This is a genomic window from Brevundimonas sp. UBA7838, assembly GCF_002500885.1.
GTDB lineage: Bacteria > Pseudomonadota > Alphaproteobacteria > Caulobacterales > Caulobacteraceae > Brevundimonas > Brevundimonas vesicularis_C.
Window position 1 is genome coordinate 1 of record NZ_DLTK01000130.1, and the last position, 57,018, is coordinate 57,018.

Genomic DNA, 57,018 nt, shown 5'->3' on the forward strand with positions numbered 1-57,018 from the left:
CCCACAGACGCCTGCGATGCGCGAAGAGCCCTCCGTCTCTCCGCTGCGCTTCGAGCCACCTCCCCATGACATGGGGAGGAGACGATGCTCAGCCATCGCAATGCCGCTGGTCCATTTCCAGCGATTTCAACCGCTTGCCGATTTATGTCCCCTGTCTTCCATCCACGGGGTCAAACGGCCCCATAATGCACCCGTCTCGTCGCATGGAGGGCTCGTAAGGCCTGCGACCTTGCGGCGGCGAGAGCGGAGGGAACGGGAGCGATGGTGAGATCCCATCGCGGCGCCGGGGCTGATCGGCCGGGCAATCGCCCCGGCGTCCGCAGTCGCGTCGCAGGGTCGAGGGGGATACTCGGCCGAACCGGGGATCGGGGATCGCTGCTCCGACCCGCCCGTCGCAGGCTTATGGGGTTAGGCGATAAGACCGCCACCGCTCGGCGCCCCGAGCTTGCAGGCCAACCACCCGCGCGGAGCGTCATACCCTTCGTCGAAACGGTACTCAAAACTCACACTCCGGGCGAAGGCCCGGCGCTCCGTCCAGCCCTCCAGACTTCGCAGGCCGAACGCCGCGAAGACAAAGCTGTTTTCAGTCCCGCGCGACACTGCGTCATCTTGTCAAACCGCCCCTCGCGCCCCAACTGCAAAGCCTACCCAAATCACACCTTCGCTCGCGACAGGAGCCCTGATGCCGCATGCCGACAGCCTGATTCTCACCCTGGTCGGGGGCTTCGTCCTCGCCTTCGTGTTCGGCATGCTGGCGCATCGGCTGAAACTGTCGCCCCTGGTGGGCTATCTCGTCGCGGGCGTGATCGTCGGCCCCTATACGGGCGGCTTCGTCGCCGACACCGAACTGGCGCCGCAACTGGCCGAGATCGGCGTCATTCTGCTGATGTTCGGCGTCGGCCTGCATTTCTCGCCCAAGGATCTGATGCAGGTCCGCAAGGTCGCCATTCCCGGCGCCCTGGTTCAGATCGGCGTCGCCACCGTGTTGGGATGGGGGCTCGGCCGTTTCGTGCTGGGCCTGGGCGATGTCGAGGCTCTGCTGATGGGCTTTGCATTGTCCGTCGCCTCGACCGTCGTCCTGCTGCGCGCGCTTGAGGAGCGTAAACAGGTCAAGGGCGAGATCGGCCGCATCGCCGTGGGCTGGCTGATCGTCGAGGATCTGGTCATCGTCATCGCCCTGGTCATGCTGCCCATGGTGCTTGTCCCGGCCGGAACACAGACGGACTTTGCGGCCCTGGGTGCAGACGTCGGCCTGACCCTGCTCAAGGTCGTGCTGTTCGTCGTCGGCATGCTGGTCGTCGGCGGCAAGGTCATTCCCTGGCTGCTGATCCGCATCGCCCACACCAAGTCGCGCGAGCTCTTCACACTGGGCGTCCTCGCCATCGCCCTGGGCATCGCCTGGCTGGCCTATTTCCTGTTCCATTCCTTCGCGCTGGGCGCCTTCCTGGCCGGCCTGGTGATGAACGCCTCGCCCCTGGGTCACAATGCGGCCGAGCGGTCCTTGCCCCTGCGCGACGCCTTCGCCGTGCTGTTCTTCGTTTCGGTCGGCATGCTGTTTGATCCGATGATCGTGGTGCGCCAGCCGTGGGCGGTCCTGGGCGTTCTGGGCATCGTCATCGTCGGCAAGTCGGTCGCGGCCCTGGTCATCGCCAAGACCTTCAAGCTGGATCGCCCGACCGGCTTCACCGTCGCGGCGTCCCTGGCCCAGATCGGCGAGTTCTCCTTCATCCTGGCCGCGCTGGGCGTGTCGCTGGGCGCCATGAGCCGCGAGACCCATGACCTGATCCTGGCCGCCGCCCTGTTGTCGATCTCGCTGAACCCCTTCGTCTTCCTGTTCACCGACCGGATGGGTGGAAAGCCGAAGCCTCCCGCAGCCGGCGCGCTCCGACCCGCAGCCGCGGACGGCCCGATCACGGATGCGGTGGCGGCGCCCTGAGCCCCTTTCCGCGCCGCGCGCCGCCCGCTATCGTCTGCTCATGGACAAAATCGCCGCAGATCAGGCCGTGCTTCACTATGGCGACGGCGAGTTCGCCGTCTTGAAGCCCGGCCGCTTCGTGCGCTGCGCCGTGACGGACAAACCGATCCCGCTGGAAGTCCTCCGCTATTGGAGCCCCAGCCGTCAGCAGCCCTATTTCGGCCCGGCCGAATTCATCGCGGCCCAGCAAGGCGATCGATGATCCCGTCGCGCCGCGCCCTGCTGACCGGCGCGGGCGCCAGCCTGATCGCCGCGCCATTGATGGCTGAAGACCGGAACACCCTGCCGCTGGCCTTGAACGGCGCCTGGCGTCAGGGCGGCTACGCCTTCGGCCGCACCGCGCCGCGCGCTCTGATCTTCGTCGACGGCGAGGCCCTGACGACCGCCTCGGCCGCCGGCCTCTTCGTGATCGGCTTCGACCGCGACGCCGGTCCAACCAGCCAGATCGAAGCCCGGTCCGGCGACCGGTCGGCCCGGCGCACCCTCGACATCGCCCCCTACGCCTTCCCCTCGACCAGCGTGAACGGCCTGCCGCCCTCGACCGTCGAGCCCAGCGATCCCGCCCTCCTGGCCCGCATCCAGCAGGAGATCGCGCTGAAGACGGAGGGCTTCGCCAGCCGCATCGACTCCGACGACTTCAAGGATGGCTTCGCCTGGCCGCTCGAGAGCTACCGCGTCTCCAGCGCCTGGGGCGCCCAGCGCGTCCTGAACGGCACGCCCGCCCGGCCGCACTACGGCATCGACCTGGCCGCCCCCCAGGGCAGCGTGATCCGCGCACCCGCCGACGGCCGCATCGCCTTCGTCCGCCCCGACATGCATTTCGAGGGCGGTCTGACCCTGATCGACCACGGTCAGGGCCTGATCAGCTGCTATTTGCATCAGTCGCGGCTGGACGTGGCGCTGGGCCAACGCGTCCGGCGCGGCGATGCGCTGGGCCGCGTCGGCATGACCGGCCGCGCCACCGGCCCCCACCTGTGCTGGCGCATGAAATGGCGCGATCGCAACCTGGATCCGTCACTCACGATCGGGGCGCGTGTTCCAGAAAGTCTAGCCTGATCAAAGGCTCCTCTTGCGAGACTACGCATATCCCCTTAGCCTCGATCCGAGATCTGGCGGGGCCCGATGTTTTCTCTGAAATCGCTGAACGTCCTGCTCGTGGACGACAATCAGAATATGCGCGCCATCGCGTCGGCCGTGCTCCATTCGGCCGACATCCGCAACGTCTATGAGGCGTCAGAGGGCGCCACGGCTTTCGATCTGCTGCGTCGCCACGCGATCGATCTGGCCATTGTCGATTTCAACATGTTCCCGCTGGACGGGGTCGAGTTCACACGGCTGGTCCGCACCAGCCCCGACAGCCCCAATCCGTTTCTGCCGATCATCATGATGACCGGCCATTCCGAACGCAGCCGCGTCTACGAGGCCCGCGACGCCGGGGTGACCGAGTTCATCGTCAAGCCGATCACCGCTAAGGCCGTGCTGGATCGGCTGAACGCCGTCATCATGAAGCCCCGCCCCTTCATCAAGGCCGATGGCTATATCGGCCCCTGCCGTCGGCGCCGCGAGACGCCCGACTACGCCGGGCCCTACCGTCGAGGATCGGACGCCTCGCGGTCCAACGCCGCATAGACCTTGTCCGGCCAACGCTTGTGGACCCAGAACCAGTCCACGGGATGCTCTCTCACCCGGTCCTCGACGAAGCGATTGGCGGCCTGGATGCCGGCCAGCGTATCCGCCGCCTTGTCCTCGCTTTGATTGACCACGATCGGCTCGTGCGCCGTCACCCGGAACCGCACGCCCGGCAGGCGCACCACCGACAGCGGCAGCATGACCGTGTCGAACTTCAACGCCAGCCTGGCCGCTCCAGGCGAGGCGTTCACCGGCTGGCCGAAGAACTCCACCTCCGGCCCCTGATTGTATTTCTGATCGACCAGCAGGGCGATGGAATCGCCGCGTTTCATCCCCGCCATCAGTTCGCGCGTCCCGTCGCCCTTGGGCGCGAACAGGCGGATGCCGTATCGCTCCCGGCTCTGGCGGATCAGGGCGTCGACATACGGATTATTGGCGGCGCGATAGGTCACCTGACACGGCACGCCCGACGCCATGATCACCGCCGCCATCACCTCGAAGTTGGCCAGATGGCCCGAAATCAGCACCGCCGGCTTGCCGCTGTCGCGCAGGGCGTGCAGCCGCTCCATCCCGACCACCTCGACCCGCCCGCCTTCGGGCGTCAGATGATCCATGACCGCCAGTTCGGCGAAGGTCCGGCCCGTCTGGTCCCACTGCGCCAGGGCCAGCGCCTCGCGCTCGTCTGCCGGCATGTCGGGGAAGGCGATCCGCATATTGCGCATCACCGTCCTTTGCGTGCCGGTCAGCGGCCCCAGAGTGCGCAGCAGCCAGCCGCCCAACCCCGACGCCCGCTCGACGCCCAACAGGCGCAGAAAGCCGAACAGCGCCTGAAAGCCGAAGGCCTCCAGGCGCCAAACTAGATCCTGCTTCCAGTCGTTACGCTCACCAGGCAATCGTCAATCCACCGTCCACCACAAGGGTCTGGCCGGTCACATAGGCCGACGCAGGGCTGCACAGATAGACCGCCGTGCCCGCGATTTCATCCGGCTGCCCGATCCTTTTCAGCGGCGCGGGCTCGGTGACCGTCTTCAGCAGCTCCGGGTTCTCCCACAGATATTTGGCGAAATCGGTCTGAACGAGCCCGGGCGCGATGCAGTTGACCCGCACGTTCGACGGCCCCCACTCCACCGCCAGGTTGCGCACCAGCTGCATGTCCGCCGCCTTGGAGATATTGTAGGCGCCGATCAGCGCGTTGCCGCGAAGCCCTCCGATGGACGAGATCACCAGGATCGCCCCGTCCTTGCGCTCCACCATCTGCGGCGCGACCATCTGGATCAGCCAATGGTTCGAGATGACGTTATTCTGCAGGATTTTTTCGAACTGGTCGTCGGCGATGCCTGCCATCGGCCCCGCGTAGGGATTGGTCGCGGCGTTGCAGACCAGGATGTCGATCTGGCCAAAGGCGGCGTTGGTCTCGTCGACCAACCTCTGCAGGTCTTCCTTCGAGGCGATGTTGGCCGGCACCGCAACGGCGCGCGGTTCATCGGCCTTGGCGCCGTACTTGTCGTTGATTTCGGCGGCGACCTCGTCGCACGGCCCGGCCTTGCGCGACGAGATGACGACCTTGGCCCCGTGTTCGGCCAGCCGTTCGGCGATGGCCTTGCCGATTCCCCGCGATGAGCCGGTGATGATTGCGACCTTGCCGGTCAGATCGAACAGTTCCATTGCGTTTCCCGTAGGTTTGGCGGGGATATTTGCAGCCCCGCTCTAGCCGAATGACATTGATAGCCTGATACTCAGGCGATTCCATCCGGGAGTGGCCGACCGCCAGCCGATGCGCAACGTAACAACGGGCTTTCTCTACTTCGCCTATCTGTTCCTCGGCATGACCGTGGGCGCCTTCCTGTGGCGCGCGGGCCTTGGGATCGGCGCAGGCGTGGCCGGAACGCTCGGCGCACTGGGGCTGTTGGGCGCCTTCCACGGCATCGTCACCGGCATCGCCGAGCGCCGCGTCCTGAAGAAGGAAATCGGCCAAGTCCGCGAGGCCCACCGCCTGCTCGCCGATGCGATGGAATCGACCCAGGGCGCCCTGACCGAACTGGCGCACGCCATCGAGACCGGCGTCCTGTCCGACACCGATGCGCTGACCGGCGAGGTCCGGATGCTTGAATCCCTGGTCCAGCAGATGAGCGAAAGCATCGACGAACGTCTGGCCGCCGCGCCCCATATCGGCGTGGAGACCTTCGAGGGCCGTCGCATGGCCCAGTCCAACGTTCTGCTGCGCACCATTCACGAGGCGCTCAGCGAAGGGCGCGTCGATCTGTATCTGCAGCCGGTCGTCTCCCTGCCCCAACGCCGGACCATCTTCTACGAGAGCTTCACCCGGCTGCGCGACGCCACCGACCGCGTCATGATGCCGGCGGAATATCTGTCCCTGGCGGAGGGCGAGGGTCTGGTGCCGGCGATCGACAATCTGCTGCTGTTCCGCTGCGCCCAGATCGTGCGGCGCCTGGCGCGTCAGGACCGCAAGGTCGGCGTTTTCTGCAACGTGGCCCTGACCTCGCTGGGCGACGAGACCTTCTTCCCGCAGTTCCTGGATTTCCTCAGCGAGAACCGTGACCTGAACCAGGCGCTGATATTCGAACTGGGCCAGGCGACGTTCGACGCTCGCGGCGCCATCGAGGCGCGCAACATGGCCAAGCTGGCCGACCTGGGTTTCCGCTTCTCGCTGGACAAGGTGCAGACGCTGGACCTCGACTTCGCCGACCTGCAACGCTCGGACGTCAAGTTCATCAAGGTCGCGGCAGACCTGATGATCGAGCAGCTGCTGGACCTGGACGGCGGCGCACCCCTGCGCTCCATGCCCGACATCCAGGCCGCCGACTTCGCCGCGCTGACCCGCCGCTACGGCGTCGAGGTCATCGCCGAAAAGGTCGAAAACGAACGCCAGGTCGTCGACATTCTCGAACTGGACGTCGGCATGGGCCAGGGCCACCTGTTCGGCGAACCCCGCGCCATCAAGGAACAGGTTTTGGCCGAGACCGACCCCCCGGCCGAGTTCCTGCGCTCCACCCTGCGCAGCGCCGAGCAGCGTCGCCGGTTCTAGCCGGTCTCCTCTCCACTCCGTGGGGAGGTGGCACGGCGCGTCTTTGCGCCGTTTTGCGCCGTGACGGAGGGGCTTCTCCCCATCACAGGCGCCGATCCCGTTTCAAGAACCCCTCCACCGCTTCGCGGTCCCCCTCCCCATTTCATGGGGAGGAGACTTTCGCCTCCGCGTCCTAGCGGCTACCAACGCCCCATGACCCTCCCCCACGCCCTGCCCCACCTCGGCGCCGTCGCCGGCGATTATGACATCCTGCTCTGCGACGTGTGGGGCGTGATCCATAATGGGCGCGAAAGCTGGGCTGGCCCGTGCGAGGCGCTGACGCGGTTCAACCGCGAGGGTGGCCACGTCGTGCTGATCTCCAACTCGCCCCGCCCGGCCTCGGACGTGATCGCTCAGTTGGATGGGCTGAGCGTGCCGCGCGAGGCGTGGAAGGCCTTCGTCACCTCCGGCGACGCGACCCGCGCCGAACTGGCCAGGCGCGCGCCCGGTCCGGCCTGGATCGTCGGCCCCGAGCGTGACGCGCCGCTGTACGCGGGTCTTGGCCTCGAGCGCGCCGCGTCGCCTGAGGACGCCGCCTTCATCTCCGTCACTGGCCCCGTGGACGACACGGTCGAGACACCCGAAGACTATCGTGAGCGGTTCGCCGTCGGCGCCGCACGCGACATCGAACTGATCTGCGCCAATCCCGACCGCGTCGTGCAGCGCGGCGACCAGCTGATCTATTGCGGCGGATCGCTGGCCGACCTCTATGAATCGCAGGGCGGCCGGGTCGTGATGGCGGGCAAGCCCTTCGCCCCGATCTATGATCTGGCGATCAAGGAGGCGGAAGGCCTGCTGGGCCGCCCCGTCGATCGCTCGCGCGTCCTGTGCATCGGCGACGGCGTCGTCACCGACGTGATGGGCGCAAACGCGCAAGGGCTGGACTGCCTGTTCATCGCCCAGGGCATCCACGGCGACCAGGCCAAGGGCGAAGACGGCGCGCTCGACCCGGCCCGCGCCGCCGCTCTGCTGAAGGCGGAAACGACCTATGCGCGATACGCCGCGCTCGAACTGAACTGGTAAGGCTCGCCATTTTGTCGCACCGCCGCTAAAGCCTCATCCATGGTCGAATTGGTTCAGCAGCATCCGTCCGGTGGTTACATCCTGGACGAACTTCACGTCGGCATGGCGGCCGAGAAAATCGTCGTCGCGACGGAGGACCGCATTCGGCTGTTCGCCGAGGCTTCCGACGACTTCAACCCGGTGCATCTGGATGAGGCCTTCGCCTCCAAGACCGCCTATCGCGGCCGGATCGCCCACGGCCTGCTCAGCGCCTCGTTCGGATCGGCCGTGGTCGGCACCATCCTGCCGGGCGCGGGGTCGATCTACATCTCCCAGACCCTGGCCTTCCATCAGCCGGTGCGGATCGACGACGTCGTCCGCATCCTGATCACCGTGATCGAGGTCGAACCCGAGAGCGCGCGGGTCAAGCTCAGCTGCGAAGGCTTCGTCGGCGAGACCATGATCATGGACGGCGTCGCCGTCGTCCGCGTCCCCCGCCGGCGCAAACCGTCCCAGCGTTGATGCAGATTGCGCGTATTTGGCGCGACTGGCGCGAGGTGCCGGACGCGCTGAAGGGCGCGGCGGTCGCCGTCGGCGCCTTCGACGGCGTGCATCGCGGGCATCAGGCCGTCATCGCCGGCGCACGTGACGCGGCGCAACGGATGGGCGCGCCGCTGGGCGTCGTCAGCTTCGATCCTCATCCCCGCCGCTGGTTCCAGAAGGACGCCGCGCCCTTTCGACTGATGACGGCCGACCAGATGGCCGAGGCCCTGGCGCCGCTGGGTGTGGACATCCTTTATCTGCTGCCCTTCGACGCCGAAATGGCCGGCATGACCGACGCCGCCTTCGCCGAACGAGTGCTGGCGGAGGGTCTGGGCATCCGCCACGCCGCCGTCGGCTTCGACTTTACCTTCGGCAAGGGCCGATCCGGCTCGCCCGAGGCCTTACGCGCTTACGGCGAGCGGCTGGGCTTCACCGTTTCTGTCGCCGACCGGCTAGATGACGCGGACGGGCTGAAACTGTCGTCCAGCGCCGTTCGCGAGGCCCTGAAGGCCGGCGACATGGCCCGCGTCGCCGCCATCCTGGGCCGCCCCTTCGCTATTCGTGGCGAGGTGATCCACGGCGACAAGCGCGGCCGCACCATCGGCGTGCCGACCGCCAATATCGCGCTCGGCGACTACATGCGCCCCGCCTATGGCGTCTATGCAACCCGCAGCCGATTGCCGGACGGACGGGTGATCGACGGCGTCGCCAGCCTGGGCGTGCGTCCCATGTATGCGCTGGAGACCCCGCTGATGGAGGTCTGGCTGTTCGACTTCGACGGCGACCTCTACGGCCAGACGCTGGACACGGAACTGGTCGCCTGGCTGCGCGGCGAGGAGACCTTCGACGGTCTCGACGCCCTGAAGACCCAGATCGACGCCGATGCGGCGGCGGCGCGAACTGTCCTCAGCCGGTCATAGAGGCCGAAGCTCCGCCGCGAACCGCTTCCAGTTCTGCACATAGTGTTCGGCTGACATTTGGAGCACGGCGATTTGCGCCGGGTCACGCTCCCTCACCACCTTGCCGGGCTGGCCCACGACCAGACTGTTGTCCGGGATGATCTTGCCCTCTGTGATCAGCGCGTTGGCCCCGATGATGCAGTTCCGGCCGATCTTGACCCCGTTCAGCACCACCGCCCCGATGCCGATCAGGCTGTAGTCGCCCACCTCGCAGCCATGCAGCATCGCCTTGTGCCCCACCGTCACGCCGCGCCCCAGCGTTAGCGGCGACCCCATGTCGGTGTGCAGCACGCTGCCGTCCTGAATGTTGCTGTCAGGCCCCACGGTGATCGGATCGTTGTCCCCCCGCAGCACGGCGCCGAACCAGACACTGGCGTTGGAATGGAGAATCACGTTCCCTATTACCGATGCGCTTGGCGCCACCCAGTATTCGCCCTGCGGCGGAAGCTGCGGTTTGCTGTCGCCCAAGGCGTAAATGGTCATCTGTACACCGCCTAATCTTTGAAAAACGAGGGCTTTAACGGATCGCTAACCACGATAGCATCATTCTGTTGATGCGATTCGTGGGTCGCCATTTCGGCCCCGGATCCGAAACCGGATCAAGCCCGATCCGGTCGTCAAGTCGGGGCTTTCGCGTGGCGCGTTGGGATCCTGGTTCGGTTGTTTGGCGGCGGGCGCACCCCGTTGCAGACGGCCCTGCTGTCGATCCGGGCCGCTGCTCTGCAGGCCGCGACCTCTTCCTCCCCAAGACCATCCAAGGCGGCGCCCGTTCGGGTCCGCCTTTTTTCATGCCCTGGAGGCGTCCATGACCAAGCGTGCTGCAACCAAGCGTCAAACGCGTGAACACGGAATCCTGGATTCGCGTGATTTCATGGAGGAGTCGAAAGTTCGTCGGCTTCACGCGCCCCACAATGAACGATCCGGTTGGTCGCCCTATCCTTCGAACGATGACCGCGACCAGGGCTACCTGAAGACGCTGAAGCCCAAGTCCGAGGGCCAGGGCGAGCTGATGGAGGCCATCGACCACCACAACCTGGTCATGGCGCTGGGTCCCGCGGGCACCGGCAAGACCTACCTCGCCGTCGCCAAGGCGGTCGAGGCGCTGGAGGCGGGCAAGGTCGGCCGCATCGTCCTGAGCCGTCCTGCTGTCGAGGCCGGCGAATCCATCGGCTTCCTGCCCGGCGACATGGAAGACAAGCTGGCTCCCTATCTGCGCCCGCTCTACGACGCCCTGTCCGATCGTCTGTCGATGAAGCGGGTCAAGGCGCTGATGGCCGAAGGTCTGATCGAGATCGCCCCGGTCGGCTATATGCGCGGCCGCACGCTGAACAACGCCTTCATCGTCGTGGACGAGGCGCAGAACTGCACCTACGTCCAGCTCAAGATGTTGCTGACCCGCCTAGGCTGGCATTCGACCATGGTGGTGACCGGCGATCCGCAGCAGTCGGACCTGCTGCCCGGCATCTCGGGCCTGTCGGACATCTCGGCGCGACTGGAGGCCGTACCCGACATCGCCGTAGTGCGTCTGGCCGAGCGCGACATCGTCCGTCACCCGCTGGTCGCCTCGATGATCGGCGTCCTCTAGCTCTGATCCTGCAGCCGGCGCTGGACGGCGTCGGCTGCAGGCGCGTTGCACCGCGAAACCAAAAGCCATTGTCCCCGGGCGCACCGCACCGCTAAAGGTCGGCTCGCGGCTGATGAGGGATTTCGATGCGCGTAGCGATGATTGGGACGGGCTATGTGGGCCTGGTGTCCGGCGCCTGTTTCGCCGACTTCGGCCATGTCGTCACCTGCATCGACAAGGACCCGTCCAAGATCGAGCGGCTGGAGCGGGGCGAAATCCCGATCTATGAGCCGGGGCTGGATGATCTGGTCGCCGCCAATGTGCGCGAAGGTCGACTGTTCTTCACCCTGGACGGCGCCGAAGCCATTCGCCGGGCCGACGCCGTCTTCATCGCCGTGGGCACGCCGACGCGCCGGGGCGACGGCCATGCCGACCTGTCCTACGTCCACGCCGCCGCCGAGGAGATCGCCGGCCTGATCGAAGGCTTCACGGTCGTCGTCACCAAGTCGACCGTCCCGGTCGGCACGGGCGATGAGGTCGAAGCCATCATCCGCAAGACCAATCCGAAGGCCGACTTCGCCGTCGTCTCCAACCCCGAATTTCTGCGTGAAGGCGCCGCGATCGGCGACTTCAAACGTCCCGACCGCGTCGTCATCGGCATCGACGACATGACCGGCGACACCGGCGGTCGCGCGCAAAAGGTCATGAGCGAACTTTATCGTCCGCTGAACCTGAATGAGAGCCCGCTGCTGTTCGTGGGCCGTCGCACGTCCGAGCTGATCAAATACGCCGCCAACGCCTTCCTGGCGATGAAGATCACCTTCATCAACGAGATGGCGGACCTGTGCGAAGCGGTCGGCGCCGACGTCCAGCAGGTCGCGCGCGGCATCGGCCTGGACAAGCGGATCGGCTCGAAGTTCCTGCACGCCGGACCGGGCTATGGCGGCTCGTGCTTCCCCAAGGACACTATCGCCCTGGTCCGCACCGCCCAGCAGTATGGCGCGCCGACAAAGCTGATTGAGGCGACGGTCGAGGTCAACGACGCCCGCAAGAAGGCCATGGCCGAGCGCGTCGCCGCGACCCTGGGCACAAGCGTCCAGGGCAAGACGGTCGCCCTCCTGGGCCTGACGTTCAAGCCGAACACCGACGACATGCGTGACGCCCCATCACTGGACATCGCGCCTGCCCTGATCGCCGCCGGCGCGACCGTTCAGGCCTTCGATCCCGAAGGCATGCATGAGGCCGCCAAGCTGTTGCCGGACATCCAGATGAAGGACAGCGCCTATGACGCCGTCGTCGGCGCCGACGCCGTGGTCCTCGTCACCGAATGGGACCAGTTCCGCGCCCTGGATTTGGACCGCATCAAGCTGCTGATGAAACAGCCGGTCCTGGTCGATCTGCGCAACATCTATCGACCCGAGGACATGAAGCATCGCGGCTTCCGCTACATGGGCATCGGGCGCGGCTGATGGGGTCGCCGATCCTCGTCACGGGTGCTGCCGGCTTCATCGGCATGCACGTCGCCGAGCGGCTGCTGGACCGGGGCGAGCAGGTGATCGGCGTCGATGTCTTCAACGACTACTATGATCCGCGCCTGAAAGCCGCCCGCGCCGCCCGGCTGGAAGGGCAAAACGGCTTCAAGATGGTCCGCGCCGACATCGCCGACCACGCGCAGATGCGTGCGCTGGTCGCGGATGCCGGGGTCAAGCGGATTGTCCACCTCGCGGCCCAGGCGGGGGTGCGCTACTCCCTCGAAAACCCCTTCGCCTATGAGCGGTCCAACCTGGCCGGCCATCTGTCGATGCTGGAGGCCGCGCGGCACAATGACGTGACCCATTTGGTCTATGCCTCGTCCAGTTCGGTCTATGGCGATCGGCCGCTGGAGGGTTCGGGCTTTCGCGAAGACGATCCGACCGTCCACCCGGTGTCGCTCTACGCCGCGACCAAACGCTCGTGCGAACTGATGAGCCAGAGCTACGCCAGGCTTTATGGCTTTCCGCAGTCGGGCCTGCGGTTCTTCACCGTCTATGGCCCCTGGGGTCGGCCCGACATGGCCTATTTCAGCTTCACCCAGAAAATCGTGCGCGGCGAGCCGATCGAGGTCTATGGCGAAGGCAAGATGGCGCGCGACTTCACCTATATCGACGACATTGTCGACGGCGTGGTCGCCGTGCTGGACCGTCCTCCCGCGCGGGGCGTGCATGAGGTCTACAACATCGGCGACAGCCAGCCCGTCGGCCTGATGGAGATGATCTCCACGCTGGAAACCGCGCTGGGCGTCGAGGCAAAAAAAATCATGCGGCCCATGCAGCCCGGAGACGTCACCGCCACCTATGCCGACATTTCCAAGCTGAACGCCCTGTGCGGTTATCAGCCCAAGGCCCCGCTGAAGATCGGACTGGAAAAGTTCGTCGCCTGGTGGCGTCAATACGAGAACGGTTGACGCAAGAAGGCTGGGGGGCCGATGCGACGCGAAATCCTGCCGGCAGGCGCCGCCCTGATGCTGTTCAGCGCAACCGACGCCACGGCCCAGGCTTTGCGCTCGGCTCAGGACGCGCAAATCGACATCTTCGTTCGCAACCGTGCGGTCGCCGTACGCGACCGACCGCAACCCGCCTACGACCCGCTCGGCATCCGGGCCGGCGGCTTCACGGCCTTTCCCCGGCTTCAGTCGGGCGTCATCCATGACGGCAATATCTTCGCGGCTGAAGACGACCCTCAGCCTGCAACGACCTTGCGCTTGACGCCTGAAGTCGTCGTCCGATCCAACTGGTCGCGCCATGCGCTTGAAACCCACGCCCGCGTCGAGATGGACCGGAACCTCGATTTCGACAGCGAGAACACGACCGACTGGAGCCTGGGCGGCGCCGGCCGTCTCGACATCGTTCGAGGTGCCGACATCACCTTGGCCGCCGACTACGCCCACGATCACGAAGCCCGCACCGCCGCCGGCGCCGATCCCGCCTCTCTCCGACCGATCGCCTTCGATCTGGCCTCCGCCTCGCTGGCGGCGACACGCACACGGGGTCGATTGCGCCTGTCCGCTAACGCCGCAGTCCTTCTCTATGACTACCGCGATGGACTGAATGACGCCGGCGCCTTCATCGAACAGGACGACCGGGATCGCACCGCCGCCCGCCTGACCGGCCGCGCCGACTACGCCCTCTCACCCGCCACGGCCCTCTTCTTTCAGGTCGCACTCGATGACCGCGACTATCGAAACGTGGGAGGGTCGCCGGAACGATCTTCTTCCGGCCACGAAGCCCTGGCTGGCGTGGACTTCGAGCTGGGCGCCCTGATCCGGGGCGAGGTCGCCGCTGGATACATACGCCAGGATTTCCCAGACGCAGCCTATGGCGATCTCGACGGCGTCGGCAGTCGTGCGCGCGTGTCGTGGTTTCCGACTCAACTGACGACCCTGACCGCCACCGCCGCGCGCAGCGTCGAGGACACCGGCGTGATCGGCTCGGCCGGCGCCCTGCGCACCGACCTGTCGATCAGCGTGGACCACGAACTGCTGCGCAACCTGATCCTGACGGCGGAAATGGCGTGGAGTGACGACAACTACAATGGCCTCGACCGCACCGACACCCGCTTTGCCGCCAGCTTCAGCGCCATCTATCGCCTCAACCGTCGCTATGGCTTGACCGCCGGTCTGACCTATCTCGACCAATCCTCGTCCGGCGCGGTTGCAGGACCGAGCTATCACTCGACGCGCCTGTCCGTCGCGGTCGTCTCGCAGTTCTGAACACACGACCAAAGCGCGAAGATTGACAACCTGAAGGCGTCATCGCAGGACTGGACGGGACGATCACCGTTCGATGGCGCGATGACCTACCACGACACCGCGATGGGCGGTCCCGGCCAGCCGGCAGACGACGCCATCGACCTCCACGCCCTGATCGCCGCCTTCCGGCGTCGTCTCGGTCTGTTTATCGCTGTCGCAGCAGCCGTCTGCCTAATCGTGCTGGCGCTGATGCTGGGCCAGACTCCCGTCTATACTGCAACCGCCAGCCTCCAGATCAATACGCGCAAGGAACAGGTCGTTGCGGGACAGGCCGTGCTGTCGGCGCTCGACGCCGAGGCGGCCATCGTCGACACCGAGGTCGAAGTTCTGAAGTCACCCCAGCTCGCCGCGCAGATCGTGGAGACGCTAGGCCTGATCCGCGATTCCGAGTTCAACGCCCGCCTGCGATCCTCGCCCCTCACCCAACGCCTGCCGCGCACCACGCCTGCGCCGACCGATGCTGAGATCGAGCGTCAACAGGTGATCGACGCCGTCCGGCGACGCCTGACCGTGCGCCGCGTCGGCCTGACCTATTCGATGGCGATCAGCTTTACCTCCGAAGACCCGATCAAGGCGGCCCGCATCGCCAATGCCTTCGCCGACGCCTATCTGCAGTCTCAACTCACCGCCAAGTTCGACGCCAACGCCCAGGCCAACACCTTCCTGGGCGCCCGACTGGAAGACCTGCGCCGCCAGGTCGAGGCCGCCGACGCGGCCGTCTCGGCCTACCGGATAGAAAACGGCCTGCTCAGCGCCCAGGGCGCCACCCTGACCGAGCAGGAGATCTCGGCGTACAACCAGCAACTCGCCTTGGCCCGCGCGCAGCAGGCCGAGCAGGACGCCCGCCTGCGCACCGCCCGCGCCCAGATGGCGGCCGGCTCCAACGGTGACGATGTGGGCGAGGCCCTCTCGTCTCCCGTCGTCCAGAACCTGCGGGCCCAGCGCGCGGCGATCAGCACGCGCGTCGCGGACCTGTCCGTCCGTTATGGCCCGCTGCACCCCGACATGATCCGGGCCCGTCAGGAGTTGTCCGACATCGACGCGCAGATCCAGGCCGAGATCCGCCGTGTCGTTTCCAACCTGGACGCCCAGGCCCAGGTCGCCCGCCAACGCGCCGCCTCAGTCCAATCCAGCCTGGACGCCGCGCGCGGCGCCCTTGCCGACAACAATGCCGCCTCGGTGCGCCTGCGCGAACTGGAAGGCCAGGCCGAAGCCGCCCGCGCCATCTACCGCGCCTTCCTGGATCGTTATCGCGAGACCAGCGCCCAGACCGGGGTCGAACAGGCGGATGCCCGCATCGTCTCGCGCGCCACGCCGCCGACCGCGCAAAGCGCACCGAACCTGATGATCAGTCTCGCGCTGGGCCTGATGCTCGGCGCGGCGGCGGGAACCGGCGCCGTCATCATCGCCAACGCCATGCAGACAGGGCTCAGCGGCCCCGATGACATCGAGCGCAGGCTGGGCGTCGGTGCCGTCGGCGCCGTTCCGCTGGCCTCCTCCGTGGCGACGGCTGAGGATCAGACGCTGCATCCGATCGACCTCGTCGTCCAACGCCCGCTGTCGGTCTTCGCCGAGGCTTTCCGGGCGCTGCGCACGTCGATCACTCCCATCGTCAGCGTCGTGGGCGAACCGTCCGCGCGCATCGTCGCCGTCACCTCCGCCCTGCCTGGCGAAGGCAAGACCACTACAGCCGTCTGTCTGGCCCGCGTCGCCGCGCGCTCCGGCGGACGCGTTCTATTGATCGACGGCGACCCGCGTCGGCGCGGCGTGACACGGATGCTGGGCCTGAACCCCGATCACGGCCTGGCCGAGGTCCTGCACGGCGCGGCGGCCTGGCGAAACGTCTCGGTGCTGGACCCGGACTCCGGCGCACAGGTTCTGCCCCTGTCGGGATCAGGCCTGTCGGCCGACGACCTGTTCGGCGCCCCGCCGATGAACGCCCTGCTCAACGAACTGCGTCAGGCCTTCGACCTGATCGTCATCGACACCGCACCCGTCCTGGTCCTCGCCGACGCCCGAATCCTGGCGGTCAAGGCCGACACCGTCATCCTGCTCGCCCGCTGGCGAAAAACCCCCGCGCGCGCCGTCGCCGCTGCGATCCGCATCCTCAGCCAATCCGGTGTTCGCCTTTCCGGCGTCACCCTCAGCCAGATCGATGTTCGGGCGGAGGCCGGCCTAGGTTATGGCCAAGCCGACTATGATTACCGGGCCTATAGAAAATACTATGCGGCCTGATTGTCGGTAGAGATCAGGCCGCACAATCAGCTTCATATTCTGCCATCGACGACAAGCACCAGAGTTTGAAATACAACGCCGATTGCACCAAGCAAGCTCCCGGCTATCGCGAGCAGCAAGCCGAAGGATCGTGTCGCTTCCGGCTTTGCACGCAGGGCAATCAGGCATTTCCAACATAGGGCGCCAATGCTTGCCAGGCAGAGGGCGCTGAAAGTCAGCCCGACAGCGTTCCAGGCGCCGGCGTCGCCACGCGCCACGTCGCTGGCGCTCGACAGCAGATACAGGCCCAGGAAATGGGCGGCCCAGATCAGGAGGCCGCCCAGCATCAGCAGCCAGAACCTCATGCGCCGACGCCCGGGAACAGGCGGATCAGAAGGGTCGTCGCCGCGCCCTGAACTGCTGTGAAGGCCACGAACAGGGCGACCACTTCAAAGGTCGCCGGATAACGGGACGACACCAAGCCGCAAAGCCAGCGCAGCAGGACGAACGGTCCCATCAACAACGAAATGCCGACGAAGGTCCCCTGCCAGGCCAACAGCGCATAGACGGTCGCGCCCTGGCTGGAGGCGTCGGGGCGAAGGCCCGAGCTCCACCAGGCCGAGGCCTCAGACGCAAAGGCGCCGCCCGCCGCCACGGTGGCGACCAGCATCAGAATGGCGGCGATGCCGGCGCTGCGCGGCCGGTCCAGCTTCAGCGCGCCTTGCGAGGCCCAGGCGCCGAGTCCGGCGGCCGCCAGCAGACCCAGGGTCAAAGGCAGCGAGCCGATCTCAGGCGGCGCCTGCCACAGGTCCGGCCGCCGGCTCCACAGGAAAACGTAGGAGAAGCAGGCCATGATCGCGACCATGCCCGACACGATCAGGGTGATGACCATCGCCCACCAGCCTTGACTGCTGGGGCCGGACACATAGGTCGGCAGTCGCACACCGCCGCCGACGTCCACCGTCGCGGGACCGCCGGGCCGATCCAGTCCCCAGCACCATTTGAGGATGCAGTAGACAGCCAGCACGCCGCTGACCAAGGAGGCGACATAGGCCTGGATCGTCAGGATCAAAAAGAATCCGGCGGTGAAGATCGCGCCCCAGACATACCAGCTAGACGGCCGGGGCATCCGCTGGAGATATTGAGGCTCGGCGTTGATCGGACTTGTGATCATGGTCTCGCGCTCGCCGCGCGGGGCGCCGGGCAGGAAGTAGCGGCCGGCCTCGACATCGCGCGCCAGGTTCGGCTGGTCCCACACCGGATACAGGCTTTTGATCACCGGGACGGACCGCAGCGAGTATCGACCGGCGGGCAGCCACTCCAGCCCCGGCCCGCCAAAGACATTGCCCGCGTCCTTCTCTCCGAAGGGCCGGAAGTTGCGGATCATGTCGATCATCCACAACACCACCGCCAGGCCGAACATGAAGGAGCCGACGGTCGAGATCATATTGGGCAGGTCCCAGCCCCGATCCGGCAGATAGGTATAGACCCGGCGCGGCATGCCCATCAGCCCGGTCAGGTGCATGGGCATGAAGGTGACGTTGTGGCCGACGAACATCAGCCAGAAGATCCACTTGCCCCACCGTTCGCTGAGCGGCCGGCTGCTGGACATCGGCGTCCAGTAGTAGATGGCGGCGAACAGCGGGAAGACCATCCCGCCGATTAGGACGTAATGCAGGTGGGCGACGATGAAATAGCTGTCGTGGGCCTGCCAGTCGAACGGCACCATGGCGACCATCACGCCGGTCAGTCCGCCCATGACGAAGATCACCAGTCCCCCGACGGCGAACAGGCCGGGCGTGTTGAACCGCATCTTGCCCGCCGCCAGGGTAGCGATCCAGGCGAAGACCTGAACCCCCGCCGGCACGCTGACGGCCATGGAGGCGGCGCTGAAATAGTTGATCGAGATCTGCGGCATGCCCGTGGTGAACATGTGGTGCGCCCAGACGCCGAAGCTGATGAACCCGGTCGCCAGCATAGCCAGGACCACCAGTCGATAACCGACCAGCTTGGTCTGGGCGACGGCCGGGATCAGGGTCGACATCGCCCCCGCCGCCGGCAGGAAGATGATGTAGACCTCGGGGTGGCCGAAGAACCAAAACAGATGCTGCCACAGCATGGGGTCGCCGCCCTTGGCCGCATCGAAGAAGGGCCAGCCCAGGGCGCGTTCCAGCTCCAGCAGCAGGGTCGACAAAATGATCGACGGGAAGGCGATGATGATCATGCAGGCGAAGATCAGCATGGCCCAGGCGAAGATCGGCAGCTTGTCCAGCGTCATGCCCGGCGCCCGCGTCTTAAGCACCCCGACGATGATCTCGATGGCGCCGGCGATGGCCGAAATCTCGATGAAGCCGATGCCCAAGAGCCAGAAGTCGGCGTTGATGCCCGGCGAGTAAGTCGTCGACGTCAGCGGCGGATACATGAACCAGCCGCCATTCGGCGCCAGGCCGAAGAACAGCGAGGCGAAGAAGCACAGCCCCCCGACCAGATAGGCCCAGAAGGCGTAGGCGCTCAGCCTCGGGAACGGCAGATCGCGCGCCCCCAGCATCTGCGGCAGCAGCAGCACGCCCAGCGCCTCGACCGCGGGCACCGCGAACAGGAACATCATCACCGTGCCGTGCATGGTGAAGATCTGGTTGTACGTTTCCTGCGCCAGGAAGCCCGTCATCGGCAGGGCCAGTTGGGTCCGCATCAACAGCGCCAGCACGCCTGCCAGCACGAAGAACAGCATGGCCGCTCCGACGTAATAGACGCCGATGTAGTTGTTGTTGATCGCCGTGATCCACTCCCACGGCCGCCGCGGGCCGCACCAAACCTCGTCGAGCTGCTCCAGCTCGCCCTCGGGCCGAGCTTCGGTGGTGGGGAAGCGCTTGTAGAGTTCGGGATCGAACCCGGTTTCCGAACTCATTTCAGGCTTTCCAGATAGGCGGCGACGGCGCGCACGTCCTGGCCCGACAGGACCGCATAGGACGGCATACGATTGCCGGGCTTCAGGCTCTGGCTGTCCGAAATCCAGCCGGCCATCGTCCCCTGATTGTTCGGCAGGATGCCGGCGCCCAGCGTCTGGCGCGAGCCGACGTGGGTCAGATCCGGTCCCGCCAGACCGTTCGCCTCGGTCCCGCGAATGGTGTGACAGGCGGCGCAGCCCGAGGCGGCGAAGACGTTGCGCCCTTGGTCGATCAAGGCAAGCGGCCCCTGGGCCGAGGGCACGACGGCCGCCGGCCGCGACTGACGCGCCAACCAGGCGGCATAGTCGTCCGGCGTATGGGCCACGACCACTAGCCCCATCAAGGCGTGAGGACCGCCGCAGTATTCGGCGCATTGGCCGCCGTAGGTCCCAGGCGCATCGGCTTGCAGGCGCATGAAGTTGCGGCGGCCGGGGATCATGTCGGTCTTTCCGCCCAGGCGCGGCACCCAGAAGCTGTGGATCACGTCCGCGCTTTCCAGCTCGAACACGACAGGCTGGCCTGCCGGGATGTGGACCTCGTTGGCGTCCTGGACGATTTCTCGCCCCTGACCGTCCAGATAGGCGACGCGCCACCACCACATTTCGCCAGTGACGCGCACCCGCATTTCGCCGGGCTTGGGCGCATCGGCCACCCGCGCGGTCGTGGTCAGCCCATAGACCAGCAGCCCGGTTAGAACGACCACCGGGAAGACCAGTCCCGCAATCCAGATCAGGCGTTCGCCGCCAACCCGCCGCTTCCATTTGCGCGGCCCGAACAGGGCGATGCCGAGCGCCACGGCCACCACGACCATGACCACCGCCGCCATGATGAACAGCACCCAGGCGACGGTCTGGATCGGTCCGGCGAACGGCCCGGCCGGATCCAGCACGGGTGGCGGCCAGCCGGCGATTCCGGGAGGAGCGTCAGTCTTCATCGAGCGTATACAGATAGGCCGCGACGTCGCGGGCTTGGTCTTGCGTCAGGGGCATGGGCGGCATGGCGGTTCCGGGGTCCATCGACGGCGCGTCGATCAGCCAGCGGATCAGGGTATCGGGCTGGTTAGGCAAGCGTCCGGCGATCAGGGGACGCGCGCCAAACCCCGCTAGGTTCGAGCCGGACCGGCCCTCCGGCCAGGCGACGCCGGGGATCCGGTGACAGGCCGCGCAACCGACCTCCTTGATCACGGCCAGTCCGGCGGCCGCATCGGCCTGAACCACTGGCCGGGGGAGGTCGGACTTGTCCACGCAGGCGCACAGGGCGAGCGCCAGCGCACAGGCCGCCGCCCGTCGTCCAATCGCCTCGCCCGTCGTCCGAAAACCCATCCGCCCCCCAAAGCTTCGCCAGAGCAATCCCCTTGCCGGAAGGAGGTTCCCGACTGCGACATGGAGCCTCGGCGCATCGCCATAAGGAACCTTCGCCATAAGCAGGTGTTGCACCGCCGTGCGCGCCTCCCTTTCCGTCCTTGTGCTGCTGACCGGCCTCGCCGCCTGCGACTCCACGCCGGGCCAGACGGATCGCACCTTCACGGCGAACGGTCAGGTCATCGCCATGAGCGGCGGCGCCGGCGGGGCGGCCAACGCCTGCTTCACCTGTCACGGCCTGGACGGCGGCGGGGACGGGGTCGCCGCCCCGCGCCTGGCGGGTTTGGACGCCGGCTATCTGCAGAAGCAGTTGGAAGACTATGCATCGGGCCTTCGTCCCGACGACGCCATGACCCGCATCGCCAAGGCCTTGGACCAGCAGGGCCGACGCGAGGTCGCCGCCTACTACGCCGCCCTGCCCGCGCCGCCGACGCAAACGCCCGCGTCGATGGCGCCTGCGCCCGACATCTATCTGAACGGCGACCCTTCGCGCGGCATCGTCGCCTGCGCCTCGTGTCACGGCGACCGGGGGCAAGGCTCGGGCCAAGGCGGCAATCCGCAGATCGCCGGTCAGCCCGCCGCCTACACGCTGGAACAGATCGACCGCTGGAAAGCAGGCAAACGCCGCAACGACCCGCGCGGCGTGATGGCCGCCGCCGTCAAATCGCTTTCGGACCCAGAAGCCCGCGCCATAGCGTCCTGGCTGTCGACGCAACCCGCTTCTCCAGCGCGCGCCAGCGCCGCTGCCACCGGGTCCGCTTCGGTCGAAGCAGCGGCACGACCGGCAGCATCGCGTGAAACACGTCGTCCCTATCGATCAGATGGTGCTTGAGCGCCGCGCCGGCGTGGATCGGGATCATCAGCAGTAGGGTGATGACCAATCCCCAGTGCATCCATTCCGCCGCCGCCTCGATCGCCCATAGCTGGGTGTTCGACAGATCCTGCAGCGGCAGCAGCGGCCATTTAATGAAGCCCAACGTCTCCAGCTGACGCGTCCGATCCGTCGCCGAAATCATGGCCCAGCCCGACAGCGGCAGGCCGAACAGGCAGATGTAGAAGACATAGTGGGTCACATGGGCGGCCATGCTCTCCCAACCCGGCTTGTCCGCATCATTGATCAGGTCGGGCGCCAGCAGTCGCCATGACAGCCGGCCGATCACCAGGATCAGCATCAGCACGCCGATCGCAAAATGCAGGTCGTAGGCAGCCATCATTGCCCCGCCCACCGGCTGCCGCCCCATCCACCAGCCCCAACCAAGCTGGAAGATCACCAGCCCCGCCATCACCCAATGAAAGCCGATGCCGACGGGCGAATAGCGGCCCTCGTCATGGTGACCGGCCGCCCATTCCAGCAGCTGTCTGAACAGTCTTTCGATCATGCCGGATGCGCCTCGGCGTCCGGGCCGATCATCCGCCCCAGCCGCCACAGGGCGGCGAACAGATACAGCGCCGCCGCCGGCGCCCACATGATCAGCCCGGCCGCCTGCTGATCCTCCAGCGGCGTCAGGCCCCAGGCCAGGGTCGAATAGGCATGGGGCGCATAGACGGCCTGCCCCGCAAAGGTCAGCACCGCCCCAAGCAGCCCCATCGCCAGCATGGCCGCCAACAGGGCGATGACCGCCGCCGGTGCAGACGCCGACCGCACCGCGCACCAGAACCAGACGGCGCTCGCCAGCAGACTGATCTGCATCACCCAATAGACCGCATCGTTCGACAGGGCGGCGCCATAGGCGTCGGGCGCATGCCAAGCCCAGAACACCACCGCCTGCACCGCCGTCGCCAGGATCAGCGACCCATATCGTCTCATAGGCAGGGCCGCCGCCAGCAAGGGCGCGGCGACGCCGACCAACAGCACATGATGCACCGTCCGCGCCGAAAACAGCGCCGAACTGAGGGCGCACAATGGAGAAACAAATCCAACGGCCAATACCGCGACGGCCGCCAGACCATAGCCGCGCCGCCGCCCTTCCAGCCGCCACAGGACCGAGCCCGCGGCTGCAACGAGGACGGCCAGCAAGATCGGATCAAGGTTCCAGCGCCACTCGCCAAAGGATGGCGCAGAACCGCAATACGGCATCCAACTCAAAGCTGTATCCCCCAACCCCTTGCCGGATCTGCTGATCCCCGTGAATGGGAAAAGCCAAGTCAGCAGTGACGGTTCCGCACGGATCGTTTCCACGACGAATTGCCGCGATCAGCCCATTTCAGCACTAGAGGCGACTTCGGTCGCGTCCCTTGCACCCGACCGTGGCCGCAGTTGATCGACCAAGAAGTCGACGAACACCCGGATGCGAGCGGGCACGCTCGCGCCGCCGACAAAGACGGCATGGATGGGCTCACGATCACCAGGATTGAAATCTTCAAGCAGCGGCACGAGCTCACCCTTCGCGATCGCGGCGGCGACGCTGAAGTTGCCCACACGCGTTAAGCCGACGCCGGCCAGCGCAAGCTGCGTCAGGCTCTCGCCATTGTTTGCTTCCACGGGGCCGCGAACCGTGAGCGCATAGTCACGACCGTCCCGTCGGAAAGGCCACACGGGCTCCAACCTTCGGAAGTTGAAGTTCAGACAGTCATGTTGGTGCAGGTCCTCCGGCACGCGCGGCACGCCGCGACGCGCGAGATAGGTCGGCGACGCCACGATCGTTCGCCCCGTCTCACCCAGCCGTCGCGCCGTCAGCGGACTGTCCAGCAACGGCCCGAAACGAATGGCGACATCGGCCTGCCCAGCCGCGACATCCACGACAGTATCCGTCAGATTGATGTCGACGAGGATTTGCGGGTAGCGCGCCACGAACGCGCCGATCAGCGGCACGACCACCTGCCGACCGTGCGCCAGGGATGCGCTAACCCTTAGGCGTCCCTGCGGCGCGCCCTGATCCGAAATGGACTGTTCAGCCTCATCCAGGTCGGCGACAATTCTCCTTGCGGCGCTGAGATAGGCCTGGCCTTCGGCCGTCAACGTCAATGCGCGGGTTGTCCTCAGAACGAGCCGCACACCCAGTCGCGCCTCGATCCGATCGATCGTTCGGCTTACGGCCGATGGCGTCAGCCCATGAACCCGACCTGCGGCTGAAAAGCTGCCGGCCGCAGCCACAGCCGCGAACACCTCCATATCGCGGGCGCGATCTGCGCCCGCTGACGGCGCCTTTGCGTGCATTTCAAAAATCCTTCGCTTTCGGAAGGCCTAACCGCTGGGTACGACCGCGTCCATCTGTGCGCAAGTCTTATTGGTCTGCGGATTTCCACCCTATGAAACTCAACCCTCCCCTGCTGGCGCTTGCCGCCGGTGCGTTCGGTATCGGCGTGACCGAGTTCGCCCCCATGGGGCTGTTGCCCGTCATCGCAACCGATCTGGGCGTCTCTATTCCATCGGCCGGTCTGCTGATCAGCGCCTACGCTCTGGGCGTCGTCCTGGGCGCGCCCTTGATGACCCTGGCCACAGGCCGCGTTCCTCGCCGCACCCTGCTCATCGGGCTCGCCGGCATCTTCACGATTGGCAATGCGCTGTCTGCGCTCGCTGACAACTACGCCCTGCTGATGATCGCGCGGATCATCACGTCGCTGAACCATGGCGCCTTCTTTGGGGTCGGCGCTATTGTCGCGGCCGGGCTCGTGCCGCCAGACCGCAAGGCCGGGGCGGTGGCTGCCATGTTCATGGGCTTGACCATCGCCAATGTCATGGGCGTGCCTCTGGCCACCTGGGCTGGGGAAACCTTGGGATGGCGGGCCAGCTTCTGGGGCATTGCGATGATCGGCGTCATGGTGATGGCGGCCCTCGCCCTAACGCTACCGAAAGCCGCCGCACCTGCCGCCGGCGACATGTTGGCTGAACTGCGCGTGCTTGGCCGCAGACGCGTCCTTTCGGCCTTGGCCCTGACCGTTATCGGCTCCAGCGCCATGTTCACCGTCTTCACCTACATCACGCCGATCCTGCGCGAACAGACCGGTGCGTCGCTGGGTTTCGTCACCGCGATGCTCGTTGTCTATGGGCTGGGGCTGACCGTCGGCAACTGGGTCGGAGGCAAGTTTGCTGATCGTTCCGTCGATCGCACGCTGATCGTCACCCTCGCCGGCCTGTCGCTCGTCCTGCTGACCTTCGCCGTGGCCATGCCTTTGGCCAGCGTAAGCGCCGTTCTCATCTTCTTGTGGGGCATCGCCAGCTTCGCGCTCCTGCCGCCGCTTCAGGTTCGCGTTATGGATGCAGCGCGTGAGGCCCCGAACCTGGCTTCGGCCGTCAACATCGGTGCCTTCAATCTCGGCAACGCCATCGGGGCCGCTCTGGGCGGCGCCGTCATCGCCGGCGGCCTCGGCTATCCAGCTGTCGCTCTGGCCGGCGCCGGCGCGTCCGCCCTTGGTCTGCTGATGATTGTGCTGATGTCACGCCCACCAGCCGTAATGATCGCAGCCGAATAGGGAGCCCCGTCCGCTAGCCATTGTCGTTGCCGGCGCTTTGGCAGCGGTGTTCGAGCGATAGTCGGCGGACGTCGGCGGCGTTCTGAAAGACGGCGCGGCTGATGAAGGCGCCCATGTCGCGCCAGGCGTTGGATATGGTCTGGAAGGTCTGTTCGTCGGTCTGGCTGGCGGCCAAGGCTTCGTTCCAGCGCGACGTCAGCGCATTGATCTCGTCGAGCATCAGAAGCCGTCCGCAGGCCAAGGTCATCCGGTAGCTCGCGCTTCCTTCGCTCATCTTCAGAACTCCTCCCAGCCGGCCGTGTCCGCCTCCTCCAAGACGGCCAGCGCGGCCGAGCCGGAGGATCGCAGGGCGGCCGGACGCATGGGCCGGGCCGCGCTCGGCTTGCGCGGCGCCGGGGCGGCGAGGGCTCGGCTGCTCAGCGCGGTTTCGCGCGTCAGGCTGAAGCGCTGGACCAGATCCGACAGCTGACGGCTCTCAGAGGTCAGGCTGTGGCTGGCCGCCGTCGACTGTTCGACCATGGCGGCGTTTTGCTGGGTCACCTGGTCCATCTGGTTGACGGCGGTGTTGACCTCTTCCAGCGCCGTCGACTGCTCGCGCGTCGAGGCCGTAATCTCGTTCATCAACTCGTCGATCTCGGCGACGCGCTTGACGATGGACGACAGGGCCTCGCCCGTTTCTGCGACCAGGGTGACGCCGGACTTCACCTGGACGGACGAGGTGGTGATCAGCGACTTGATCTCCTTGGCCGCCTCGGCGGACCGCTGCGCCAGGGCCCGAACCTCGGAGGCCACCACAGCGAATCCTCGCCCGGCGTCGCCTGCGCGCGCGGCTTCGACGCCCGCGTTCAAGGCCAGAAGGTTGGTCTGGAAGGCGATCTCGTCGATGACGCCGATGATCTGGTTGATCTGCGACGACGACTGTTCGATCGCGGTCATGGCCTCGACGGCGCGGCCGACCACCTCGCGCGACTGCTCGGCGGATTGACGCGAGGTTTCCACGACCGCGGCGGCGCGACTGGCGCCTTCGGCCGCCCGCTTCACCGTGGCGGTGATCTCGTCCAGCGCGGCCGCCGTTTCCTCCAGCGTCGCCGCCTGATGCTCAGTGCGCCGCGACAGGTCGTCGGCCGCTTCGCTGATTTCGGCGGCGCCCAGTTGCATGGCGCCCGTATTGCCGGCGATCTCGGCCATGGCGTCGTCCAGACGCTGCATGGCGGTGTTGAAGTCGGTCTTCAGGCGCGCGTAGCCGCCGGTGAAGTCCGACGCGATGCGAGTCCGAAGGTCGCCCTGCGCCAGAGCCGCCAGAGCCGCCGCGGTATCCTCCACCACCCGCGTCTGCTCGGCCTCGGCCTCTGCGCGCTTCTGGTCCGCCTCCAGGCGCTTGGTCTCGGCGGCTTCCAGATACAGCGAAATGACGAAATCCATGTCGAGCATGGCGGCTTTCACCACACTGGCCAGCGTCGCCGACAGAGCCTTGCCGTCGTCGCGCTTCGAAAACAGCGACCGCGTCTTGGCGTGGGATGTGACGATCGCCTCGATCAGCCCTTCCAGGACCAGGGCGTAGCCGCCGATATACCAGCGCGGCTCCAGCCCGATGCGGGCGTGGGTCTGGCCGATGCGGCGCACGCCCTCGACATAGGCCGGATCAAAGGCGCCTGAGGCGATCAGGCCCCAGTGTCGCGCCTGGGCGTCCTTGGCTCCAGCGATCTGGCTTTCCGCACCGAAGAAGCGGGCCACGTCCGGCGTCGCACGAACCTGGGCGTAAAAGGCTTCAAGGCTGGGCTGAAGCGCGGCCTCGATGACGGGTCTGGCGTCAGCGAGACGAGACCTCGCGGCCTTGTCCAGCTTCAAGAAGCGAAGTCTTTGGTCCAGATTCATTGCGTCCGACATGACGGCCCCCTTGCATGGCGGTCAGTTGGACGAGGTTCGATCTAAAGGCCGGTTGAAGTCCCTTCAGCCTGTAGACTGTTTCACAGCGGAAGCATTGTTTGCGCCGGTCTGACGTCAGGTCGCGGTATGACCGACGTCCTTCGCCATGGTCTGCAGCAGCGGGATCAGCTGGGCGGCGGTCTTCAGACCCTCGCTGGTCAAAAGGCCGGCCAGACGACCGTATTGCGACCGCCGATCGTCCAGAACGGCGCGGCCTGCCTCGGTGATTTCCAGCATGGTGACCCGCCGGTCGTTCGGATGGGGCGAACGCTTGACCAGATCGGCACGAACCAGATGATCAACCAGTCGCGATAGCGAGGCCGGCGGCGCCTGAAGCGTCGATCCGAGAGCGCATTGTTTGACGCCGCGACGGCCCTCGCCGGCGATCAGGCTCAAGGCGCGGACGGCGGCATTGCTCTGACCGTCGGCGCGCAGGACGCGATCAAGCTGGCGATCAAGCTCAAGCAAGGCGGTGTCGAGCGCATAGAGCGCCATCGCGGGATCATCGAACTCCCGCACGGTGAACTCGTCCATCGTCCCCCGAACACCCATAGGTCCGGTGTGACAGGATTGGCCGCAACCTGCAAGATAGACGAAGGTCAACCCTTAGGGCTATCGAACTTTTAACAGTGTATCCTGAAGGAAACGATTTCATATCGGCGCAATCCTAGATTGCCGAGCAAGCCTTTGGAAACAAAGTGGCGAGGCAACAATCGGAAAGAGCCGATGGCGTCGGTCAGAATACATCCCGCCTACCCTGTCACGGCGACCCGATCGCTGGGGATAAGCACGGGAGGCGCGCTCGATGCCGAACTTCGAAGAGCGCTCGAAGTCGCCGCCATCCTGGTGACGACCGATCGACATGGTGTCATCACCGACTGCAACGAGAAGTTCGTCGCAGTCAGCGGTTACAGCCGAGAGGAGTTGATCGGCTCGACCCATCGGATCGTGAACTCCGGCCTGCATTCCAAGGCCTTCTTCCAGGATCTGTATCGCACGATCCGCAGCGGGAAGGTGTGGACCGGCACGTTGCGGAACCGTCGCAAGGACGGCAGCCTCTATTGGGTCGATACGACTATCGTGCCGGCGCTCAGCGGTCCCGAGGGCCCGACGTCCTATACGGCCATCCGTTTCGAGGTGACCGAACATGTGCTGGCTCTGGAGGCCCTTTCGGAAGCGCGGCTCGTCGCCGAACGCGCCGCCGCGCTGCGCGACACCTTCCTCGCGACCATGAGCCATGAGGTTCGCACGCCGTTGAATGGCGTCCTGGGCTTGGCGCAGTCCCTGTCAGGCGCCGACCTGCCCGACGATGCGCGTCAAAAGGTTGATCTGATCATCAAGTCCGGCGAGACGTTGAGGCGCATCCTGGACGATGTGCTGGACCTGTCCAAAATCCAGGCCGGCGAGATGAACCTGGTCAACGAACCCTTTGCGCCGTCCGACACCATTTCCGGCGCGGTCGATCTGATGCGGCCGCTGGCCAGCGAAAAGGGACTTGAGCTGATCTCCCGGTTCGACGGCCTTCCGCCCCATCTCATGGGCGACGGGGCCCGCCTGCGTCAGGTCGTGCTGAACCTGGTCTCCAATGCCATCAAATTCACTGCAGTCGGCCAGGTGCTGGTCGATGCGCGCTACTCTAAGCCGTCCCGGCGTCTTCGCATCCGCGTCGCCGATACCGGCATGGGCTTTGATCGATCGACGGCGAAACTGCTGTTCTCGCCGTTCAGCCAGGCCGACGACTCCATCTCGCGGCGGTTCGGCGGCACAGGCCTTGGCCTCTCCATCAGTCGTCGTCTGGCGGAGCTGATGAGCGGCCGCCTTAGGGTGCGTTCAAAGCCCGGTCGGGGAACGCTCTTCGTTCTCGACTTGCCGATGGATCCCAGCGGCGAGATCACCCACGAAGGCGAGAGCCATGTGGAAGCGCTGGATCGACTCTACGGCGCGCGGATCCTCTTGGCGGAGGACAATCTAGTCAACCAGCAGGTCGTCCAGGCGCTCCTCAGCGGCTTCGGCTGTCAGATCGATGTCGCCGAAAACGGCCAGGAAGCCGTCGATCTGTGGTCGGCGCACGCCTACGACCTGATCATGATGGACATGCAGATGCCGGTCATGGACGGCGTCGAGGCCATCCGCAGCATCCGCAGAGGCGAACAGCAGCGCGAGGTCAACAGGCTGCCGATCGCCATGCTGACCGCCAACGCCTCGTCCAACCATCGCGACTTGGCCTCGCACGCCGGCGCCGACGTCGTCATCCCCAAGCCCCTGTCCGCCGATCACCTGATCTTCGAATCCGCCCGCCTCCTCAACAACGCCGCCCGTTGTCATTGGATATAGCTCCCGAAGGAACAGGCCTCCGGGCGATGCGCCCGGAGGCCTGGTCTCGATCAGAAGTAGAAGCGCACGGCCGCGGTGACGGTGCGGCCCGGCAGGGCCTGTGCCAGGACGACGCCGCTGGCGGGCAGGCTGTCGGCCGACACTTCCGTCAGGGCGGTTTCGTCGAACAGGTTGTTGGCGGTCAGCGACAGCACGACGCGGTCGATGGGACGCACCTGGACGAAGGCGTTGACCGTGGCGTAGCCCGGCATCTTCAGCTGGTTGACGTCCTGCGTATAGCTCTCGGTCGTGCCGACGACGCTGGCGCCGACCGTGAACAGGTCCGTCTCGTACTGCGGCATGACCTGGAAGATCAGGTCGGCCTGACGGCGCGGCGAGTTGCCGACCAAGGCCGCATCCTCGGCCTTCGTGATCTCGGCGCTGGTGACGGTGGCGCTGCCAGTCAGGCTGAACGGACCGTGACGTACGCCGGCCTCGAACTCGGCGCCCTTGGCCTCGTAGCTGCGCTGGACCAACACCAGACGGGTGACGCCGCCGGCATCCGCGCGGATCTGCTGATTGGTCTCGCTGACCTCGGCCCAGAAGCCCGTGACGTTGGCGAATAGGCCGTTGGCCCGATACTTCATGCCGATCTCGGCCTGGTTCACCGGATCATAGGCCGCGTCGGCCTGCAGGAGATCGCCGTCGACATTGCTGATAGCCGGCGAACGCAGGATCTTGTCCGCTGCGGCGCGCGCGCCCTCGCTGTAACGAGCGAAGGTCGAGAAGCTGTCCGAGACGCGGTAGTTGGCGCTGAGCGAATACGAGACATAGTCGTAGTCGTAGTCGACCGGCGTCGCGCTGGCGGCAGGCGCGAAGGCGAAGGTGCGCTCGGCTTCCGAGATGACGCCATCGTTGTCCACGTCGATGGTGCGGACGTCGGTCAGGCCGTTGGCCACCGTGCGGCCGTTGACGTCGCCGCTGTCGAAGCGGATCGATCCGCCCAGCGCCAGCTTGCCCAGCCGGTAGTTCAGCGATGCATAGGGCGCCAGCACCTTGTAGGTCACATCGGTGCGCGAGTTGGACCCGGCGCCCGAGGGACCGAAGAAGTTGACGACGCCGTCCTGCGTGCGGGGCGTGCCGTTCGTATTGAAGATGTCGACCAGGGCCGAGTTTCCGCCACCCACGACATCCTGAAGGAACGGGATGTACTGGCGATCGAACTTCAGATCCTGTTGGGCCGAGTAGACGCCAACGGTGGTCGTCAGGTCGCCGCCGCCGATCTTCCAGACGCGGTTGGCGCGCAGATCGTTGGTGAAGTTGTCCAGGCTGTCGATGTCGGTGTGGACCAGGGTCGAATAGGCCAGCAGGCCGTTGCCGTTCAGGGTCGTCGGGCTGGTGATCGCCTGACCGGCGCGCGGACCTGTGGCGTAGGCCAGGGTTCCGGGACGACGGCCGAACGCCAGCGGCGCCTGGGCCGCCGGCACCACGGCCAGCGGGTAGTTGAACGACTGATCGCCCGATTGCTGCGCGTAGCGCATGTGCTCGGAAATCGTCCAGCCGTGCAGGTTGAAGCGGGTCTGGAAGCCCAGCGCGCGCACCTGAACCTGATTGCCGTCCTGCAGATTGACGCGCTTCAGGTTGTTGTCGCCGTCCAGCAACGGGAAGACGGTGGTGTTGCGCGACGTCAGGGTGTCGCGCGTCATCGGGAAGTTCGGAACGTGGCTGTAGTTGGGATCGTCGTTCGTGCCGGACACCAGCAGAGGCGTCGGACCATAGGCGATGACGGTGTCGTCCAGGATCTTGCCGTACAGACGTACGAAGCCGCCGTCGAAGGTCTTGGTGATGTTGGCCTTGATCTGGCCGCCCTTGTTGCCCGTGAAGCCGGAGTCGCGCGGGCCTTCACCCTCGCGATAGAAGCCGCCGACGTGGAAGCGCACGGTGTCGCTCAGGTGACCGCCATAGCTGAAGTCGCCGCGATAGGTGTCGTAATCCAGGCCCGAAGACACCTGGACCGAGCCGCCTTCGACCTCACCCGTCTGCGAGATCAGGTTGATCACGCCGCCGGGCGCGTTCGACGCGAAGGTCGAGGACGACCCGCCGCGGATCGACTCGATCTGGCCGACGTTGAAGTCGTAGCGCATGAAATAGTCGGACGTCAGCGCCAGGATGTCGCCGAACTCCAGGACCGGCAGACCGTCTTCCTGGAATTGCAGGTACTTCGCGCCGGTGCTGACCATGGGCAGGCCGCGGATCGTATAGTTGCCGTTGGTCTCGCCCGTGCTGGCCTCGGCGCGAATGCCGGGGATGGTGCGGAACAGGTCGTTGACGGAATAGGCGCCGATCTTGGCGATCTCGACATCGTTGATCGAGCTGGTCGAGGTCGCGCTGTCCAGCCTGTCGCGCGCCTTGGCCACGCCCGTCACGATCACGTCGTCATTGGCCCGCGTCCGGCTGGCCTCCCAGGCCGTCTGGCGCTGCGGCGCAGGCTGCGTCTGCGCATGAGCAGGCATGGCGAGGATAAGCGGCGCAAACGCAGCCGTGAGGTACAGGGATTTCAAGGAAGCCTCCAAGGCGTTGTCTTGCAGTACATAGACTAGACAACTGATTTTCGTTCGGAAATTCTTCCATGCAGTTTCTTGCATGGCTGTCATCAATAAAACACGGATGTGTTTGATGATTTATAATGCCAGACTACGGATTAATACTGACATAACGGCGCTTAAGAAGTTCGGGCTGTTGCGCCGATTTCTTCTACACTCAACTGTATCGATATCTTAGAACTCGTTCCAGTCGTCATCGGCCGCTTCACTCGACAGGGCGAGCGCACCAACCGTGCGGATGACCTTGGGGGCGGACGCGGCGTCTCGGCGAGGCGCCCGCGCGGCCGAGGCCGAGGCCGTCGTATTCAGCCGGAATCTGGAAACCAAGGTCGCCAGCTCATCGGCTTCGGTCGCCAGGATGCGCGCGGCCGCCGTCGCCTCTTCCGCCATGGCGGCGTTCTGCTGGGTCATGCGGTCCATGCTGCCGACGGCGCTGTTGACCTGCTTCAGATTCTCGGACTGGACCTGCGCCCCTTGCGCGATGTCCACGATTAGGGTGTTGGCGTCGCCGATCTTGGACACGACCCGCGCCAGCATCTCGCTCGTTTCGCCGACCCGATCGACGCCCAGCCGAACCTCGTCCGACGACTTGCTGATCAGTTGCTTGATGTCTTTGGCGGCGTCGACGGTGCGCTTGGCCAGTTCGCGCACCTCGCCGGCGACAACGGCGAAACCGCGTCCGGCATCGCCCGCTCTCGCGGCCTCGACGCCGGCGTTCAAGGCCAGAAGATTGGTCTGCAAGGCGATGGCGTCGATCATGTTGATGATCTCGCCGATCTCCTGCGATCCGGCCTTGATGGCGTCCATGGCGACGATCGCTTCTTCAACGATCACGCGACCGTCCGCGGCGTCGCCATTGGCCAGGGTGATGGCGTTGCGGGCGTTGGCCGCGCTGCGCGCCGTGTCGCCGACCATGTCGGTGACGTGGTTGGTGGCGGTGGTGGTTTGCTGCAGGCTGGACGCCTGCTGTTCGGTTCGCAACGACAGGGTTTCGGACGCCGAGCAGATTTGGGTGGCGCCCAGGCGAACGCTCTGTGCCGAACCGGCGACGCTGGCCAGGCTTTCTTCCAGACCCTGGACCGCCACGTTGAAGGCCGTGCGCAGGCGCTCATATTCCGGGGCGAACGGCGTGCGAATGGTGTGGGTCAAATCACCCGCGGCCAAGGCTTCCAGAGCTGTGTCGAGCTCCTCGACGACGTGACGTTGCGCGGCGTCGGCGACGATCTTCTCGCGCTCGGCGGCGTCCTTGGCCAGATCGGCGGCCGCCTTGGCCCGTTCGGCCTCGGCCTTGGCCAGAGCCGTGTCGCGGAACACCAGGACCGCGCGCGCCATGTCGCCCAGTTCGTCGGCATGGCTGGCGTCCACGACGATGTCGTTGTCGCCCTTGGCCAACTGGCCCATGGCTTCGGTCAGGACCGTGATCGGACGCGCGATCATGCGGCTGAGCATGGCCGACAGGACCATGGCGATCGTGATCAGGGCGATGCCGCCGACGATCAGGGCGATGATCGCGGTGACGATCGCAGCCTGCTGACGTTCCAGATTTTTCTCGGTGACGGCGGCTTCAGCCTCACGCAGGTCTCGCAGAGGCAGGACGGCGTCGCTGACCAGCACCTTCTTGCCCGCGTCACGGACTTCTTGCTGCGCCTGCTCGCGCTTGCCGGCGCGAACCTCGGCGATCATGCGATCGCCCCAATCGGCCCTCCAAGCCAGGGTGGCCAGGCGCGACTTTTCGAGCAGCGCCTGTTTTTCCACGTCGCCCAGCTGACCCTTCAGTTCGACGACGACCTTGTCGAACTCGTCGCGCCCTTCGTAGTAGGATTTCAGATAGGTCTCGTCGCCGGTGACCAGAAAGCCCCGGAACTGGCTGTTCTGACGCAGGATCGCGGTTTCCAGCGACATCGCCTGCGCCTCGATCGTGCGGCTGAGATTGTTGCTCTCGATGGACGCGCGGATCATCATGATCGTGGCGAAGAACACCGCCATCATGATCGCCGCCGAGACGCAGATCAGGGTGAAGGAAAGCCGCAGCTTCTTCGGAATTCGCATCTTGGACATCATGAGCTCGCCCCCGTTACGCACTTATACTTACCTAGGGGCAGCTAATTACTCAGCTGACGCCACTGCGCACAGCCCGGTCTTGGTTCGAGCTACGCAAAACACCCTGTTTTTCAGGTGACTATCCACTCCTATGACGGAACGACTAAAAAGATAGTTAAGCTGGAGACGCTTGGCCGCTTACATCGACCGGACCTGAATTTCGCGAGATTCACGCGCTGTTAAGCGAGGTGATCATAGGTAAGTCACCCATCCCGTCCGCGCTTCAAGCAACGTCGGGGCGCAACCCTTGAGCGAATACTTTTCGAACTTGGGGCACACAATCAACAGTTCGTTTTATTCGGAACGCGTGACGATGCCATTGGTGACTGGATGATCTGCCCCGTCGCCGACCGTTTCACCCAAGAACTCGCGGCCCAGGCCGACCGCTGCCGCGCCATGGGGTCGCCCTTTGTCGCCTGCGTTCTCGAAGCCGCAAGCCGGCAGCTGTCTCACGCGCCGCTGACGGCCGCACGGCTGTATGACTGGCCAGGCGATCAGGCCGCCGCCGCCTTGGCCCTGCGCTTGAACGGCGCCCTTCACGCCTTGGCGCGCGCGGGCCGGTCCTACGCCCTGACCAGCCTCTATCGTCGCGAACACATCGACTTCGACGCGGCCGTGGCCGACGCCCTGGCCCGGAACGATCGATACATCGCCGACTGGATCCTGCATCCGCCGCAAACGAACGAGGTGGCGCGCGCCGCCGCGCTGATGAGCGCGCTGATGGCCGCCCCTCTGGATCGCGCCATGCCCTTCGAGTTGCTCGAGCTCGGGTCCAGCTGCGGCCTGAACCTGAATCTGGATCGCTACGCCTATGCCCTTGGCTCAGCGTCAGCTGGCGATCCCTTCTCGGACGTGCAGATCGAGCCCCTGTGGCAGGGCGCATCGCCGAAGGTCGGCCCGGTCTCCATCGTGGCGGCGCGCGGCGTCGACCTGCATCCGCTGAACGCCGCAGACCCGGCGCATCGCGAGCGGCTGCTGGCCTTCGCCTGGGCCGACCAGCCGGCGCGCACCCAACGCCTAGAGAACGCCCTACGCATCGCCGCCGATCATCCCCCGCGCATCGATCAGGGCGACGCCGTGATTTGGCTGGCAGACCGACTGGCCGAGCCGCAGCCAGCCGGGCGCTGCCGCGTCGTTATGCACACCATGGTGCTGCAATATCTCAGCGACGACGACCGTCGCCAGATCACAGCGCTCCTCTCGACCGCCGGCCGCCGCGCCGACGCCGACCACCCGTTGCTCTGGATCAGCTTCGAATGGACCCGCGACCGCAGCCACGTCGAACTGCGCCTGACAGCCTGGCCTGCCGGCGAAACCCGCGTCCTGGCGCACTGCCATCCCTATGGTGACGCAGTGGAGTGGTTACCACTTTTGGTGACGGCTTTGGCGGCGTAGCCTTCGGACGTCACCCCCATTCCCTGGAATGCGGCTGAAGCGCAAAGCACCATACCTTCTAGCGTCGGCAACGCGCCAGAAACAGCCACTGCCGGCGCCAGCAGACTGAACATTTCAGGCTGACACCTTTGAATAGTCGCGTTTCGATTAAGAGCCAAAAGCAGTTGCATCGATCAATTTGGCCAGCTGAGCCGCTAGCACTCTCAGGGCACGGCCCTTCTGGTTCGGCAGGAGAACAACAAAGCCTTCCTCGAACTGCCGTTTCATTCTCGCGTCGTCGCCTCGCTGGAGACTGTGCCGAGCGGGCAGATGCTGTTTCTTGTCGCCCGAGGCGGGACGGGCTTCACGGCCGGCAGCTTCGGCTACTGGTTCCGCGACGCACGCGATCCTCAGCGCAAGCCTGCGCGACCTCGTTGACGGTTCAAATGGCCGCGACACAGTCTGCCCCTTTCGGTCAGGCAGTGTGATTTTGCCACGTCGCAGCAGCGCCAGAAGTAGACGTAGTCTATCGGCGACGACCTTATGCTCGAAGGGCCGTCTGGGGCGTGCCTTTGTGCCATCCTCGCACACGCGACCCTTTGCAAAAAGGCGGCAAATCACGCCCTTCCCTCGCCCGTCACGACGCGGGGGAATTAGATGGACCTCGCAGTCGCCCTGAGTATGGTCTACGCCACGCTCGACAACCGGAAGTTCCCACTCAGTGCAAGTAGACCTGCAGGACCTCACCCGCCGTCTTTTCCAGACGGCGAACCAGTTGTGGACCAAACCTCGCCCACGTTCTGTCGCCTCGCTCAAAGCTCAACCGAGGGCACCAGCGCGCACTTCCATTCGATCAAGCACCAGCATTCATCCAAAGTCTTCGGCAGCGTGACGGAGTGGCCGCTCAGGCTCTGGAGTTCACAGTTCTAACCGCAGTACGCACGTCAGAAACGCTGAACGCGATTTGGTCTGAGTTTGATCTGAAAGGTAAGGTTTGGAGCATTCCGGCCAGCCGTACCAAGACCTCTACCCCTCTCCGCGTTCCGCTGTCAGACGATGCTATCGCGATATTGCTAAAGATGGCGCGCTTTGAAAGCGATTGGGTCTTCCCAGCCAATACGTTGAGCGGTCCGATGTCGGTCAATGCGATGCGGTCTGTCTTGGTCCGCATGGGATTTGGAGAACAGGCAACCGTGCATGGTTTCCGCTCGACTTTCCGAGATTGGGCAGGAGAGACCACCGACTACCGCCGAGACATTGTCGAAATGTGCCTCGGACACGCAGTCGGAAGCGCCGTCGAGCGTGCCTATCGCCGTGGCGATGCTCTGGATCGCCGCAGGGTAGTCATGGACGCTTGGTCCGCCTTCCTTCGATAACATTTTACGTGAACACGAACGGTCGAAGACTGTGCTCAACACTCCCTATCCCACTGAAAAAAATGGCGGAATTTTACTAGTGGTCAGCAGTCCTCGGTAGCTAGCCCTAACCAGTCAACTTACGATGAAGTTGAAAAACGGAGGTGTTGCAAAGCTCGAAATGGGCGTTACTGGGGTCGGTTCTGCCGGGGCGTGCGCCCCCAATCTCAACAGGACCGATATGCCAAACTCCCACTTCGCGTACACGTTGGCGTCAGCGGCTCCGCTATGAGCCGGTCGATCAATGACGTGTCACTGACGCTGACCATTCCTGAGGCATGTCGTTACATGCGTGTCAGCCGTTCTACGATCTACAACCTTGCCAAAGCGGGGAAGCTGCCGATTAGGAAGATTGTAGGACGGTCATTGATCCTTCGCAGCGACATTCACAGGCTGCTAGGGCTTGATCAATGATCCAGACGTTGAAAATTCTTGAGAAGAACGTTGCCTGTCATCTGTCAAATAATAGGAATACATATAATGCTGGTGTAGAAGGCGTCTGGCGTGGGCGTACAAGTACGGACCGCCAGACATCATCTCCCACATTTTACGCCCTAAGGGCATCAACCCATTTTTGTTTTAGTTTTGGCATTTGCGATCTTGCTAGCTCCTCATCCACTCGTCGTTGCTCAGGTGTTGAAGTCTTCCAGAAAATGAGTTCGGCCTCAGCTAGCTTGCTCTCAGTCCGTATTTGCCAGATGAACTTCCGCACAAAACTCTCATAAATTTGAGCAGCGCGACCGGTTTCCGCCCCAGCGATGGGTGTCGGTGGGAATGTGTAGGCCTCGGTCGCGGTGGACTCGTCATCCAGCGGCACTAAACAGTCAACAACTACTGCTTCGACGCTTGCGGGGATCGCAGGCGTTGCCGGGGCGGTATCGACACTGGTGAAGGCAGATACATCCGCACTCTCGCCTTTAACAGGGAGGGCCAAGACGTCTGTTAAGTCTTCAATCAACATCTCGTCGCCGAGAGAGTTGTATTTTTTGCCATTCGTCGCAACGATGCGCTGGATGCTCGTGAGCGCCAATGAAAGGTATTTGGTTGGGACATCTACGCCATCACGATTGATACGTGCGTTAGACTGAATCCGTTGGCGTAGATTGGCTATACTTGGGTCTTTTAGGGCCTTTGCATTGCGCGCAAGGCTGTTATCAAGAGAGTCAAAAACTCCTTGGGGTATAATGGTATTCATTTTTCATCTTGTTAGTCGCATTTTCCTCTAGCTCTTACTGATAACGTTAAGCTCCGAGGGGTGCTCAGCACCTATCCATCACAAATTTAAATATCCATCAAACCAAATATCGAAGATATAAGGAAGGATGTAGATATACAGAAGATTCTATTAAGTGATGATGTAAGTAAATTACCACGTTTTGGACCAAATGTCAACAGACGCTCCCCTGTTCTTGCGCATGCAGAAGTGGAGGGCGTATTCGTCCGACCGAAGCTGCGCCGAAGAGGTGGGCGTGGTTTCGCCGCGTTTGCCCCATAACTCTCAGGAAAAACAGGGAAATTGCCAATTCTTTTGATCGCTATCGGCGCTGATATTGGTTCCTTGATGAGCGAAATGTGTACTTTCTTGTTATCTCTTGTTCTGCCTATTCATAACGTTCTGGGGTTGTCGTTTAGTTTTTCCTGCTTTCTATAGTGTGATAACTTCACTCCAGCACGAGGTCTTGATGACCGAGATCGCCACCAGCCTCACCGTTTTGACGACTGAGATAATCGCCGCCTACGTCGAAAATAACCGAGTTGAGGTCGATGCCCTGCCGATCCTCATAAAGGCCGTGTACGGGGCTCTAAATGGCCTTGGCGTGGACGTTACGGAGGTCGAGCCGGAGGAGCCGAAGCCGACAGCGTCTCAGGTTCGGAAATCCATCACGGATGCGGGTTTGGTCAGCTTCATTGATGGTAAGACGTACCAGACCCTCAAGCGCCACATCGGCCGTCACGACATGACGCCAGACGACTATCGGGCTCGGTACGGCCTGTCTGCCGACTATCCCATTGTCGCCCCTGCCTACGCCGCTCGCAGATCGGAACTGGCGAAAGCCATCGGTTTGGGGACAAAGCCGCGTCAGAGGATGAAGCCGCGCAAGAAGGCGTAGGTCCTCGTCACACGAAGGCAGATTTTTTGTCGCGCTCACAACCCCTCTCAGGAAAGGGGTGCCCTTCAGGATTGCTGGAACTCGACAACCGTGGGTATCTGGGTCAAAAGCAAGCTTTGCAAGCTGCTGACGCCATCATTCCACTAAGAGTAGCTAACGCGTCAGGAGCGCTGCATGTCGGATTTCTGGCGGGCTATTTGGAATGGCCCCTTCTACATCGGTGAGCTCACGAGGCCGGTGTCGGTAGGCGACGCCATCATGAAAGTCTTCGAAACGGCTTGGCGCGCGATGTTGATCATTTTCGCACTTGTGGTGGCGTGCTTCGCACTCATTTTTTTCACGGCATGGCGAGATCAGGTCAAAAGCGAAAAGATCAGAGCCGACGTGAATGCAGCAACCACCGTCTCGGCGGCTGCCAACTTCGAAGCGTGTGGCCCAACCTTCCCCATACAAGTTCGCATCACGAACGCAGGTGATCGTGAACTCGACTATGTCACATTCCGAATCAAAGTGATCGACCCACAAGGTAATCGAGACATCGCGCCATCTCACTTCATCAACATGAGCACCGAGCGCGAGATTGGTCCTCGGAAGACGCTGCTCAAGTGCGTCAGTCCATACGCTGATCAATACGGCAGCCGATCCAACTTACAGCGATTGGAGCCGCGATATCTAGTAAGCGCAGAATTAATATGGGCGCAACCGGTCTACTGATCGCCGAAGGTTCACGAAATGACAGAAAATAACGGGTTGATTTGCAAGTATCTGCCGGAAAATCTAATAGATGCTGTTTTCACCAAAGACGATAAAGTAACTTTAAAGTTTTCGAAGCCTAACGAATTCAATGACCCATACGAGCTTTTTCTAGCGGCAGATTTCAATGGCGACCCAGAGATGCTCGCCTGTTTTTCGGAAGCTATTGGTGAACTTCCTCAATACCCTACAACATGCTTCTCAAGATCGCCGATTGTAATGCCCATGTGGGCCCACTACGCACAAAATCAGACCGGTTTTGCGATCGTTTTTTCAGAAGAGGCCATCTTAGAACATATTCCTGACGCCCGTTTTGATGATGTGAGCTACAGCGACACGCCATCCTACGATTTTTCTGAACTTGTTGCACGGGTTCTTCACATCGGAAAACCCCGTTATACGTATTTTCTACGTAATGCTGTTGTGAAAACCGCCTATTTCAACAAAGCGGCATGCTGGCAGTATGAGCAAGAGCGAAGGATGGTAGTAGGTAACGATGATGTAACAAAAAGCGGAAACATGATGTTGATGAACGTCCCTGCCGCTTGTGTATCAAAGATAGTTGTCGGGGCTAGGGCGGACAACACTACAAGGACGCGACTTCAAGAAGTGGCAAAACGCATTCCCGCCGAACTGATGGAAATGAAAATCGGTAGAAGCTCCGCTGTACCCTATTTAGTTGACGAAATGGGTCGGCCCCATTCCTTTGTTGAGGGAAATATAATCCCGAGCGAAAGATCGTGCTCCACGTGTTCGGAACCTATAAATGAAACAAAACTCCAGTGTGTGTGGTGCCAAATACCGAACGAGACTAAACTCGAAGTGGCAAATAGAAATCCATATCGCTTAATTGCCAGTTATGGAGGTTTAGAAAACTATATTGCCCAGATGGACTCTATCGGTCGTTCTAGCGGAAAAAAATAGGCGTTTCACTGCTCGTCGCAATCGCTCGTTCGGCGGATCGAAAACGACCGGTTTCGATACATTTCAGAAAGCGGGCTCGAAAAATAGCTTGCGCCCAATTTCGATACACCTAGAATTTCGATTTAGGTTTTCGATACAGGAGCGAGCCCATGAGTCGCGTCTTCGCTTATTGCAGAGTCAGCACCGCCGGCCAGACGACTGACAATCAGATTTCAGAGATTTCGGGGGCAGGCTTCGCCGTGGACGACCACCGCGTGGTCAGCGAGATCATCTCCGGATCGGTGGCTGCCTTCGAGCGCCCGCAGTTCTCTCGGCTTGTAGATCGGCTGGAGAGTGGTGATGTTTTGCTTGTCACAAAACTGGATCGCCTAGGGCGCAACGCCATGGATGTGCGGGCTACCGTCGAACGGCTAGCCTCCTCAGGGGTCAAAGTTCATTGCCTCGCCCTCGGCGGGGCAGACCTTTGTAGCGCCGCTGGCCGTATGACAATGGCCGTCATAGCCGCTGTGGCTGAGTTTGAACGCGATCTACTGATCGAGCGAACGCAGTCCGGTCTGCTGCGAGCGAAAGCAGAAGGGAAGGCCTTGGGGCGACCCAGCAGGCTTTCTGCTTCACAACGCGCGGACATCGTCAGCCGCAAACGTGCCGGGGCCTCATTGGGACAGTTAGCTGGCGCTTTCGGGGTTTCTAAGTCGGCGATTCAGAGGGTTATGCGTTCATCTCAAACGGACGGTGAAAAGGTTTTGGCCTGATACATCTATCTCGGGTTGAATGTCCTGCCGAACCTCTTCAAGGTTCTCCGATGTCTGCCTCAGCCTTTTCTATCTACGCATTCGCTCGCGCTCTGCGCGCAGGCGACTCGTCTCGGTTCAAGGTCACCCTCAAGACTGATAAAGACTCAGAGATTCAAAAGGCCATAGCCTGCGCTCGCGATCCCCAATCACTGGCTGATTACACAGAAATCCGGCTCGGTAGCAAAGACGGCGTGGCCTATGGAGACTACTCGACTGCTTTGGTTCTGAGGGCCCTAGCGTCTAATGTAAAATATCGCGCGCGTATTCGTATGCCGAGCCGCGAGAAGATTATAAATGGCGTCCTTCAAAGCTGTCGTGACGCTACGCCCTTATACATCTACAGACGAGATATAGCGAGCTTCTACGAGTCTATCCCGCTCGCTCCGATCAGGTCAGGCCTAGAAATGACGGCTGTCTTGTCACCTATGGCAAATCGGGTTCTTGCGAAATTTCTCGAAGTTCATTGCGTAGGCAATACCCATGGCCTGCCCAGAGGGGTATCATTGAGCGCAGTGCTATCCGAATACGTGATGAAGGAATTTGATCGAGATGTTATGCTAATAGAAGGAGCCTACAGGTACTTTCGCTTTGCTGACGATATCATCCTATTTTCTTACGAACCTATCGAAGATCTAGACCAGAAACTTGAGGCTATATTGCCAGACGGTCTAAAGCTAAGCACGAAGGCGCACAAAAAATCCAACATCGCCCTGCCAGACCAGAAAGACCAGAGCGGCTATAAAACATTTGAATATCTTGGGTACGATTTTAACCTATCACAGAGGATAGACAAGGCGAATAGTGCGCCGCGCAATGTCTCTATCACGATAGCCAATACTAAAGTAAAGCGTATAAAGACCCGCGTTATATTGTCGTTAAAGGCGTATAGCATGACCCGTGACCGAGCGTTACTAATTGACCGGATTCAATATTTGACGTCGAATTTCAGCGTGAGACGAACGGGTCTCACCGTGAAGGGGCCAAAGCGGACGATTAAATCGGGGGTCTACTACAACTACAAGCAGTGCTTAAACAGCGAGCAGGACATGACGTTGCCGCGCTATGAGACGCAGTTAAATCATCTCGATGCGTTTCTCCGAAGCATTCTCTTCGGCCCAACGAGCAGTTTTTCCTCTGTCGTGAATACCCATCTCTCAGCCGCTCAACTGACACAACTGCGGTCACTGTCGTTTCTGGCGGGTTTTCAAGTGCCCATGATGGCCCGGTTTAAAGCTGACCGATTGGGTGTAATCAAAGCTGTGTGGGCCTATGTCTAGAGCCAGCCACCCGCGCTCCGCGCGCGCCCTCGTTACTGAGGTGCTTCCCCACGAGCTTCCACTCATTTTCACCAACGATTTCCACTACCTATCGCTCGTAGAGAGCGGAGTGACGGCGGCGGATAAAAGTTGGCTTGACCTAGTACGGGATCTGCCTAACTCGAAAAGGTCACGATACACTCGCCCGTATGAGTTCCAAATCAGGAAAGATCGCGGAGGCGCTACCTCACTCGGCGTTGTCCATCCTAGGAGTCAGCGAGAGGCTGCAGCATTCTACGACTCATTTGCCGAAACGCTGTTGGCTTCATGCACACTTAGCCCCTTTTCGCTTCGCCGACCGAGCGGGCTGGCGCGCCTGTCTGCTCAAGCGCCGTTCAAGGAGCCTGAAAGCGCAATACAGTCAGTTCATCAAGAGGACGACGAAGAAGAACTTTCGCGAATTGTTTCGTTCTTCGCCTATCGAGATTTTAATCTGCTCGGTAAGTTCTTTGACAGTAGCATGTTCATCAATTTGGAGAAGCGATTCAGTAAACTTCGCACGTTAGATGTTTCGAAGTGCTTTCACAGCCTCTACACGCACTCTGTTAGCTGGGCAATCAAAAGCAAAGATTTGGCTAAAGAGCATCCAAAACATTTTGCGTTCGAGCAAACTTTTGACCTGCTTATGCAGCATCAAAACTATAACGAGACGAATGGGATAGTTATAGGGCCCGAGCTATCCCGTGTTTTCGCGGAGATCATTTTTCAAAAGATTGATGCCAACGTAGTGTCGAAATGCGCTGCCGTGGATCTTTTCCACGGTCGACATTACGAAGTTCGTAGATATGTCGATGACTATTTTATATTTGCAAACACTGATGAAGATTTAGCAGTAGTAGAAGAAATAATTGCGCGTGAACTTCTTTTCTATAAACTTCATATCAATGCTGAAAAAACCAGCAATCTTTCACGTCCCTTTGTCACGCCTCTGTCTACTGCGAAAAGAGAAATTGGCAGAGCAATTTTCGAACTCAAAGAGTCTGTTGACGCTGTTAAAGGCGTATCCGATTCGAGCAAATATAGGGCTCTGAGCAAGAAAGTTAACGCAAAGACCCAAGAGGCTAGACTGATAATTGGCGAGCACGGAGTTGGATTCCACAATATCAGTGGATTCGCCCTATCAATGATCAATGTTATGATCGTCGAGCTGGTGGACTCTGCGAATCTGGTCAACGATAATGACGTTGAGAAGATAGACTGTATTGAGAAATCAATTTGGTCCTTATTCCGTCTTTCATTTTACATTGCGAGCTTGGACGTGCGTGTCAACACGACCTACGCTTTGGCAAACATGCTGCAGATCAAGGACCGTAAAGGATTCAAAAAAATTAGCCTGAATTCAGATTGGCTAGAGCATGTGCTTCTCAAAGAACTAATCGATCTACTAAAACTGTCTCATGATGCATTTTTCCGCCGCATGAAGCGCTTCGACGCAGTTGAAAGCCTAAACATACTTATTATTGGAGCTCACTTCTTCAAGAAAGATTTTGTCAAAAACGTAGAGGTTCGTGATGTAATCGATGACTTGCGTGGTGCGCCAACTTCCTATTTCATTTACATCAGCATAAAATTTGCGATGCTTTGTGACGTCAATTTCTTTTCGGCCGCGTTAACTGATCTCAATGCTCGCGCGACGACGAAAGTCATTCAAATGAAAGAAAAACTCGGCGTAGACACCGAAGCGTACTTTCTCCTCGCAGATCTTCTCAGTGCGCCGGATCTCGATTATCAAGCGAAGCGTAACTTATGGAGCGAAGTGGTCTCGAAGAAACCGCCTTCGAACGCAGGACTTGATTTTGTGGGTTCCAGATGCGGCTTCGTGGATTGGCATGGACTGAGAATGAAACGCCTTCTGGCGAGGAAAAAGTTGCGCCCTGTGTATGAGTGAGGCATCGTTCGACTTGGGAGGTGTCGGCGCTGAAGATCACTCGCGAAATTCGGCGTGTTTACCACGACGACCTGTAGTGAGTTTATCGCAGCTTCGGCTGCGAGGTTCCGCATCGCCGGGACACACACTAGGCAGCGTGCGGACACCTCCTTTATCGTTCAACCTTTCTCGATCAGGCTATGTGCTTAGAGCGTGGCCTATACACGGTGTGAAGCTGAGGCTGCTTTAGCGCCGTAAGGGAAACGATCTTTTTGGGGTTTGCACCTAGCGTGATCCGATGGCGCCTGTACGCAAATCAAAGCCAAAGCTTCGTAGGCCAAGACACCATGTAGATCGGCCTAGGCGGCGCAAGGACCACCTTAGTGCGCGGTTCGCCGTTGCAATCCTTGCAATGATGGCTGCGATTTTCATTGCGGTGCTCCTCTCGCCTTTTCCTGACCCGCTCCGGCTGGTTGGTGGAGACGTTTCACCACAGCCCGTTGCAACTTTAGAACGACCGGCTAATCGGTTCTCCTGCGAAGTCGCCTATGTGAACGACGGTGACACGTTCAGGTGTGAGGATGGCACTAGGGTTCGTCTTCATGCCGTAGCCGCTCGGGAAAGCGACGAGACGTGCTCGCCGGGTCATCCTTGCCCACAAGCGTCGGCAGATTCGGCGACCGCAACCCTGAGGGCTTTAGTGTCTGGGCAGAGACTCTCCTGTGAGAAGACAGGCGCGAGCTACAACCGCATCACTGCCATCTGTTGGACGCCGTCAGAATTGGAAGTGAACTGCGCCATGGTTCGCAGCGGGACCACCGTGGTTTGGGATCGGTTCAGTCGCCAGCGCGCGATCTGCGCGTCGTAACCCAACTTATGCACAGCGAATTTAACCCTTAGGGCCGAGCTTAGGGCCGATACGTCACGCCGACGTAAGCGCTTGAAAATGAGAGGAAATAGAGAGGAGGTGGCGGACAGAGAGGGATTCGAACCCTCGGTAGGCTTTCACCTACACACGCTTTCCAAGCGTGCGCGATCGACCACTCCGCCACCTGTCCGTTTCACGCTGCGTCTTGCGCGCCGCCGGAGGTCGATCCGGCGGGAGGCGGGCCTGATAGAACACACTCGCCCCCTCGGCAAGCGCCTCTCGCATCCCCATATGGACTTCAACGCCATTTTCCGATGAGAGAGCCGCAAATGCTGTTCAAGAAGACCGCCGAAATGCCCACACCCGAGACCGCCCTGCCCGGCCGCGCCGAACCGCTGGACACCGATGTGAACCACTATGTCAGCGGCCATCCGCTGAAAGGGCCCTATCCCGACGGTTTCCAGACCGCCATCTTCGGCATGGGTTGTTTCTGGGGTGTCGAGCGCATCTTCTGGCAGTTGCCGGGCGTGTGGGTGACGTCGGCCGGCTATTCCGGCGGAATCACGCCCAACCCGACCTATGAAGAGACGTGCACCGGCCGGACGGGTCATACCGAGGTGGTCAAGGTCGTGTTCGACCCGAGCGTCATCACCTATGCCGAACTGCTGAAGGCCTTCTGGGAGAACCACGACCCGACCCAAGGCATGCGCCAGGGCAACGACATCGGCACCACCTATCGCTCGGCCATCTACACGCTGAACGCCGAGCAGCAGGCGGAGGCGGAAGCCTCGCGCGACGCCTATCAGGCCGCCCTGAGCAAGGCGGGCCGCGGAACGATCACCACCGAGATCGAACCGGCGGGCGACTACTTCTACGCCGAGGGCTATCACCAGGGCTATCTGGCCAAGAACCCGGCCGGATACTGCGGCATCGGCGGGACCGGCGTGGTCTGCCCGATCGGGGTCGGCGTCGACGCCTGACCCGTGCGGCGGCCGCCGGGTTTCAACCGGCGGCCAGTCGGCCTATGGATCGGCGAAAAATGGGAGCGCTCATGTCCGCCTTCGTCCATCCTGACGAAATCCGCAGCCGGTTTTCGGCCGCCCTGTCCGCCATGTACCGGGCCGAGGTGCCCCAATACGGCGACCTGCTGACGCTGGTGGCGGATATCAACGCCGCTACTTTAAAGGCCGATGCCAGCGGCGCCGACCGGCTGGCGGCGTCCGGCGAACTGGCGCGTCTGTCGGAGGAGCGCCACGGCGCCATCCGCGTCGGCACGGCCGATGAACTGGCCACGATTGCGCGCGCCTTTGCGGTCATGGGGATGGAGCCGGTCAGCTACTACAATCTGGCCCCCGCCGGGGTGCCGGTGCATTCGACCGCCTTCCGCCCCGTCGATCCGGCGGCCCTGGCGCGCAATCCGTTCCGGGTCTTCACCTCGCTGCTGCGGCTGGAGTTGATCGAGGACGAAGCCTTGCGCGCGGAAGCGGCCAAGACCCTGGCCCGCCGCGACATCTTCACCCCCGGCGCGCGCGAGCTGATCGAGACCGCCGAGACCTTCGGCGGGCTGGACGAGGCCCAAGCCGATCGTTTCGTGTCAGAGCTGCTGGAGACCTTCCGCTGGCACGCCCAGGCGACCGTCAGCGCCGAGACTTACGAACGGCTGGTCGTCGCCCACCGACTGATCGCGGATGTGGTCAGTTTCAAGGGGCCGCACATCAACCACCTGACGCCGCGCACGCTGGATATCGATGCGGCCCAGGCCACCATGCCCGCACGCGGTATTTCGCCGAAGGAAACCATCGAGGGTCCGCCCGCCCGCGCCTGTCCGATCCTGCTGCGCCAGACCAGCTTCAAGGCTCTGCAAGAGGCGATCACCTTCCCCGGCGCCGACGGCCCCACGGCGGGCGCCCACACCGCCCGCTTCGGCGAGATCGAACAGCGCGGCTGCGCCCTGACGCCCGCCGGTCGCGCCCTGTACGACGAGGCCCTGGCGAAGAAGGACTTCTCCGCCCTGCCCGACGACTGGGACGCCCTGCGCCGCGCAGACCTCGCCTGGTTCCGCTATCGCGCGACGCCTGAGGGTCTCGCCGCCCGCGCCAAGACTGCCGATCTGGACGCCCTGATCGCGGCGGACCACGTCGTCGCCGAGCCCATCACCTACGAAGACTTCTTGCCTGTCAGCGCCGCCGGCATCTTCCAGTCCAACCTGGGGTCAGAGGCCCGCGAAACCGCCTACGCCGTCGACCCCGCCAAGGCCGATTTCGAGCAGGCGCTTGGTCGTCCGGTCAAGGACGAGATGGCCCTGTATCGCGCCGAACAGGACGCCTCGATCACAGCGACGCTGAAGGCCTTGGGCCTGACGGAGACGGTCTAGTCCGTTCAACTGGATGCGGGGCTGGCGGCGCCCCGCGTCCATCCGGCGTCTTGCCTGATGCGCAGACGCGGATCATAGACGCGGCCGTGAACCCGTCCGCTTCCCCGACCCAGCGCCGTTACGATCTCGACTGGATCCGGGTCGGCGCCTTCGGCCTGTTGATCCTGTATCATGTCGGCCTGGTTTACGGGGTTTATGACTGGCACATCCACAGCGCCCACACCTTCGAGTGGATGCGTGAGGCGATCCTGGTCACCAATCCCTGGCGGCTGACCCTGCTGTTTCTGGTGTCGGGCGCCGCGCTGCGGTTCATGACCTTCCGGCGCACCCCGCGCGAGGTCGCCCGCGCCCGTTTCGAACGACTGGTCCCGCCCCTGATCTTCGGCGCCCTGGTTCTGGTGCCGATCCAGTCCTGGATCGAGTCGATGGACAAGGGCGGCTGGCCCGGCGGCGTCGCCGGCTTCGTCGCCTGGCTGGGCCATGAGTTCGGCTGGAGCGGTCTCGCCGACGGCGTGCCGGTCAACCATTTGTGGTTCATCGTCTATATCGCGGTCTACAGCCTGGTCGCCGTCGTCCTGTGGCGCCAGCCCGGCTTGATCGACCGCCTGAGCAATGGGCTGGAAAGGGCGCTGACAGGCCCACGCCTCCTGGTTCTGCCGATCCTCTACCTGTTCGCCATTCGGCTGCTGATCTTCCCTTGGTTCGGCTTGACCAACACGCTGCACAACGACTGGTACAATCACGCCTTGTCGCTGGTCGCCTTCCTGTTCGGCTTCAGCATCGTCGGCCGCGAGAGCCTGTGGCGCACGATGGAGCGCTATCGCTGGATCGCCCTGGCCCTGGCGGTCGTCGCCCTGCCGATCATGATGGTCCAGGTCTGGCATCCCGGCGCGCGGGCCTTCTGGGGCGTGCCCAAGGCCGCCGTGTACGGCGTCGACCAATGGGCGGTGATCGTCGCCATCCTGGGCTTCGGCTATCGCCATCTGCGCGACCGGGGCGGTCCTGCGCTCAACTATCTGACCCAGGCGACCTTCCCCCTCTATCTGGCGCACCAGACGGTGCTGGTCGCGGCCGTCTGGATCATACGCCCGGCGAACCTTCCCGCGCCGGTCGAACTGCTGTCTCTGATCGCCGTCACCTTCGTCGGCAGCCTGGCGATCTATGAGGTCGTGCGGCGCATCCCGCCCATTCGACCGCTGTGGGGGCTCAAGCCGCTGGACGGCCGGCCCTGGCCGCTGGACCTTCAGGCCCTGCTGAAGCCGCAGCTTCGCTATCACCGCCGTCGTCGGCTGCTGGGCGTGGGCGTCGCCGCGCCGCTTCTGGCCCTGACGGTGGTCGCGGTGGCCATCCTGGCCTACCCCGGCTTCAACAATGCGACCCAGTATCTCAGCGAACTGGGCGGGGCGACGGCCAAGGCGCCGATCATCTTCAACGGGGGGGTCTTCGTCGCCGGCGTCATGGCCGGGTTGGCGGGGATCGGCTTTGGTCTGGCCATCTACGCCCTGACCGGCGCGCGGGTCGCAGCTTGGGTCATCGCTATCGTCTTCATCCTGGCCGGCGGCGGCATGTCGGCCTCGACCCTGTGGCCCTGGCCCGATCCGCGCCACATGGTCATCAACCTGGCCCTGGGCATTCAGTTGGCGCCGATGCTGCTGCTGTGGGGGCTGGCCAAACGTCGGGACCTGCCGCGCCTGAAGCTCTTCCTCGCCGTCACCTTCGTCGTCATGGCGATCCTGACGGTCCTGACCAAGCACCTCGTCTTCCCCGGCACGGTCAACGACGCCAATGTCGGCTGGTGGGAGCGTCTCTACGCCATCGTCCTGGTCTGCTGGGTGGGAGTTGCAGCCTGGGTCCTGGACCGTAAACTGCTGTCGGTCGCCACGGAGTCGCCGCACGGCCGCCCGGCTTCCGCCGCGTTCGACGTTCCGGCCTGACTTCACCCCCACAATTTTTGGTTTCATCAACATTGCGTGATTGAAAATCGCGCGAATGTGATCGATTATGCAGGTCGTGTTGCAGTGCAGCACTCCGCGTTGTCCCCAGCCCTCGGGACGACATCCGGTTCACTCGGGGGCGTCCAGAGCGGCATGAACAAGCTGGCGATCCGGCCTGTCGAACAGGCTGAAATCGAGACGACGATCCACGGCGCGCAAACGCCTAGCTGGTCGTGGCTGCCCGACGAGGCGCCGCTGGCCATGCCGGTTCAGTCCCTGTCCGCGCCCGACGCCGTCGCCGACGTGACGCCCGCGACCTCGCCGCGCACGGTCGCGACGCGACGCCTGGCCCTGCTGGCCGGCACCATCGTCCTGACCGGCCTGTCGGCCATCACGCCCTTCTACCTCTATGCCCGCAAGGGTTGGGACGGCACCGAGATCCTGGCCTTCAGCCTGTTCATGGTCCTCATCACCGCCATCTCCTGCTGGTTCGTCAGCGGCCTGATGGGCCTGTTCGTCATGCTGCGCGGCAAGGATCAGGCGGACCTCGCCTTTTCGCCGCATCCGCCGATGCCGCGCACCCGCACGGCCCTGCTGATGCCGCTGTACAACGAGGACGCCCGTTCGTCCTTCGCGCGCCTGTCCCAGATCGATTCCTGCCTGGCGCGTCTGGGCGCCTCGTCGGCCTTCGACATCTTCGTGCTCAGCGATTCGACCAAGGAAGACGCCGCCGCCGCCGAGCGTTCGGTGTTCCAGGCGTTCCGCATGGCCGCCAACGCCAAGGCCTTCTACCGTCGCCGCACCGACAATGCCGAGCGCAAGGCCGGCAACCTGGCCGAATGGGTCCGTCGTTTCGGCGGCGCCTATGAGAACATGATCGTTCTGGACGCCGACAGCACCATGGCCGGCGAGACTCTGCTGCGCATGGTCGACGCCATGGAGCGCAATCCGGGCGTCGGCCTGATCCAGACCGCCCCGGTCATCATCAAGGCCCGCACCATCTTCGCGCGCGTGTCCCAATATTCGGTGCGCCTGTACGGCCGCGTCGCCGCTGCCGGCCTGGCCTACTGGACTGGTTCGGAATCCAGCTACTGGGGCCACAACGCCATCATCCGCACGCGCGCCTTCGCCGCCTGCTGCGGCCTGCCGCACCTGAAGGGCCGCAAGCCCTTCGGCGGCCACATCATGAGCCATGACGTCGTCGAGGCCGCCCTGATGCGCCGCGCCGGCTGGGCCGTCCACGTCACCGCCTCGCTGGACGGATCGTGGGAAGAGACCCCGCCGTCGATCACCGACTTCATCCGCCGCGACCACCGCTGGTTCCAGGGCAACCTGCAGCACCTGGGCCTGATCACGGCCAAGGGCCTGTCGCCGATGAGCCGCCTTCAGCTGCTGATGGGCTGCATGGCCTATCTGTCGTCGCCGCTGTGGCTGGCGTCGCTGATGGTCGGACTGTTCATCCAGATGTTCTATCCGGTCGACTGGACCAGCTTCTTCTACATCCTGAACCCCCAGTTCACGCCCTTCATGCTGGCCTCCTTCCTGTCCGGCGTGCTGCTGATCGGACCCAAGTTCATGGGCGCCGCCCTGGTCCTCAGCCGTCCGGCCGAGCTGCGCACCTTCGGCGGCCGTCGCGCCATCGCCAAGGGCATGGCGGCCGAAATCGCCCTGTCCGCGATCCTGGCCCCCATCCTGATGGTCGCCAACACCAAGGCCTTCATCCAGATCGTCTCGGGCCACGACACCGGCTGGTCGACCCAGCATCGCGAGGCCGACGGCCTGGCCTGGTCCGACGCTTTCCGCGCCATGCGCTGGCAGATGATCGCCGGCGTCGGCTTCCTGATTCCGCTGGCGGTTCGTCCCGACCTGGCCACCTGGTTCGCCCCGATCGTCCTGCCGCTGCTGCTGGCCGCCCCGATCACCGTCTGGACCTCGCGCGTCAGCTCGGGCGATAAGCTGGCCGCCAAGGGCTATCTGGTCACCCCGGTTCAGGACGGCGTCAGCGTTTCGCCAGCCGTCCTGCACACGCCGCGCTCGCCGCTGCGTGCGGTCGCCGGCGGCGTCCTGGCCCCCGTCGCTGCGCCTGCGATGGTCCCGGCACGGGCACCCGAGCGGTAATCGACCGATGCGTGGCGGCCACAGTGTCGCCACAACCGTTACAGCAACGCTCGACGTCAATCTCGATCGGCCTCACCCTAGGCTCCTGTCGTTTGCGGGAGACGTGATTCCATGGCCAAATCCACCGGTTCCGACGCCAAGCCTGACCTGCGGCTCGTCGCGGCCGAGGCCGAGATCTACAACCTGATGAAAGCGCCCGAAACCACCGCCGACCGCGTCAAACGCCTTCAGCTTGAAGCCCACGCCTTGGCGCTGGAAGAGATCGAAGGTCTGGAAAAGCTGTTGCTGGAAGCCGCCGCCAAGGCCAAGGCCATCGCGGACGGCGGCGACGCCTATCCGGTCGGCGCGCGCGAGATCGCCTCGCGTCTCGCCGCCGATCTGCCGACCAAGGCCGAGACCATCAAGACCATCGTCCACCGCGTCGGCTGATAACCGAAGCTGGGCTGTCGGAACGACCCGCCTGCCCGTCCGCTTTCCTGAAGACCCCATCTTCAGGAGACGACACCATGGACGACCGGACCCGCGCGCGCGCCGAAGACATCGCCGATCAGGAACGCGCCATCCAGCGCGACATCGACGCCAAGGACAAGGCGTCCGGCGATGACAAACCCTCCGGCGCGATGCAGGCCGGCGCCCGCCCCTACCCCGAACCGCCCTTCCCCAGACAGCACCAGACCAAGCCGGGCGACGAGGCCGCGCTGGATCCCGCGCCCCTTTACGACGCGCCCTTCTGGAAGGGGTCGGGCAAGCTGGACGGGTTCGCCGCCCTGATCACCGGTGCCGATTCCGGCATCGGCCGTTCGGTCGCCGTCCTGTTCGCGCGCGAGGGCTGCGACGTGGTCATCTGCCATCTGGACGAGGACGCCGACGCCGAAACCACCAAAGCCGCCGTCGAGGCCGAGGGTCGCCGCGCCGTGGTGCTGAAGGGCGATGTCTCCGATCCCGCCTTCGCCGAGATGGCGGTCAAGGCGACGCTGGACGCCTTCGGCCGCCTGGACGTCCTCGTCCCCAACGCCGCCTTCCAAGAACACGTCCCCGCCTTCGAGGACCTGACCTACGAACATTTCGACCGCACCCTGAAGACCAACCTCTACGGCTGCTTCAACATGACCAAGGCGGCTGTGCCGCACATGAAGACCGGCGGCGCCATCGTCATGACCGGCTCGGTCACCGGTCTGATGGGCAACAAGGATCTGCTCGACTATTCGCTGACCAAGGGCGGCATCCACGCCTTTGCTCGTTCGCTGGGCACGCATCTGGCGCCGCGCGGCATCCGCGTGAACGTCGTCGCGCCCGGCCCGGTCTGGACCCCGCTGAACCCCGCCGACAAGGACGCCGAGGCGACCTCAAAGTTCGGCGCTGACACGGTGATGAAACGCCCGGCCCAGCCCGAAGAGATCGCGCCCGCCTACGTCTTCTTGGCCTCGCCCCAGATGTCCAGCTTCATCACCGGCGAGATCCTGCCGATCATCGGCGGTTACGCCGGCGGCTGAACCGAAACCGCCGCCCTGCGATCGCGGGGCGGCGGCATCGCCTAGGCCAAGACGTCGTCGTAATCCGGATGCCGCTTGTGCCAGGCGACGGCGTAGCTGCAACGGGGAAACAGCTTCAGTCCCGTCTGGCGCGCATGATCGGCCAGCGACTGCATGAACCGCCCCGCCGCGCCCGATCCGCGCAACGACGGCTCGGCCTCGACATGCAGGATGATGCGGGCGTCACCCTTTACGGCATAGTCGGCCCAGACCCGGCCCGCGCCCTTGTCGTCGTCGAACGCCTGTTCGAACCGGTTGTCGCCTTCGACGTCCTTGAACTGTCCCATCGGGTTCTCCTTTGACGGATCAACCGCCAGGGCCGCGGGGACGTTCCCTTAGCGTCAGATCGGCCCTTAGATCGGCTTGTCGTTCAGCAGGTTCAGCAGGCCGATCACGCTCTTGATCGTGAACCAGACGCTGAGCAGGAACCAGACCAGCAGGAACAGCAGCAGGAACGGAATGCCGATCAGCACCACCGACGCCAGGGCGCTGACGAAGATCCCGACCCAGGCCGCGATGGTCCACCAGAAGACCGACCAGAACAGCCGGATCTGCGCCTCGATATGCTGGCGCGCCACGCCCGTCGCCGTTCCGCGCGTGACATAGGACACCACCAGCCCGATCAGAACCAGCACATTGGCGCTGGGGATCGACAGGATGAACAGAGCCCAGGCGATCAGCGCCCCGACCTTGCCCTCGGACGGCTGCCCGGCGATGAAATTGGGTTCGTTCGTCATCGTCGGTCCTTCAGAACAACAGGCTGCGGGGGTGAGGAACGGCCTGTCCGCTCTTCAGTTTCAGCACCCCGAACGCACCGCGCGCCAGGACCCAGATCGCCAGGGCGAACAGCACCAGCACGCCGATGTTGACCACGATCAGAAGGGCACCGACGACCGCCGCCCCGACTGCGCCCACGATGGTGCGCTGCTGATAGACGGCATGGCTGTGCTCCAGCGGATCCGTCGCCCCGTCGCGCCGCATCACCGCCAGCAGGGCCACCAGGCACGACACGCCCAGCGTCGGCACCGCCAATAGGATCAGCACATAGATCGCATACAGCCGCATCGGCACGACCGGTCCTTCGCGGCGCGGCGCGGCCTCGGCCGTCAGACGCTGGCGCACCGCGCGCACGGCCGGCGCCGGTTCTGCCTCGACAGGCGTCGGCTCACACCGGGGCGGAAACGGCGCCGTCGGCCGGGTCGTCGGGCCAGACCGGTCGAAAGGCCCCGGCTCGGGCGGGTCGAACAGGTCTGGTTCGCGCTCCTCGGTGGTAAACGGCTCCGGCTGGCGCTCACGCGCACGGCCCGCCAGCGACGCAGGCGAGACGAAGCCGACCTCGGCGTCATGATCGTGGTCGTGATCGCGGGGCGCTGCTGGGTCTTTCGGATCGCCGGGTTCGGCCATGAACAACGCTTCTGTCACGCCGGACGCCCGGCTGGAATCTGCCGACGACAATGGCGGTCGGCGCGGCGCGAAGCAACCGCCCTTACCGCCCCAGCACGATCTCGCAGCCTGGCGCCGCCACCGCCACTAGGGCGCCCGGCTTTTCAATCCGCACCGTGGCGCGCTGCACGCGGCCGTCCTCCAGGCACGCCCGCGCCAGCCGTTCGGCGAAGGTCTCAACCAGCCCCACATGCCCCTCTGCGGCGATGGCGCGCGCGGCGTCCGCCACAGTCTCATAGTTGATGGTGTCGCCCAGCCGCTCGATGGGGCCTGGCTCCAACTCCAGCGTCACATCGATCACCAGCCGTTGCAGCCGCCCCTGCTCGTGGTCATAGACCCCGATCCCGGCCTCGACCTCCAGCCCGCGCACGAACACGCTCAGCCGCTTGAAACGCAGCCGCTCGTCCGCCGGAGCCGGTGTCGCCAGAGGAGAGGAAACCACGCGCTACTCCTGGATGTCGGGGGTGCGCCAGGCCAGATGCTGGCCCCCGTCGACGGCGATCATCTGGCCGGTGACCATCCGGGCGTCAATCAGCCACAGCACCGCCTCGGCCACCGCCTCGGGGCTGCCGGGTGTTTCCAGCAGGGTGGCGCGCGCCTCGGCGGCGAACTCTTCGGGCGTCTGGTGGATGGACGGCAGGGTCGGCCCCGGCCCCACCCCGTTGACCCGGATGCCCGGCGCCAGCGCCTGGGCCAGCGTCTGGGTCGCCCACCACAGGCCGTTGCGCGACAGGCTGTAGGAGAAGAAGCGCGGATCCGGCTTCAGCACCTTCTGGTCCAGCAGATTGACGATGGCGCCCTCGACAGCCTGGGCGGCGAACGCCTCGGCCAGCACGATCGGCGCCCTCAGATTGGTGTCGAGATGCAGGTCCCAGCTGTCGCGCGTCAGTTCGCCGATCCGGTCGTCCTCGAACACCGAGGCGTTGTTGACCAGCACGCTGACCGGCCCCAGCGCCTCGACCGCCGCGGGGATCAGCGCCCGCACCCTGGCCTCGTCCGTCAGGTCCGCCTGCAACAGGCACGCGCGCCGTCCCAGGCCCGCGATCTCTTCGGCCAGGGTCCGGGCGTCGTCGCCCGACGCATGATGATGGATCGCCACGTCGAAGCCGGCCTGGGCCAGCTTCAGACAGATTGCCCGCCCGATCCGCCGCGCCCCGCCCGTGACCAGGGCGACGCCCCGCTCAAAGCGAGCAGCCGCCTCAGTCAACCCGACCGAACTCGAACACGTTGAACGCCGCCAGAACGGCGATAAAGCCGAAGATGATGCCTAGAGCCAGCATGGAATGCTCCTGTTGTCCGTCTTGGCTTAGAGCGGGATGGGGCGGGGTTCAAGCCGAACGACAACCGGACCCGATCTTCGTCGCCCCGCGAGACGCAAAAGAAACGGCGGCCGGAACGCTTCCGGCCGCCGCAGATGAGGTTTGAAGTCAGGCCGGGCGTCGACGGCAAGCCGCGACGCCCGCTCCGACATCCATCAGAAGGTGTAGCGAACACCCAGATAGGCACGACGCGGTTGAACCCACGCATTGGCTTCGCCGAAGGCGTACTGACCGCTGCCCGCGACCAGCTTCTGCTCGGCGGTAGCGGCTTGGTTGTCCAGGATATTGAAGATGTCCAGGAACAGTTCGGCGTTTCCGATCGGCAACGGCCGCTGATAGCGGAAGCGCATATCAAAGGTGTAATACGACGGACCCGTCGCCGAGCCGACGTTGTTCGGCAGAACGAAGGTGTCCTGCACCCCGCCGGACGTCGAGCCGTTGTCCATCAGCGGCA

At 63.7% G+C, this 57,018-nt stretch carries 52 protein-coding genes, 1 tRNA gene and 1 pseudogene (1 of these 54 only partly in view); 31 read left to right on the plus strand and 23 right to left on the minus strand.

From position 1 onward, the window contains the following. The first annotated feature begins 682 nt into the window (after positions 1-682). From B3T77_RS13740 to B3T77_RS13755, 4 genes are all read left to right on the plus strand, one after another. Positions 683-1,936, plus strand: coding sequence for a cation:proton antiporter (locus tag B3T77_RS13740; RefSeq protein WP_292080298.1), 1,254 nt, complete (start codon positions 683-685; stop codon positions 1,934-1,936). Between the two features lie 40 nt (positions 1,937-1,976). Beyond that, complete coding sequence (locus B3T77_RS13745) at positions 1,977-2,177, plus strand: DUF2093 domain-containing protein (RefSeq protein WP_055754203.1); 201 nt, start codon at positions 1,977-1,979, stop codon at positions 2,175-2,177. Next, entirely contained in the window at positions 2,174-3,031 is an 858-nt protein-coding gene (locus B3T77_RS13750; RefSeq protein WP_292080304.1) for a M23 family metallopeptidase, read from the plus strand. The genes B3T77_RS13745 and B3T77_RS13750 overlap by 4 nt, the downstream gene beginning before the upstream one ends. Before the next feature lie 66 nt (positions 3,032-3,097). After that, entirely contained in the window at positions 3,098-3,604 is a 507-nt protein-coding gene (locus B3T77_RS13755; protein WP_039247042.1) for a response regulator, read from the plus strand. Here B3T77_RS13755 and B3T77_RS13760 read toward each other — a convergent pair. Together B3T77_RS13760 and B3T77_RS13765 are read right to left on the minus strand one after the other, a co-directional pair. Further along, complete coding sequence (locus tag B3T77_RS13760) at positions 3,562-4,497, minus strand: lysophospholipid acyltransferase family protein (protein WP_292080312.1); 936 nt, start codon at positions 4,495-4,497, stop codon at positions 3,562-3,564. The genes B3T77_RS13755 and B3T77_RS13760 overlap by 43 nt on opposite strands. Then, positions 4,487-5,269 (minus strand): SDR family NAD(P)-dependent oxidoreductase, encoded by a 783-nt coding sequence (locus B3T77_RS13765; RefSeq protein WP_292080316.1) that lies wholly within the window; start codon positions 5,267-5,269, stop codon positions 4,487-4,489. Before B3T77_RS13765 ends, B3T77_RS13760 begins: the two co-directional genes overlap by 11 nt. A 109-nt stretch (positions 5,270-5,378) precedes the next feature. Here B3T77_RS13765 and B3T77_RS13770 point away from each other — a divergent pair, with 109 nt between their 5' ends. The 4 genes from B3T77_RS13770 (at position 5,379) to B3T77_RS13785 (ending at position 9,154) form a co-directional block, all read left to right on the plus strand. Next, entirely contained in the window at positions 5,379-6,650 is a 1,272-nt protein-coding gene (locus B3T77_RS13770; RefSeq protein WP_066624599.1) for an EAL domain-containing protein, read from the plus strand. A 192-nt stretch (positions 6,651-6,842) separates the two neighbouring features. After that, the gene (locus B3T77_RS13775; protein WP_292080321.1) at positions 6,843-7,712 is read left to right on the plus strand and encodes a TIGR01459 family HAD-type hydrolase; all 870 of its coding nucleotides are present in this window, start codon (positions 6,843-6,845) and stop codon (positions 7,710-7,712) included. Between the two features lie 39 nt (positions 7,713-7,751). Beyond that, on the plus strand, positions 7,752-8,213 hold the full coding sequence (locus tag B3T77_RS13780) for a MaoC family dehydratase (protein WP_017506733.1): 462 nt from the start codon (positions 7,752-7,754) through the stop codon (positions 8,211-8,213). After that, positions 8,213-9,154, plus strand: a complete 942-nt coding sequence (locus B3T77_RS13785; protein ID WP_292080326.1) for a bifunctional riboflavin kinase/FAD synthetase — start codon at positions 8,213-8,215, stop codon at positions 9,152-9,154. The genes B3T77_RS13780 and B3T77_RS13785 overlap by 1 nt, the downstream gene beginning before the upstream one ends. On the opposite strand, the gene B3T77_RS13790 is transcribed toward B3T77_RS13785, so the two are convergent. After that, the gene (locus tag B3T77_RS13790) at positions 9,149-9,676 is read right to left on the minus strand and encodes a gamma carbonic anhydrase family protein (RefSeq protein WP_055754156.1); all 528 of its coding nucleotides are present in this window, start codon (positions 9,674-9,676) and stop codon (positions 9,149-9,151) included. The genes B3T77_RS13785 and B3T77_RS13790 overlap by 6 nt on opposite strands. A 310-nt stretch (positions 9,677-9,986) precedes the next feature. Between B3T77_RS13790 and B3T77_RS13795 the strand changes: the two genes are divergently transcribed. From B3T77_RS13795 to B3T77_RS13815, 5 genes are all read left to right on the plus strand, one after another. Then, positions 9,987-10,778 carry a PhoH family protein gene (locus B3T77_RS13795; RefSeq protein WP_091752533.1) on the plus strand — a complete coding sequence of 264 codons (792 nt, stop codon included), beginning with the start codon at positions 9,987-9,989 and terminating at the stop codon, positions 10,776-10,778. Positions 10,779-10,903: 125 nt separating this feature from the next. Continuing rightward, entirely contained in the window at positions 10,904-12,226 is a 1,323-nt protein-coding gene (locus B3T77_RS13800; RefSeq protein WP_292080332.1) for a UDP-glucose dehydrogenase family protein, read from the plus strand. Continuing rightward, entirely contained in the window at positions 12,226-13,200 is a 975-nt protein-coding gene (locus B3T77_RS13805; protein ID WP_409514542.1) for an SDR family NAD(P)-dependent oxidoreductase, read from the plus strand. The genes B3T77_RS13800 and B3T77_RS13805 overlap by 1 nt, the downstream gene beginning before the upstream one ends. Before the next feature lie 21 nt (positions 13,201-13,221). Further along, positions 13,222-14,505: an outer membrane beta-barrel protein gene (locus B3T77_RS13810; RefSeq protein ID WP_292080335.1), complete on the plus strand. Its 1,284-nt coding sequence runs from the start codon at positions 13,222-13,224 to the stop codon at positions 14,503-14,505. Between the two features lie 81 nt (positions 14,506-14,586). Further along, positions 14,587-16,779, plus strand: a complete 2,193-nt coding sequence (locus B3T77_RS13815; protein WP_292080338.1) for a GumC family protein — start codon at positions 14,587-14,589, stop codon at positions 16,777-16,779. 32 nt (positions 16,780-16,811) lie between these two features. Here the strand turns inward: B3T77_RS13815 and B3T77_RS13820 are convergent, their stop codons facing one another. From B3T77_RS13820 to B3T77_RS13835, 4 genes are read right to left on the minus strand one after another with little or no spacing between them, the layout of a single operon-like run. Then, complete coding sequence (locus B3T77_RS13820; RefSeq protein ID WP_055805523.1) at positions 16,812-17,123, minus strand: hypothetical protein; 312 nt, start codon at positions 17,121-17,123, stop codon at positions 16,812-16,814. Next, a complete protein-coding gene (locus B3T77_RS13825; protein ID WP_292080345.1) occupies positions 17,120-19,666 on the minus strand; it encodes a cbb3-type cytochrome c oxidase subunit I in 2,547 nt (848 codons plus the stop codon). The genes B3T77_RS13820 and B3T77_RS13825 overlap by 4 nt, the downstream gene beginning before the upstream one ends. Next, a complete protein-coding gene (coxB, locus tag B3T77_RS13830; protein ID WP_292080349.1) occupies positions 19,663-20,640 on the minus strand; it encodes a cytochrome c oxidase subunit II in 978 nt (325 codons plus the stop codon). Before coxB ends, B3T77_RS13825 begins: the two co-directional genes overlap by 4 nt. Continuing rightward, entirely contained in the window at positions 20,630-21,028 is a 399-nt protein-coding gene (locus B3T77_RS13835) for a c-type cytochrome (protein ID WP_292080353.1), read from the minus strand. Before B3T77_RS13835 ends, coxB begins: the two co-directional genes overlap by 11 nt. A 226-nt stretch (positions 21,029-21,254) precedes the next feature. Between B3T77_RS13835 and B3T77_RS13840 the strand changes: the two are divergent. Beyond that, positions 21,255-21,719 (plus strand): annotated as a pseudogene (locus tag B3T77_RS13840) (c-type cytochrome); the annotation flags it as partial. Between the two features lie 7 nt (positions 21,720-21,726). Here the strand turns inward: B3T77_RS13840 and B3T77_RS13845 are convergent. The 3 genes from B3T77_RS13845 to B3T77_RS13855 form a co-directional block, all read right to left on the minus strand. After that, a complete protein-coding gene (locus tag B3T77_RS13845; RefSeq protein WP_045811114.1) occupies positions 21,727-22,446 on the minus strand; it encodes a cytochrome b in 720 nt (239 codons plus the stop codon). Next, positions 22,443-23,084 carry a cytochrome c oxidase assembly protein gene (locus B3T77_RS13850; protein WP_292080357.1) on the minus strand — a complete coding sequence of 214 codons (642 nt, stop codon included), beginning with the start codon at positions 23,082-23,084 and terminating at the stop codon, positions 22,443-22,445. The genes B3T77_RS13845 and B3T77_RS13850 overlap by 4 nt, the downstream gene beginning before the upstream one ends. A 177-nt stretch (positions 23,085-23,261) precedes the next feature. Beyond that, on the minus strand, positions 23,262-24,224 hold the full coding sequence (locus tag B3T77_RS13855) for a LysR substrate-binding domain-containing protein (protein ID WP_349681221.1): 963 nt from the start codon (positions 24,222-24,224) through the stop codon (positions 23,262-23,264). A 92-nt stretch (positions 24,225-24,316) separates the two neighbouring features. On the opposite strand from B3T77_RS13855, the gene B3T77_RS13860 reads away from it, so the two are divergent. Next, positions 24,317-25,480, plus strand: coding sequence for an MFS transporter (locus B3T77_RS13860; protein ID WP_292080360.1), 1,164 nt, complete (start codon positions 24,317-24,319; stop codon positions 25,478-25,480). Positions 25,481-25,493: 13 nt separating this feature from the next. Here B3T77_RS13860 and B3T77_RS13865 read toward each other — a convergent pair whose 3' ends face one another. The 3 genes from B3T77_RS13865 to B3T77_RS13875 all read right to left on the minus strand — a co-directional run bounded on the left by B3T77_RS13865 (position 25,494) and on the right by B3T77_RS13875 (position 27,940). Continuing rightward, the gene (locus tag B3T77_RS13865; protein WP_284876610.1) at positions 25,494-25,754 is read right to left on the minus strand and encodes a hypothetical protein; all 261 of its coding nucleotides are present in this window, start codon (positions 25,752-25,754) and stop codon (positions 25,494-25,496) included. A gap of 2 nt (positions 25,755-25,756) precedes the next feature. Beyond that, positions 25,757-27,367, minus strand: a complete 1,611-nt coding sequence (locus B3T77_RS13870) for a methyl-accepting chemotaxis protein (protein WP_292080367.1) — start codon at positions 27,365-27,367, stop codon at positions 25,757-25,759. Between the two features lie 114 nt (positions 27,368-27,481). Further along, positions 27,482-27,940: a MarR family winged helix-turn-helix transcriptional regulator gene (locus tag B3T77_RS13875; protein ID WP_292080370.1), complete on the minus strand. Its 459-nt coding sequence runs from the start codon at positions 27,938-27,940 to the stop codon at positions 27,482-27,484. 192 nt (positions 27,941-28,132) lie between these two features. Between B3T77_RS13875 and B3T77_RS13880 the strand changes: the two genes are divergently transcribed. Further along, positions 28,133-29,740 (plus strand): PAS domain-containing hybrid sensor histidine kinase/response regulator, encoded by a 1,608-nt coding sequence (locus B3T77_RS13880; protein WP_292080373.1) that lies wholly within the window; start codon positions 28,133-28,135, stop codon positions 29,738-29,740. Positions 29,741-29,790: 50 nt separating this feature from the next. Here B3T77_RS13880 and B3T77_RS13885 read toward each other — a convergent pair whose 3' ends face one another. Continuing rightward, positions 29,791-32,280 (minus strand): TonB-dependent receptor domain-containing protein, encoded by a 2,490-nt coding sequence (locus B3T77_RS13885; protein WP_292080374.1) that lies wholly within the window; start codon positions 32,278-32,280, stop codon positions 29,791-29,793. Between the two features lie 216 nt (positions 32,281-32,496). Continuing rightward, positions 32,497-34,371, minus strand: coding sequence for a methyl-accepting chemotaxis protein (locus tag B3T77_RS13890; protein ID WP_292080376.1), 1,875 nt, complete (start codon positions 34,369-34,371; stop codon positions 32,497-32,499). 381 nt (positions 34,372-34,752) lie between these two features. Here B3T77_RS13890 and B3T77_RS13895 point away from each other — a divergent pair, with 381 nt between their 5' ends. From B3T77_RS13895 to B3T77_RS16390, 3 genes are all read left to right on the plus strand, one after another. Then, positions 34,753-35,817 carry a DUF2332 domain-containing protein gene (locus B3T77_RS13895; protein ID WP_292080379.1) on the plus strand — a complete coding sequence of 355 codons (1,065 nt, stop codon included), beginning with the start codon at positions 34,753-34,755 and terminating at the stop codon, positions 35,815-35,817. Between the two features lie 779 nt (positions 35,818-36,596). Continuing rightward, positions 36,597-37,172 carry a tyrosine-type recombinase/integrase gene (locus B3T77_RS16385; RefSeq protein ID WP_312184851.1) on the plus strand — a complete coding sequence of 192 codons (576 nt, stop codon included), beginning with the start codon at positions 36,597-36,599 and terminating at the stop codon, positions 37,170-37,172. A 267-nt stretch (positions 37,173-37,439) separates the two neighbouring features. Next, a complete protein-coding gene (locus tag B3T77_RS16390) occupies positions 37,440-37,625 on the plus strand; it encodes a helix-turn-helix domain-containing protein (RefSeq protein ID WP_409514541.1) in 186 nt (61 codons plus the stop codon). A 133-nt stretch (positions 37,626-37,758) separates the two neighbouring features. On the opposite strand, the gene B3T77_RS13900 is transcribed toward B3T77_RS16390, so the two are convergent. Then, positions 37,759-38,406 (minus strand): hypothetical protein, encoded by a 648-nt coding sequence (locus B3T77_RS13900; protein ID WP_292080381.1) that lies wholly within the window; start codon positions 38,404-38,406, stop codon positions 37,759-37,761. A 487-nt stretch (positions 38,407-38,893) separates the two neighbouring features. Between B3T77_RS13900 and B3T77_RS13905 the strand changes: the two genes are divergently transcribed. The 6 genes from B3T77_RS13905 (at position 38,894) to drt3b (ending at position 44,997) form a co-directional block, all read left to right on the plus strand. Further along, positions 38,894-39,322 (plus strand): MucR family transcriptional regulator, encoded by a 429-nt coding sequence (locus B3T77_RS13905; protein ID WP_292080383.1) that lies wholly within the window; start codon positions 38,894-38,896, stop codon positions 39,320-39,322. Positions 39,323-39,496: 174 nt separating this feature from the next. Then, complete coding sequence (locus tag B3T77_RS13910; RefSeq protein ID WP_292080386.1) at positions 39,497-40,036, plus strand: hypothetical protein; 540 nt, start codon at positions 39,497-39,499, stop codon at positions 40,034-40,036. An 18-nt stretch (positions 40,037-40,054) separates the two neighbouring features. Further along, complete coding sequence (locus tag B3T77_RS13915) at positions 40,055-40,999, plus strand: DUF2971 domain-containing protein (protein WP_292080388.1); 945 nt, start codon at positions 40,055-40,057, stop codon at positions 40,997-40,999. A gap of 149 nt (positions 41,000-41,148) precedes the next feature. Then, positions 41,149-41,751 (plus strand): recombinase family protein, encoded by a 603-nt coding sequence (locus B3T77_RS13920; RefSeq protein ID WP_292080390.1) that lies wholly within the window; start codon positions 41,149-41,151, stop codon positions 41,749-41,751. 50 nt (positions 41,752-41,801) lie between these two features. Then, positions 41,802-43,070, plus strand: coding sequence for an antiviral reverse transcriptase Drt3a (drt3a, locus tag B3T77_RS13925; protein WP_292080392.1), 1,269 nt, complete (start codon positions 41,802-41,804; stop codon positions 43,068-43,070). Then, positions 43,063-44,997 carry an antiviral reverse transcriptase Drt3b gene (gene drt3b, locus B3T77_RS13930; protein ID WP_292080394.1) on the plus strand — a complete coding sequence of 645 codons (1,935 nt, stop codon included), beginning with the start codon at positions 43,063-43,065 and terminating at the stop codon, positions 44,995-44,997. Before drt3a ends, drt3b begins: the two co-directional genes overlap by 8 nt. A 947-nt stretch (positions 44,998-45,944) precedes the next feature. Here drt3b and B3T77_RS13935 read toward each other — a convergent pair. Further along, positions 45,945-46,034, minus strand: a tRNA-Ser gene (locus tag B3T77_RS13935). A gap of 139 nt (positions 46,035-46,173) precedes the next feature. Here B3T77_RS13935 and msrA point away from each other — a divergent pair. From msrA to B3T77_RS13965, 6 genes are all read left to right on the plus strand, one after another. Further along, entirely contained in the window at positions 46,174-46,824 is a 651-nt protein-coding gene (gene msrA, locus B3T77_RS13940) for a peptide-methionine (S)-S-oxide reductase MsrA (protein WP_292080396.1), read from the plus strand. A gap of 71 nt (positions 46,825-46,895) precedes the next feature. Continuing rightward, entirely contained in the window at positions 46,896-48,218 is a 1,323-nt protein-coding gene (locus B3T77_RS13945) for a VOC family protein (protein WP_292080398.1), read from the plus strand. Positions 48,219-48,304: 86 nt separating this feature from the next. Continuing rightward, positions 48,305-50,152 carry an acyltransferase family protein gene (locus tag B3T77_RS13950; RefSeq protein ID WP_292080401.1) on the plus strand — a complete coding sequence of 616 codons (1,848 nt, stop codon included), beginning with the start codon at positions 48,305-48,307 and terminating at the stop codon, positions 50,150-50,152. A gap of 153 nt (positions 50,153-50,305) precedes the next feature. Then, entirely contained in the window at positions 50,306-52,270 is a 1,965-nt protein-coding gene (mdoH, locus tag B3T77_RS13955; protein WP_292080402.1) for a glucans biosynthesis glucosyltransferase MdoH, read from the plus strand. A 111-nt stretch (positions 52,271-52,381) separates the two neighbouring features. Beyond that, complete coding sequence (locus B3T77_RS13960) at positions 52,382-52,699, plus strand: hypothetical protein (protein ID WP_165117795.1); 318 nt, start codon at positions 52,382-52,384, stop codon at positions 52,697-52,699. 77 nt (positions 52,700-52,776) lie between these two features. Beyond that, positions 52,777-53,763 (plus strand): SDR family oxidoreductase, encoded by a 987-nt coding sequence (locus tag B3T77_RS13965; protein WP_292080405.1) that lies wholly within the window; start codon positions 52,777-52,779, stop codon positions 53,761-53,763. Positions 53,764-53,804: 41 nt separating this feature from the next. On the opposite strand, the gene B3T77_RS13970 is transcribed toward B3T77_RS13965, so the two are convergent. The 6 genes from B3T77_RS13970 to B3T77_RS13995 form a co-directional block, all read right to left on the minus strand. Next, a complete protein-coding gene (locus B3T77_RS13970) occupies positions 53,805-54,089 on the minus strand; it encodes a GNAT family N-acetyltransferase (RefSeq protein ID WP_137722182.1) in 285 nt (94 codons plus the stop codon). A 66-nt stretch (positions 54,090-54,155) separates the two neighbouring features. Beyond that, positions 54,156-54,539 (minus strand): hypothetical protein, encoded by a 384-nt coding sequence (locus B3T77_RS13975; RefSeq protein ID WP_055805731.1) that lies wholly within the window; start codon positions 54,537-54,539, stop codon positions 54,156-54,158. A gap of 10 nt (positions 54,540-54,549) precedes the next feature. Beyond that, entirely contained in the window at positions 54,550-55,206 is a 657-nt protein-coding gene (locus tag B3T77_RS13980) for a hypothetical protein (protein ID WP_228763749.1), read from the minus strand. 82 nt (positions 55,207-55,288) lie between these two features. Beyond that, positions 55,289-55,687 (minus strand): dihydroneopterin aldolase, encoded by a 399-nt coding sequence (gene folB / locus B3T77_RS13985; protein ID WP_292080411.1) that lies wholly within the window; start codon positions 55,685-55,687, stop codon positions 55,289-55,291. 3 nt (positions 55,688-55,690) lie between these two features. After that, positions 55,691-56,452, minus strand: a complete 762-nt coding sequence (locus tag B3T77_RS13990; RefSeq protein ID WP_292080413.1) for an SDR family oxidoreductase — start codon at positions 56,450-56,452, stop codon at positions 55,691-55,693. A 267-nt stretch (positions 56,453-56,719) separates the two neighbouring features. Then, on the minus strand, positions 56,720-57,018 hold the 3' end of the coding sequence (locus B3T77_RS13995; RefSeq protein WP_312185054.1) for a TonB-dependent receptor. It continues 2,779 nt past the right edge of the window; 299 of the gene's 3,078 nt are visible here — the last part of the coding sequence; its start codon lies beyond the right edge, outside the window; it ends in the stop codon at positions 56,720-56,722.

Coding starts and splice junctions, on each gene's coding strand:
- B3T77_RS13740 (WP_292080298.1), top strand. CDS start 683: ATGCCGCATGCCGACAGCCTGATTCTCACCCTGGTCGGGGGCTTCGTC.
- B3T77_RS13805 (WP_409514542.1), top strand. CDS start 12,226: ATGGGGTCGCCGATCCTCGTCACGGGTGCTGCCGGCTTCATCGGCATG.
- B3T77_RS13980 (WP_228763749.1), bottom strand. CDS start 55,206: ATGGCCGAACCCGGCGATCCGAAAGACCCAGCAGCGCCCCGCGATCAC.
- B3T77_RS13880 (WP_292080373.1), top strand. CDS start 28,133: ATGGCGTCGGTCAGAATACATCCCGCCTACCCTGTCACGGCGACCCGA.
- drt3a (WP_292080392.1), top strand. CDS start 41,802: ATGTCTGCCTCAGCCTTTTCTATCTACGCATTCGCTCGCGCTCTGCGC.
- B3T77_RS13820 (WP_055805523.1), bottom strand. CDS start 17,123: ATGAGGTTCTGGCTGCTGATGCTGGGCGGCCTCCTGATCTGGGCCGCC.
- B3T77_RS13775 (WP_292080321.1), top strand. CDS start 6,843: ATGACCCTCCCCCACGCCCTGCCCCACCTCGGCGCCGTCGCCGGCGAT.
- B3T77_RS13960 (WP_165117795.1), top strand. CDS start 52,382: ATGGCCAAATCCACCGGTTCCGACGCCAAGCCTGACCTGCGGCTCGTC.
- B3T77_RS13910 (WP_292080386.1), top strand. CDS start 39,497: ATGTCGGATTTCTGGCGGGCTATTTGGAATGGCCCCTTCTACATCGGT.
- B3T77_RS13845 (WP_045811114.1), bottom strand. CDS start 22,446: ATGATCGAAAGACTGTTCAGACAGCTGCTGGAATGGGCGGCCGGTCAC.
- B3T77_RS13825 (WP_292080345.1), bottom strand. CDS start 19,666: ATGAGTTCGGAAACCGGGTTCGATCCCGAACTCTACAAGCGCTTCCCC.
- B3T77_RS13890 (WP_292080376.1), bottom strand. CDS start 34,371: ATGCGAATTCCGAAGAAGCTGCGGCTTTCCTTCACCCTGATCTGCGTC.
- B3T77_RS13945 (WP_292080398.1), top strand. CDS start 46,896: ATGTCCGCCTTCGTCCATCCTGACGAAATCCGCAGCCGGTTTTCGGCC.
- B3T77_RS13865 (WP_284876610.1), bottom strand. CDS start 25,754: ATGAGCGAAGGAAGCGCGAGCTACCGGATGACCTTGGCCTGCGGACGG.
- B3T77_RS13965 (WP_292080405.1), top strand. CDS start 52,777: ATGGACGACCGGACCCGCGCGCGCGCCGAAGACATCGCCGATCAGGAA.
- drt3b (WP_292080394.1), top strand. CDS start 43,063: ATGTCTAGAGCCAGCCACCCGCGCTCCGCGCGCGCCCTCGTTACTGAG.
- B3T77_RS13815 (WP_292080338.1), top strand. CDS start 14,587: ATGACCTACCACGACACCGCGATGGGCGGTCCCGGCCAGCCGGCAGAC.
- B3T77_RS13750 (WP_292080304.1), top strand. CDS start 2,174: ATGATCCCGTCGCGCCGCGCCCTGCTGACCGGCGCGGGCGCCAGCCTG.
- B3T77_RS13915 (WP_292080388.1), top strand. CDS start 40,055: ATGACAGAAAATAACGGGTTGATTTGCAAGTATCTGCCGGAAAATCTA.
- B3T77_RS13855 (WP_349681221.1), bottom strand. CDS start 24,224: ATGCACGCAAAGGCGCCGTCAGCGGGCGCAGATCGCGCCCGCGATATG.
- B3T77_RS13835 (WP_292080353.1), bottom strand. CDS start 21,028: ATGGGTTTTCGGACGACGGGCGAGGCGATTGGACGACGGGCGGCGGCC.
- B3T77_RS13870 (WP_292080367.1), bottom strand. CDS start 27,367: ATGTCGGACGCAATGAATCTGGACCAAAGACTTCGCTTCTTGAAGCTG.
- B3T77_RS16390 (WP_409514541.1), top strand. CDS start 37,440: ATGAGCCGGTCGATCAATGACGTGTCACTGACGCTGACCATTCCTGAG.
- B3T77_RS13790 (WP_055754156.1), bottom strand. CDS start 9,676: ATGACCATTTACGCCTTGGGCGACAGCAAACCGCAGCTTCCGCCGCAG.
- coxB (WP_292080349.1), bottom strand. CDS start 20,640: ATGAAGACTGACGCTCCTCCCGGAATCGCCGGCTGGCCGCCACCCGTG.
- B3T77_RS13895 (WP_292080379.1), top strand. CDS start 34,753: ATGATCTGCCCCGTCGCCGACCGTTTCACCCAAGAACTCGCGGCCCAG.
- B3T77_RS13900 (WP_292080381.1), bottom strand. CDS start 38,406: ATGAATACCATTATACCCCAAGGAGTTTTTGACTCTCTTGATAACAGC.
- B3T77_RS13780 (WP_017506733.1), top strand. CDS start 7,752: ATGGTCGAATTGGTTCAGCAGCATCCGTCCGGTGGTTACATCCTGGAC.
- B3T77_RS13745 (WP_055754203.1), top strand. CDS start 1,977: ATGGACAAAATCGCCGCAGATCAGGCCGTGCTTCACTATGGCGACGGC.
- B3T77_RS13770 (WP_066624599.1), top strand. CDS start 5,379: ATGCGCAACGTAACAACGGGCTTTCTCTACTTCGCCTATCTGTTCCTC.
- B3T77_RS13785 (WP_292080326.1), top strand. CDS start 8,213: ATGCAGATTGCGCGTATTTGGCGCGACTGGCGCGAGGTGCCGGACGCG.
- B3T77_RS13920 (WP_292080390.1), top strand. CDS start 41,149: ATGAGTCGCGTCTTCGCTTATTGCAGAGTCAGCACCGCCGGCCAGACG.
- mdoH (WP_292080402.1), top strand. CDS start 50,306: ATGAACAAGCTGGCGATCCGGCCTGTCGAACAGGCTGAAATCGAGACG.
- B3T77_RS13970 (WP_137722182.1), bottom strand. CDS start 54,089: ATGGGACAGTTCAAGGACGTCGAAGGCGACAACCGGTTCGAACAGGCG.
- B3T77_RS13800 (WP_292080332.1), top strand. CDS start 10,904: ATGCGCGTAGCGATGATTGGGACGGGCTATGTGGGCCTGGTGTCCGGC.
- B3T77_RS13875 (WP_292080370.1), bottom strand. CDS start 27,940: ATGGACGAGTTCACCGTGCGGGAGTTCGATGATCCCGCGATGGCGCTC.
- msrA (WP_292080396.1), top strand. CDS start 46,174: ATGCTGTTCAAGAAGACCGCCGAAATGCCCACACCCGAGACCGCCCTG.
- B3T77_RS13905 (WP_292080383.1), top strand. CDS start 38,894: ATGACCGAGATCGCCACCAGCCTCACCGTTTTGACGACTGAGATAATC.
- B3T77_RS13765 (WP_292080316.1), bottom strand. CDS start 5,269: ATGGAACTGTTCGATCTGACCGGCAAGGTCGCAATCATCACCGGCTCA.
- B3T77_RS13975 (WP_055805731.1), bottom strand. CDS start 54,539: ATGACGAACGAACCCAATTTCATCGCCGGGCAGCCGTCCGAGGGCAAG.
- B3T77_RS13860 (WP_292080360.1), top strand. CDS start 24,317: ATGAAACTCAACCCTCCCCTGCTGGCGCTTGCCGCCGGTGCGTTCGGT.
- B3T77_RS13810 (WP_292080335.1), top strand. CDS start 13,222: ATGCGACGCGAAATCCTGCCGGCAGGCGCCGCCCTGATGCTGTTCAGC.
- B3T77_RS13755 (WP_039247042.1), top strand. CDS start 3,098: ATGTTTTCTCTGAAATCGCTGAACGTCCTGCTCGTGGACGACAATCAG.